The sequence below is a fragment of the Alteripontixanthobacter muriae genome (genome assembly GCF_013336795.1).
Classification (GTDB): Bacteria; Pseudomonadota; Alphaproteobacteria; order Sphingomonadales; family Sphingomonadaceae; genus Pseudopontixanthobacter; species Pseudopontixanthobacter muriae.
Genome location: NZ_JAAFZT010000004.1, coordinates 17174 through 73945 on the forward strand (window position 1 = coordinate 17174; position 56772 = coordinate 73945).

General features: G+C 61.9%; 54 protein-coding genes and 1 tRNA gene (1 of these 55 running past the window's edge). 22 read left to right on the forward strand and 33 right to left on the reverse strand.

Annotation, left to right across the window (positions count from 1 at the left end; translation table 11 throughout):
* From G7A66_RS14050 to G7A66_RS01065, 7 genes are all read right to left on the reverse strand, one after another.
* On the reverse strand, positions 1–940 hold a 940-nt coding region (locus tag G7A66_RS14050; RefSeq protein ID WP_269748137.1), incomplete at its 3' end, for a proton-conducting transporter transmembrane domain-containing protein.
* A gap of 126 nt (positions 941–1066) precedes the next feature.
* Positions 1067–1564 carry a metallophosphoesterase family protein gene (locus tag G7A66_RS01035; protein ID WP_174293853.1) on the reverse strand — a complete coding sequence of 166 codons (498 nt, stop codon included), beginning with the start codon at positions 1562–1564 and terminating at the stop codon, positions 1067–1069.
* Positions 1565–1567: 3 nt separating this feature from the next.
* Positions 1568–2467, reverse strand: a complete 900-nt coding sequence (locus G7A66_RS01040; protein WP_174293854.1) for a haloalkane dehalogenase — start codon at positions 2465–2467, stop codon at positions 1568–1570.
* Positions 2468–2556: 89 nt separating this feature from the next.
* Positions 2557–2844 (reverse strand): hypothetical protein, encoded by a 288-nt coding sequence (locus G7A66_RS01045; protein ID WP_174293855.1) that lies wholly within the window; start codon positions 2842–2844, stop codon positions 2557–2559.
* Positions 2837–5374, reverse strand: coding sequence for a cbb3-type cytochrome c oxidase subunit I (locus tag G7A66_RS01050; RefSeq protein WP_174293856.1), 2538 nt, complete (start codon positions 5372–5374; stop codon positions 2837–2839). The genes G7A66_RS01045 and G7A66_RS01050 overlap by 8 nt, the downstream gene beginning before the upstream one ends.
* Positions 5371–6450 carry a cytochrome c oxidase subunit II gene (locus G7A66_RS14055; protein ID WP_232366568.1) on the reverse strand — a complete coding sequence of 360 codons (1080 nt, stop codon included), beginning with the start codon at positions 6448–6450 and terminating at the stop codon, positions 5371–5373. Before G7A66_RS14055 ends, G7A66_RS01050 begins: the two co-directional genes overlap by 4 nt.
* Complete coding sequence (locus G7A66_RS01065) at positions 6443–6796, reverse strand: c-type cytochrome (RefSeq protein WP_332310458.1); 354 nt, start codon at positions 6794–6796, stop codon at positions 6443–6445. The genes G7A66_RS14055 and G7A66_RS01065 overlap by 8 nt, the downstream gene beginning before the upstream one ends.
* Before the next feature lie 108 nt (positions 6797–6904).
* On the opposite strand from G7A66_RS01065, the gene G7A66_RS01070 reads away from it, so the two are divergent.
* A complete protein-coding gene (locus G7A66_RS01070) occupies positions 6905–7639 on the forward strand; it encodes a c-type cytochrome (protein WP_174293857.1) in 735 nt (244 codons plus the stop codon).
* On the opposite strand, the gene G7A66_RS01075 is transcribed toward G7A66_RS01070, so the two are convergent.
* From G7A66_RS01075 to trkA, 6 genes are all read right to left on the reverse strand, one after another.
* Complete coding sequence (locus G7A66_RS01075) at positions 7563–8213, reverse strand: cytochrome b (RefSeq protein WP_174293858.1); 651 nt, start codon at positions 8211–8213, stop codon at positions 7563–7565. The genes G7A66_RS01070 and G7A66_RS01075 overlap by 77 nt on opposite strands.
* A complete protein-coding gene (locus G7A66_RS01080; RefSeq protein ID WP_174293859.1) occupies positions 8210–8935 on the reverse strand; it encodes a cytochrome c oxidase assembly protein in 726 nt (241 codons plus the stop codon). Before G7A66_RS01080 ends, G7A66_RS01075 begins: the two co-directional genes overlap by 4 nt.
* A 101-nt stretch (positions 8936–9036) precedes the next feature.
* Positions 9037–9543 carry an MgtC/SapB family protein gene (locus tag G7A66_RS01085; RefSeq protein WP_174293860.1) on the reverse strand — a complete coding sequence of 169 codons (507 nt, stop codon included), beginning with the start codon at positions 9541–9543 and terminating at the stop codon, positions 9037–9039.
* A 177-nt stretch (positions 9544–9720) separates the two neighbouring features.
* Positions 9721–10809 (reverse strand): winged helix-turn-helix domain-containing protein, encoded by a 1089-nt coding sequence (locus G7A66_RS01090; RefSeq protein WP_174293861.1) that lies wholly within the window; start codon positions 10807–10809, stop codon positions 9721–9723.
* Positions 10810–11438: 629 nt separating this feature from the next.
* The gene (locus G7A66_RS01095) at positions 11439–12941 is read right to left on the reverse strand and encodes a TrkH family potassium uptake protein (protein WP_332310459.1); all 1503 of its coding nucleotides are present in this window, start codon (positions 12939–12941) and stop codon (positions 11439–11441) included.
* A complete protein-coding gene (gene trkA / locus G7A66_RS01100) occupies positions 12938–14323 on the reverse strand; it encodes a Trk system potassium transporter TrkA (protein WP_174293862.1) in 1386 nt (461 codons plus the stop codon). The genes G7A66_RS01095 and trkA overlap by 4 nt, the downstream gene beginning before the upstream one ends.
* Positions 14324–14490: 167 nt before the next feature.
* Between trkA and G7A66_RS01105 the strand changes: the two genes are divergently transcribed.
* Positions 14491–14739: a hypothetical protein gene (locus tag G7A66_RS01105; protein WP_174293863.1), complete on the forward strand. Its 249-nt coding sequence runs from the start codon at positions 14491–14493 to the stop codon at positions 14737–14739.
* 90 nt (positions 14740–14829) lie between these two features.
* Here the strand turns inward: G7A66_RS01105 and G7A66_RS01110 are convergent, their stop codons facing one another.
* Genes G7A66_RS01110 through G7A66_RS01120 form a run of 3 tightly spaced genes read right to left on the reverse strand, consistent with a single transcriptional unit; the run spans position 14830 to position 16739 of the window.
* Positions 14830–15555: a carbonic anhydrase gene (locus G7A66_RS01110; RefSeq protein WP_232366569.1), complete on the reverse strand. Its 726-nt coding sequence runs from the start codon at positions 15553–15555 to the stop codon at positions 14830–14832.
* A 16-nt stretch (positions 15556–15571) separates the two neighbouring features.
* A complete protein-coding gene (locus tag G7A66_RS01115; protein WP_174293864.1) occupies positions 15572–16540 on the reverse strand; it encodes a calcium/sodium antiporter in 969 nt (322 codons plus the stop codon).
* A gap of 28 nt (positions 16541–16568) precedes the next feature.
* On the reverse strand, positions 16569–16739 hold the full coding sequence (locus tag G7A66_RS01120; protein ID WP_174293865.1) for a DUF465 domain-containing protein: 171 nt from the start codon (positions 16737–16739) through the stop codon (positions 16569–16571).
* A gap of 110 nt (positions 16740–16849) precedes the next feature.
* Between G7A66_RS01120 and G7A66_RS01125 the strand changes: the two genes are divergently transcribed.
* The 7 genes from G7A66_RS01125 (at position 16850) to G7A66_RS01155 (ending at position 26555) form a co-directional block, all read left to right on the forward strand.
* On the forward strand, positions 16850–17812 hold the full coding sequence (locus tag G7A66_RS01125) for a hydrogen peroxide-inducible genes activator (protein WP_174293866.1): 963 nt from the start codon (positions 16850–16852) through the stop codon (positions 17810–17812).
* Positions 17813–17855: 43 nt separating this feature from the next.
* The gene (locus G7A66_RS01130) at positions 17856–19664 is read left to right on the forward strand and encodes an SLC13 family permease (protein WP_174293867.1); all 1809 of its coding nucleotides are present in this window, start codon (positions 17856–17858) and stop codon (positions 19662–19664) included.
* A gap of 164 nt (positions 19665–19828) precedes the next feature.
* Positions 19829–21322, forward strand: a complete 1494-nt coding sequence (locus G7A66_RS01135) for an ATPase domain-containing protein (protein ID WP_174293868.1) — start codon at positions 19829–19831, stop codon at positions 21320–21322.
* 2 nt (positions 21323–21324) lie between these two features.
* Entirely contained in the window at positions 21325–23721 is a 2397-nt protein-coding gene (locus G7A66_RS01140) for a hybrid sensor histidine kinase/response regulator (protein ID WP_174293869.1), read from the forward strand.
* A 206-nt stretch (positions 23722–23927) separates the two neighbouring features.
* Positions 23928–24575 carry an SRPBCC family protein gene (locus G7A66_RS01145; protein ID WP_174293870.1) on the forward strand — a complete coding sequence of 216 codons (648 nt, stop codon included), beginning with the start codon at positions 23928–23930 and terminating at the stop codon, positions 24573–24575.
* Positions 24575–25756, forward strand: coding sequence for a zinc-dependent alcohol dehydrogenase (locus G7A66_RS01150; RefSeq protein ID WP_174293871.1), 1182 nt, complete (start codon positions 24575–24577; stop codon positions 25754–25756). The genes G7A66_RS01145 and G7A66_RS01150 overlap by 1 nt, the downstream gene beginning before the upstream one ends.
* 1 nt (position 25757) lies before the next feature.
* Positions 25758–26555 (forward strand): SDR family NAD(P)-dependent oxidoreductase, encoded by a 798-nt coding sequence (locus tag G7A66_RS01155; protein ID WP_174293872.1) that lies wholly within the window; start codon positions 25758–25760, stop codon positions 26553–26555.
* A 60-nt stretch (positions 26556–26615) separates the two neighbouring features.
* Here the strand turns inward: G7A66_RS01155 and G7A66_RS01160 are convergent, their stop codons facing one another.
* The 3 genes from G7A66_RS01160 to G7A66_RS01170 form a co-directional block, all read right to left on the reverse strand.
* The gene (locus tag G7A66_RS01160; RefSeq protein WP_174293873.1) at positions 26616–27416 is read right to left on the reverse strand and encodes a S1/P1 nuclease; all 801 of its coding nucleotides are present in this window, start codon (positions 27414–27416) and stop codon (positions 26616–26618) included.
* Positions 27417–27536: 120 nt separating this feature from the next.
* Complete coding sequence (locus tag G7A66_RS01165; RefSeq protein WP_206675009.1) at positions 27537–28286, reverse strand: glutaredoxin family protein; 750 nt, start codon at positions 28284–28286, stop codon at positions 27537–27539.
* Positions 28283–28582: a metal-sensitive transcriptional regulator gene (locus tag G7A66_RS01170; protein WP_174293874.1), complete on the reverse strand. Its 300-nt coding sequence runs from the start codon at positions 28580–28582 to the stop codon at positions 28283–28285. Before G7A66_RS01170 ends, G7A66_RS01165 begins: the two co-directional genes overlap by 4 nt.
* A gap of 129 nt (positions 28583–28711) precedes the next feature.
* Between G7A66_RS01170 and G7A66_RS01175 the strand changes: the two genes are divergently transcribed.
* The 3 genes from G7A66_RS01175 to G7A66_RS01185 all read left to right on the forward strand — a co-directional run bounded on the left by G7A66_RS01175 (position 28712) and on the right by G7A66_RS01185 (position 32308).
* Positions 28712–30481, forward strand: a complete 1770-nt coding sequence (locus G7A66_RS01175; protein WP_232366578.1) for a copper resistance system multicopper oxidase — start codon at positions 28712–28714, stop codon at positions 30479–30481.
* Entirely contained in the window at positions 30478–31503 is a 1026-nt protein-coding gene (locus tag G7A66_RS01180; protein ID WP_332310460.1) for a copper resistance protein B, read from the forward strand. Before G7A66_RS01175 ends, G7A66_RS01180 begins: the two co-directional genes overlap by 4 nt.
* A 127-nt stretch (positions 31504–31630) precedes the next feature.
* A complete protein-coding gene (locus G7A66_RS01185; protein ID WP_174293876.1) occupies positions 31631–32308 on the forward strand; it encodes a response regulator transcription factor in 678 nt (225 codons plus the stop codon).
* Between the two features lie 57 nt (positions 32309–32365).
* Here G7A66_RS01185 and G7A66_RS01190 read toward each other — a convergent pair whose 3' ends face one another.
* Both G7A66_RS01190 and G7A66_RS01195 read right to left on the reverse strand, forming a co-directional pair.
* Positions 32366–35074: a TonB-dependent receptor domain-containing protein gene (locus tag G7A66_RS01190; protein ID WP_174293877.1), complete on the reverse strand. Its 2709-nt coding sequence runs from the start codon at positions 35072–35074 to the stop codon at positions 32366–32368.
* 136 nt (positions 35075–35210) lie between these two features.
* On the reverse strand, positions 35211–36782 hold the full coding sequence (locus G7A66_RS01195; protein ID WP_174293878.1) for a hypothetical protein: 1572 nt from the start codon (positions 36780–36782) through the stop codon (positions 35211–35213).
* Between the two features lie 285 nt (positions 36783–37067).
* Here G7A66_RS01195 and G7A66_RS01200 point away from each other — a divergent pair, with 285 nt between their 5' ends.
* Positions 37068–37454, forward strand: a complete 387-nt coding sequence (locus G7A66_RS01200) for a hypothetical protein (protein ID WP_174293879.1) — start codon at positions 37068–37070, stop codon at positions 37452–37454.
* Positions 37455–37470: 16 nt separating this feature from the next.
* Here G7A66_RS01200 and G7A66_RS01205 read toward each other — a convergent pair whose 3' ends face one another.
* Positions 37471–38934: a helicase HerA domain-containing protein gene (locus tag G7A66_RS01205; RefSeq protein WP_174293880.1), complete on the reverse strand. Its 1464-nt coding sequence runs from the start codon at positions 38932–38934 to the stop codon at positions 37471–37473.
* Between the two features lie 268 nt (positions 38935–39202).
* Between G7A66_RS01205 and G7A66_RS01210 the strand changes: the two genes are divergently transcribed.
* From G7A66_RS01210 to G7A66_RS01225, 4 genes are all read left to right on the forward strand, one after another.
* The gene (locus G7A66_RS01210) at positions 39203–41554 is read left to right on the forward strand and encodes a glycosyltransferase family 4 protein (protein WP_174293881.1); all 2352 of its coding nucleotides are present in this window, start codon (positions 39203–39205) and stop codon (positions 41552–41554) included.
* Complete coding sequence (locus tag G7A66_RS01215; protein ID WP_408609223.1) at positions 41526–42848, forward strand: glycoside hydrolase family 130 protein; 1323 nt, start codon at positions 41526–41528, stop codon at positions 42846–42848. Before G7A66_RS01210 ends, G7A66_RS01215 begins: the two co-directional genes overlap by 29 nt.
* Before the next feature lie 86 nt (positions 42849–42934).
* Positions 42935–43990 (forward strand): mannose-1-phosphate guanylyltransferase, encoded by a 1056-nt coding sequence (locus tag G7A66_RS01220; protein ID WP_174293883.1) that lies wholly within the window; start codon positions 42935–42937, stop codon positions 43988–43990.
* Positions 43987–44799 carry a class I mannose-6-phosphate isomerase gene (locus tag G7A66_RS01225; RefSeq protein ID WP_174293884.1) on the forward strand — a complete coding sequence of 271 codons (813 nt, stop codon included), beginning with the start codon at positions 43987–43989 and terminating at the stop codon, positions 44797–44799. Before G7A66_RS01220 ends, G7A66_RS01225 begins: the two co-directional genes overlap by 4 nt.
* Positions 44800–44818: 19 nt before the next feature.
* Here the strand turns inward: G7A66_RS01225 and G7A66_RS01230 are convergent, their stop codons facing one another.
* The gene (locus tag G7A66_RS01230; protein WP_174293885.1) at positions 44819–45349 is read right to left on the reverse strand and encodes a DUF421 domain-containing protein; all 531 of its coding nucleotides are present in this window, start codon (positions 45347–45349) and stop codon (positions 44819–44821) included.
* A gap of 287 nt (positions 45350–45636) precedes the next feature.
* Between G7A66_RS01230 and G7A66_RS01235 the strand changes: the two genes are divergently transcribed.
* Both G7A66_RS01235 and G7A66_RS01240 read left to right on the forward strand, forming a co-directional pair.
* Entirely contained in the window at positions 45637–48618 is a 2982-nt protein-coding gene (locus G7A66_RS01235; protein ID WP_174293886.1) for a TonB-dependent receptor, read from the forward strand.
* A gap of 143 nt (positions 48619–48761) precedes the next feature.
* Positions 48762–48838: transfer RNA gene (locus tag G7A66_RS01240), tRNA-Arg, on the forward strand.
* Between the two features lie 3 nt (positions 48839–48841).
* Here the strand turns inward: G7A66_RS01240 and G7A66_RS01245 are convergent.
* From G7A66_RS01245 to leuC, 9 genes are all read right to left on the reverse strand, one after another.
* Positions 48842–49624, reverse strand: coding sequence for an NUDIX hydrolase (locus G7A66_RS01245; RefSeq protein WP_174293887.1), 783 nt, complete (start codon positions 49622–49624; stop codon positions 48842–48844).
* Positions 49625–49874: 250 nt separating this feature from the next.
* On the reverse strand, positions 49875–50234 hold the full coding sequence (gene grxD / locus G7A66_RS01250) for a Grx4 family monothiol glutaredoxin (protein WP_174293888.1): 360 nt from the start codon (positions 50232–50234) through the stop codon (positions 49875–49877).
* A 40-nt stretch (positions 50235–50274) separates the two neighbouring features.
* Positions 50275–50508 carry a BolA family protein gene (locus G7A66_RS01255; RefSeq protein WP_174293889.1) on the reverse strand — a complete coding sequence of 78 codons (234 nt, stop codon included), beginning with the start codon at positions 50506–50508 and terminating at the stop codon, positions 50275–50277.
* Between the two features lie 3 nt (positions 50509–50511).
* Positions 50512–50835, reverse strand: coding sequence for a DUF1476 domain-containing protein (locus tag G7A66_RS01260; protein ID WP_174293890.1), 324 nt, complete (start codon positions 50833–50835; stop codon positions 50512–50514).
* An 84-nt stretch (positions 50836–50919) separates the two neighbouring features.
* A complete protein-coding gene (locus G7A66_RS01265; RefSeq protein WP_174293891.1) occupies positions 50920–51921 on the reverse strand; it encodes an NADPH:quinone oxidoreductase family protein in 1002 nt (333 codons plus the stop codon).
* Positions 51918–52532, reverse strand: coding sequence for a 3-isopropylmalate dehydratase small subunit (gene leuD / locus G7A66_RS01270; RefSeq protein ID WP_174293892.1), 615 nt, complete (start codon positions 52530–52532; stop codon positions 51918–51920). The genes G7A66_RS01265 and leuD overlap by 4 nt, the downstream gene beginning before the upstream one ends.
* A complete protein-coding gene (locus G7A66_RS01275) occupies positions 52532–52690 on the reverse strand; it encodes an isopropylmalate isomerase (RefSeq protein WP_174293893.1) in 159 nt (52 codons plus the stop codon). Before G7A66_RS01275 ends, leuD begins: the two co-directional genes overlap by 1 nt.
* Positions 52687–53256 carry a DNA-deoxyinosine glycosylase gene (locus G7A66_RS01280; protein WP_174293894.1) on the reverse strand — a complete coding sequence of 190 codons (570 nt, stop codon included), beginning with the start codon at positions 53254–53256 and terminating at the stop codon, positions 52687–52689. Before G7A66_RS01280 ends, G7A66_RS01275 begins: the two co-directional genes overlap by 4 nt.
* Positions 53237–54667 (reverse strand): 3-isopropylmalate dehydratase large subunit, encoded by a 1431-nt coding sequence (gene leuC, locus G7A66_RS01285; protein ID WP_174293895.1) that lies wholly within the window; start codon positions 54665–54667, stop codon positions 53237–53239. Before leuC ends, G7A66_RS01280 begins: the two co-directional genes overlap by 20 nt.
* Positions 54668–54768: 101 nt before the next feature.
* Here leuC and G7A66_RS01290 point away from each other — a divergent pair, with 101 nt between their 5' ends.
* The 3 genes from G7A66_RS01290 to G7A66_RS01300 all read left to right on the forward strand — a co-directional run bounded on the left by G7A66_RS01290 (position 54769) and on the right by G7A66_RS01300 (position 56512).
* A complete protein-coding gene (locus tag G7A66_RS01290) occupies positions 54769–55164 on the forward strand; it encodes an acyl-CoA thioesterase (protein WP_174293896.1) in 396 nt (131 codons plus the stop codon).
* 64 nt (positions 55165–55228) lie between these two features.
* Entirely contained in the window at positions 55229–56008 is a 780-nt protein-coding gene (locus G7A66_RS01295) for a fatty acid desaturase (RefSeq protein ID WP_174293897.1), read from the forward strand.
* Positions 56009–56011: 3 nt separating this feature from the next.
* Entirely contained in the window at positions 56012–56512 is a 501-nt protein-coding gene (locus tag G7A66_RS01300) for a sterol desaturase family protein (protein ID WP_174293898.1), read from the forward strand.
* A 28-nt stretch (positions 56513–56540) separates the two neighbouring features.
* Here G7A66_RS01300 and G7A66_RS01305 read toward each other — a convergent pair whose 3' ends face one another.
* Positions 56541–56772, reverse strand: the 3' portion of a protein-coding gene (locus G7A66_RS01305; RefSeq protein WP_174293899.1) for a SufE family protein. It continues 182 nt past the right edge of the window; 232 of the gene's 414 nt are visible here — the last part of the coding sequence; its start codon lies beyond the right edge, outside the window; the stop codon is at positions 56541–56543.

A 56772-nucleotide genomic window follows, 5' to 3' on the forward strand; every position in this document is an offset into this window, starting at 1 on the left:
GCAGGCCAAGCTGGCTGATCGTCGAATAAGCGAGGATCGCCTTCAGATCATGCCGGAAGATCGCCACCCATGCGCCGAACAGCATGGTCGTCAGGCCGACGAGCGTCACGATGACGGTGTAAAGCTCTGTACCCGACAACACCGGCCACAGGCGGGCCAGCAGGAAAACACCCGCCTTCACCATGGTCGCGGAATGCAGATACGCACTCACCGGCGTCGGTGCCGCCATCGCGTGCGGCAGCCAGAAGTGGAACGGGAACTGCGCAGATTTCGTGAAGCAGCCGATCAGGATCAGGATCAGGATGGCCGGATAATGTGGCGATGCCTGCACCACTTCCCGGCTTTGCAGGATGGTCAACAGGTCGAAGGAACCGGCCACGACCCCGAGCAGCAGCATGCCCGCGATCAGGACGAGGCCGCCGCCGCCGGTTATCGCCAGTGCCATGCGCGCGCCCTGCCGTGCATCCGGATTGTGCCGCCAGAAGCCGATCAGCAGGAAGGATGACAGGCTGGTCAGTTCCCAGAACACAAGCAGCAGCAGGACATTGCCCGAGATGACGATGCCCAGCATCGCGCCCTGGAACAGCATCAGCGTCGCGAAGAAGCGGCCTGTCGCCTCGCCTTCCGCAAGATAGAAGTGGGCGAAGATCATGACCAGCAGGCCGATCCCCAGGATCAGGCCTGCGAACATGAGGCCCAGCGGGTCCATGAGCAGCGAAAAATCCAGCCCGATTGCAGGAACCCAGCTGGCCGACGTCGCGATGCCGCCTCCATCGAGTACGCGCCCGGCGACCGATATGACGAGGGCGAGGCCGAGCGCACTTGCACCAGCCGCAATCAGGGCGTGAACGCCCCTGCCGCGATCCGCCAGGCCCGCAATCAGGATCGCTGCTGCGAAAGGCAGGACAGTAAGGAGAATCAGGGTCAGGGAAGGCGTCATGAGCAGTTCGACATAATCCGTTGGCCGCGTAGCTGTTGGTTGCAGCTTAGGCAAATCGGCAGGGCCATGGCCAGCGTTCTATGCCGGTTTGCTGTACAGAATTCCCGACCTTGGCGCCCAGATACATCATGCGAAGCCTGGACGTTCGAAGATTGCCTCGAGTGCGATGGGCCGGAAATCCACAGCATCCACCCCGACGTCCAGTTGCCGCAGGATGGGTTTCATCTTCCCGTGGCTGTGGCCGTGCAGATTGATCGATCGCTTGTGCTGGCCGTTCCAGCTGCGGAAAGGATAATGGCAGAGCACGATCAGCCGTCCCTGTACGGTCATTTCGTGATAATCGTGCACGCTCGCCCAGCCGGGCAGGTCGCGCAAGGTGGCCGGGTCGTTGTTGCCGCAGATCAGATGCTTGTGGCCGTTCAGCCGTTCCAGATAGGCTTCGGCATCGCTCGCCTTGCGGCAGAAGTCCCCCAGGTGCCAGACTTCGTCTTGTGGCCCGATCGCTTCGTTCCAGTTCCGGATCAACGCCTCGTCCATGAGACCGGCGGACTCGAATGGCCGGCGATGGATGTTGATGGTGCGGTGGTCCCCGAAATGCGTATCGGCGGTGAAGAAGACAGCCACGTCTCAGGCAGGTTCCTCAAAAGCGCGCAGTGCGGCGCGGGCGACCGGCTCCCCCCATTCCTGCACGAAATGTCCGGCATCCTCTACCAGCATCGGTTCGGGGCAGCCGCGGATCTGTGCGCGCAAGGCCTGCATCGCATTAGGCGTGATCACCGGGTCCTGCTTGCCGACGGCCATGAAGGATTTGCCCGCCCATTCGTCCCGCAGGTAGTCCCGCGCCTGCCTTGATCTTTCCGCACCCGGAGCGTCCGGCGCAGGCGGAACCAGTTCGGGGAAGCGCCGCACGCCCCCCTTGTAGCGAACGTCGGGGAAAGGTGCGTCATAGGCCATAACCTCGTCGTCCGACAGGATCGGAGTGGCGCGCTTGACCAAGGCGCCGACGGCGAGGTCCGGTTGCGAACGGTTGTAGAGTTTCCATGCTTCGAACCCGTCGCCAAGCGGGCGTTCTCCGGTTCCGATCCCCGTGTTCATGACGATGAGCCGTTCGAACCTCTCAGGAAATTCGACCGGCAGGGTAAGTCCCAGCAGGCCGCCCCAATCCTGGCAGACGAGAGTGATGTTCTCGAGATCCAGTGCCTCGATCAGGCGCAGGAGCGAGTTGCGGTGAAAATCGAAAGTATAGACTTCGTCATCCACGGGCTTGTCGGATCGGCCGAAGCCGAACAGATCCGGCGCGATCACGCGGCCCGCCTGCGCGAAGACGGGGATCATCTTGCGATAGAGATAGGACCATGTCGGCTGGCCGTGCAGGCAGAGGAATACCGACCCATTACGGGCTCCTTCGTCGAGATAATGCATCCGCAAGCCATCGAAGCCGCGCAGGTTTTCCATGTGATGAGGCGCGAAGTTGTAATCGGGAAGTTCGTTGAAACGTTCGTCCGGTGTCCGTAGTGCCTTGATCATGCGCCGCCTCCTGCCTGTTCAGCTCGAATGATTAGCAAGCCCGCGGCGAGCCGGGAAGCTTTAGCGTCACACCGCTGGCGTTCCGCCGATCACCCGACGAACGCCGGAAAGGTGCCGAATATGACCGAAACCGCCGAAAGGCCCAGCGCAGCCAGCGCAAGATACGGGCGCGGCTTGCCGAGCCGCCGCATCCAGATAAACAGCGCGGCCAAGGCGGCAAGCAAGGCAAGTATCGCTATCCAGCGGGCGAGCGGTTCGCCGGGAAACACCAGCGCCGCGCCGTACGCCACCATGAAATGGGCCGCCCAGATGACGAAGGCGAACAGAAAGGTGCGGTAGATCACCGGCTGATCGATGGGTTCGCCTTGCTCAGCCACCGGGGAACACTCGCGGCACGATGGTGAAGACCATGCCCTGCACGGCGCAGAACATGATGAAACGCCGGACAATATCCATGGTGACATTCGTCGGCGTGGTCATGATCCCGCGGGCTTCGCGCAAGGCAAGATAGGCCGCCATTATGCAGGCGATGATTACGACCTGCGCCTGCAGGACGGTTAGCATGAAAACCGTTGCGCCCATCCCGTTCAGGGTGGGGGAAAGGCCCGTGCCCAGCCACCCGATGATATCGAGGTAGAGCGCACCCACCAGCAAGGCGGCGGCAAGCGCCTCCAGCACCCACGGAAGGTCACCCGCCTGCTTGCCTTCCCGCGCAGCAAGAACGCGGCGCCCGCCCCATGCAGCGGCAAGGGCCGCGACCTCCAGCGCGACGATCACCGCCGTCTGCCTCAGGGGCGGCGGAGCGCTCCAGACCTCGGGATTGATGCCGAAGAGGTAAAAATAGGCGAACAGGGCCATGAAGCCGATCATGCCGATGACGACCATCAGCGTGTTCAAGGCCCACCAGCCGTGGCTCTGCGGACCGGTTATGGCGATGGGCACTTCGATCCCGCCGCCGATGTCGGCCGTGTCCTGCCTGATCGGGCGGTCGGTTTCCCACAGCCATCGCAAGGTGCTGACGACGGCGATGATCCCGCAGAAGATCGCAAAGGGATAGGCCTTGACCGTCAGGGACAGGAAGAAGCCTGCGGTGAAGATCGCGGCAGACATCGGCCAGCGCGAGGGGCCGGGCATGAGCTGGATATATTGCGGTTCTGCCATCACGGTGGAGGTGATCAGCGTTTCGCGATTGCCGGTCGCCGAATAGGGCAGGAAATAGCGGCCCTCTTCGACCTCCCTTGAAATCTCCGGGCGGTCCCAAAGCGGCTCGCGGGAACGAACGAGGGGGATGGAGCGGGTCGAATAGAGCCCCGTCGGCAACCATTCCAGAGTGCCGCCATCATAGAGATTGCCGGCATCGTCCGTCGTGGTGAACCGGAAGTTTCGCGCGCAATCTACCAGGAACAGCAACACGCCGGAGGCAAGGACGAATGCTCCGACGGTGGAGATCATGTTCAGCAGGTCGAGGTCTCGCCCCGGCAGATAGGTATAGACGCGGCGCGGCATGCCCATCAGCCCGGTCAGATGCATGGGGAGGAAAGTGATGTGGAGGCCAGCGAACATCAGCCCGAACACCCATTTGCCGACCTTGTCCGACAAGGCCCTGCTGCTGGTCATGCCGTGCCAGTGATAAAAGGCGGCAAACATCGGGAAGACCATGCCGCCCATCAGCACGTAGTGGAGATGCGCGACGATGAAATAGGTGTCGTGCGCCTGCCAGTCGAACGGCACCATGCCGACCATCACACCGGTGAGGCCTCCCATGGTGAAGATGACGACGCTGCCGACCACGAACAGGGCCGGCGTGGTCCACTTGATCTTGCCGCTGGCCAGCGTCGCTATCCAGCAGAACACCTGAATCCCGGCGGGCAGGCTCACCGCCATGCTGGCCGCCGAGAAATAGCCGGCGGACACGCGCGGCATGTCTGTCGTGAACATGTGATGCGCCCAGACGCCGAAACTGATGAAGCCGGTCGCCACCAGGGCAAGCACGTTGAGCCTGTATCCGACCAGCTTGGTACGCGCGACGGAGGCGACCATCATCGACATCAGACCCGCCGCTGGAATAAAGATGATGTAGACTTCCGGGTGGCCGAAAAACCAGAAAAGGTGCTGCCACAGCAGCGGATCGCCGCCGCGGGTGGCATCGAAAAAGGGCCAGTTGAAGGCCCGCTCGATCTCCAGCAGCATGGTGCACAGGATGACGCTGGGGAAGGCGACCACGATCATGACGGCGAAGACCAGCATGGCCCAGGCGAACATCGGCATCTTGTCCAGCGTCATGCCCGGCGCGCGGGTGCGCAGGACTCCGACGATGATCTCGATCGCCCCGGCAATGGCGGAAATCTCGATGAAGCCGATGCCCAAAAGCCAGAAATCGGTGTTGATGTCGGGGCTGAAGGCGATGCTGGTGAGCGGCGGATACATGAACCATCCGCCATCGGGAGCAAGCCCCACGAACAGCGACAGGAAGAACAGCGTCCCCCCCACGGCGTAGGCCCAATAGGCATAGGCCGACAGGCGCGGGAAGGGTAGATCTCGCGCCGCCAGCATCTGCGGCAGCAGCATGACGCCGATCGCCTCGACCATCGGCACGGCGAACAGGAACATCATCACCGTGCCATGCATGGTGAAGAACTGGTTGTAGGTGTCCACGCCCAAAAAGTCCTGCATGGGCGCGGCAAGCTGCACCCGCATGCCCAGCGCGAGGATCCCGGCGGCCAGGAAGAAGCCGAAGGCCGTCACGACATACCAGAAGCCGACATAATTGTTGTTGACGGCTGTCAGGCGGCGCCAGCCTTTCGGTGCGTTCCAGATCTCCTCCAGTTCGTCGACCTCGCTCTGCGGGCGCCTGGCTGTGGGGAAGCGGTCGTAAAGCGAATGGTCGAAGCCGGTTTCGGACCTCATTTCTGCTGCTCGAGCCAGAGGGCGATCGCTTCGAGTTCTTCGGCGCTCAGCATGTCGTAGCTCGGCATCCGGTTGCCCGGCTTGATCGACTGGCTGTCGCCGATCCATCCCATCATGGTGCCCAGATGATTGGGCAGAATTCCCGCGCCAAGGGTAAGGCGCGATCCGACATGGGTCAGGTCCGGCCCGGCAAGACCGTTCGCCTCGGTCCCGGCAACACGGTGGCAGGCGGCGCATCCGACATCCATGAACAGCCTGCGGCCCAGCGGCGCATCACCTGTGGCGACAGGCACGGGAAGGGGCGATATTGCACCGGCGCGCTCCGCTTCGATCGCCAGCGCATCGGCGGGAGCATCGAAGGAATTGTCGGCGGCAGTCCGGGCGATATCCAGTTCCGTTTCGATAGGTCCGTCCGCAGCCGCGAGCCGCGCCAGCCGCGCGTCGCGCCATTCACGCCAGGCAGCAGGTTCATGCGCCACGGCGACGAAGCCCATCAGCGCGTGTTGCGCGCCGCAATATTCCGCGCATACACCGCCGAATTCGCCGGGCCTGTCAGCCTCTACCAGCAGCAGCGTCCGGCGCCCCGGAATCATGTCCTTCTTGCCCGAAAGATGCGGCACCCAGAAGCTGTGGATGACATCGCCCGATTCCAGTTCGAGCAACACCGGCTGGCCCACGGGGATGTGAATCTCGTTCGCGTCTTCCATGATGACGCGGCCCTGATCGTCCAGATATTGCACCCGGAACCACCACATCTCACCCGTCACGCGGATGCGCATTTCGTCACCTTCGATCGGATCGGTGAGCGTGGCGGTGAGCGTTAGTCCCCAGATCAGCAAAGCGGTCAGTACAATACCGGGAAAGGCCACTCCGCCGATCCAGATCGCCCGTTCGCCGCCCAGCATGGCCTGTACCCTGGGAGGCCCCTTGATCGCGGCCCAGAGCGCGGCAATCACGATCAGCGTGACTATGACGCCGAGCGCGAACAGCGACCAGGCAAGGGTGGTGACCTTCGCGGCATAGGGGCCTGCCGGGTCGAGGACCGGCGGCGGCCAACCCCAAAGCGCATCAATCATGATCTATTCCATAAAGATAAGACGCAATATCCTGCGCTTCCTGCTCGGTGATGGGCATGGGCGGCATGGTGGATCCCGGCTTCACCAGCGGCGCGTTGCGGACGAAGGCGGCCAGCACTTCCGGGCGGTTCGGTAATTGCCCGGCGATCAGGCCAACGTCGTCGAAACCCTTCAGCGATGGAGCGAGACGACCCTTGGGCCAGTCCAGGCCCGGAATCTCGTGACACGATCCGCAACCGGCATCCTTGATGGCGACAAGGCCGCGCGCTGCTGCTCCTTCCGCAGGTTCGCGCCGGGTCTGCACCGGGTCCTTGCATGCCGAAATGCAGGCACAGGCCGTCAGCACTGCGGCTTTTGCAAGCCGGGCGAAAATCCCTGGCAACCATCGTGCCCGTCTGTGCATACGCCCCATTCGCATGGGAACCGGGTAAATGCGCGGATCGTTCCGGGCAATATGTCATTTAGATTCATGCCCATCAGCCGGATACTCTCTTCCGCATGTCTTCAGGCGCTGGGGATGGTGCTGTCCTCGTGCAGCCCCGATGCGGTGGCCGACCCTTTCGACGACAGCGGGGAACTGATTGCGCTGTCGGGCGGCGATGCCGGGGCGCAGGCCGCCTGTCACACCTGCCACGGGCTGAACGGCGGAGGCGACGGAGCGCTGGTTCCCCGCATCGCAGGGCTGAACAGCGGCTATCTGGTGCGCCAGATGATCTTCTTCGCCGAAGGCCAGCGGCAGCATCCGCAGATGAGCTGGCTGTCGGCGCGGCTCGATTCCGAAGAACGCCTCGCCGTCTCTCAATATTACGCGGAGATGCCGATCCCAGAACCCGATCCCCTGGACCGGCGGATTGCTCTGGCGACGGACCGCCAATGCGATTTCGCGGAAGCGGCGCTGATCTATCAGGAGGGCATTCCCGATCGGGGCCTGCAAGCCTGCGCCGCATGCCACGGGCCGCAGGCGACGGGTCTTGGCGCAGGCAACCCGTCGCTGGTGGGGCAGAGCAGCCTTTATCTTGCCGAACAGTTGCGCGCGTGGCGGCAGGGCCGGAGATATGGCGACCCGCTGCAAGTCATGCACGAGGCCGCAAGCAATCTGCGGGAGGAGGAGATCAAGCCGCTGGCGGACTATATTGCGCATGATCTGGAGCCGTTTCGTCGTCCCGGATTTCCGGCAGGATGCCCGTAACCGTATCGTCGCGGTCCCAGAAATGGTGTTTCAGCGCCGCGCCGACATGTAGCGGCACCAGCAGCGTCAGCCCGACGACACCAACGACATGCAAGCTTTCCGCCCAGCCCATCACCTCATATTGCCATGCGGGCGACAGAGTGTGGAACGGCATGGCCGGAATTTCGATCAGCCCTGCAAGGCGCAGCGGTTCGACCGGCTGGATCGCTGACCACATGGCCCAACCGCTCAGCGGCAACAGCGCGAAAAGGGTATAGAACAGGTAGTGCGTGTAATGCGCCGCCGTGCTCTGCCAGCCGGGCGCATCGGCGTCGTTGATCGGGTCGGGGATGAACAGCCGCCAGACGAAGCGCAGGATAGCCAGCAGCAGGATGGAAAGGCCGATCTGGCTGTGCAGCGCATAGGCCGCCAGCTTGTCGCCGCCCACCGGATAGCGTGACAGCAGCCATCCGTAACCAAGCTGAAACAGCACGAGCGCCGCCATGATCCAGTGGAACCAGATGCCGATGGGCGAATATTTGCCGTTCTTCGTGTAGCTGATCGCCCATTGACGGACCAGGCGATGCAGCTTCACGCGGCGGCTTCCCGGCCGAAGGAGCGATAGAGGATCGTCAGCGCGGCGAGCAGATAGACGAGGCTTGCCGGTGCCCACATGACGATGCCCGCGATCTGCTGATCCTCGAGCGCGGACAGCCCCCAGCCTTGCGTGGTCAGCCAGTGAACCGCATAGAGCGGGCGATGCGCGAAAGTCAGCAGCGCGCCCAATGCTCCCATGGCGACCATCGTCGCCAGCAGCATCGTCGCGGCCGACGGCGCAGGCGCGCGGATGATCTTCGCCCACCAGATCGCAGCTGTTCCCGTCAGGCTGACCTGCATGGCCCAGAACACCGCATCGCTGCCCATCGCCAGTTCGTAAAGCGGCGGAGCATGCCACAGCCAGAAGGTGAGCGCATGAATGGCGGTCCAGACCCACAGTGACCCGGGAATATGCCGTTGCTCCAGCTTCAGGGCAGCAGCCAGCAACGGAGCAAGCGCCGCCACGAGGATCACATCATGCACGATACGAACGGTAAACAGCGCCGAACCGAGCGCGCAGAATGGTGATATATAGAGAAAGACCGCAATGCCCATTGCCGCCGCAGCCGCCCTCGGGCGCAGGTCTGTCCTCCAGAAGTAGGCGGCAAAGCCTGTTAGCAACAGGGCCGCAATCAGCACCGGGTCGAAATTCCACCGGGCCAGCCACTCGGCGGGCAGGGGCGCCTGACCGCAATATGGCAACCAGTTCGGCAAATGCATTCCCCTTCAAGAGCCGTCAGCCTCACAGGCTGTATACGCCCGCCGGACGCCTCGCGTTCCCCTCGACCGTAGCGCGCCGAACACCTGCATATCAAATGCAATCAGAGCTCTCGCGCATCGGCGGGCTCATCACCATCCTTCTCTTTCCTGTCGCTTTCGTCCTCGTGCAGCGGCGCCATATGCTTGATGGGCGCCATGACCCAGAGGGTGAACATCGTAATCAGCGACAGCATGACAGCCACATCCAGACTGCCCAGGGCGACCGAAGCGCCGATCGCGCCGGTGATCCACAGACTCGCCGCCGTAGCAGTCCCCTTGACGGAACCCTTCAATTGCAGGATCGCGCCACCGCCGATGAAGCCCATGCCAGCGATAAGGCCCTGAAGTATTCGGGCCATTGCTTCAGGTGCATCGGCAACCAGATTTTCCGACGCCTGGATGAATCCGCAGCTTGCCACTGCGACCAGCGGAAAAGTTCGCAATCCGGCGCTTCGCTCGGTCTTTTCGCGGTTCCAGCCGATGGGCACGGCAAGCAGATAGGCTAGAGAAATCGCCACAAGATGCGGCAGGATATCGAAATCGTCACGGCCTAGAAATTGTTCGAGCATTCCTTGCCTTTGCTATCTGCTGACACATGAAAAGCAGAGTTCGAGGGCTACGAATGCAGCCCTCGAACCAGATCATGCTTCGCATGTCTCAGATGTCTCCAATTGCGATAGGTGCTCAATGGGCTTCATCAGCTCCCGTTCCCGATATTATTGAATTGCAAGGGAGAAGTCGTGCGCTTAGCTGGCGTCCAGCTGTTCGGACGCGTGCGTATGGGCGGCGTAGCGACCTGTGAAAGAGCCGCGGAGGCTCCACCTCATCGCGCCAAGGAAGACGGCACCTTCCACAGCGCCGGTGATGGTTCGGCCCACCGGCCCCATCCCGGTTTCACCGAGTAACCCGCCGATGCCGTCGAGGCGGAATTGCGACGATGGGAAGGCGCTGACGAGTTCCTGAAGGCTGCCTGCCATCATTCGTCCGTCCAGCAGGGCAATCCCAAGCCCTGCACCAAGACCCAGCATCGCCGCGATGGCGACGCTCATCCACAGTCCGCCCCGGACCCAGAGCATTGCAAGGCCCGCGGCGCCGCCCAGGATCAGGCCCTCGACCGCTCCTGCAAACGGGTCGACTGTTCGGCCGAACAACAGACGGAACGCATCGCTTCCCAGTAGATTGGCGAAGGCGCCCACGATCAGGCCTCCGATTGCGCCGCCCCCCACGACCCAATACCAGCGCATCGGCGCGATGAATTTTGATGCCGCCAGACCTGCGGCGATGCCTCCACCAGCGACGCCCGCCGAAAGCAGCGACACGAGGACCAGCACGAGCAGTAAAGAGAGGGCGCCGCCGCCGCTCTGGGCCGAGATTTGAGCCGCCCCGATGAAGCCGTAAAGCATCCCCACGATCAGGCCTGCCCCCAGTGCACCCTGAATGCCCGCCAGAACAATCCGCATGAAGGCAGCGCGCGAGATCGCCTGATCCTCATTGCTCTGCTCAACGCTCCGCTCCTCCACGTTAGTGATCGGAGCGATGAACCTGTAGCCATGCTTGGGCACCGTTTCGATGAACTTCGGAGCCGAAGCGCTGTCGCCAAGGGCGCGGCGCAGGGTGCGGATGGCCTGCGTCAAGGCTTCGTCGGTCACGGGCACGCCGCGCCAGACCTCGTCCATGAACCGGTCTTTTGCGACGAGCGTCCCCTTGCTCTCCAGCAGCAGGATCAGCGCATCCATGTAGCGGGTGCCCAGATCGACCGTCCTGCCGCCCCGCGACAGGCGGCGATTGGCCAGATCGAGGCGGAATGGTCCGAATTGCACTGCGGAATGGCTCATTTCAGCGATTGCTCATCTTTGGCTCATGCCGCTCACCCCTCGATAGGCCAATGATGGCGCGTTAACAGCAAGGAGGCAATATGATGAACAGCAACGCAACGAGAAGCCCGCGCCGGTTCTGGAACCCGTGGCGCATCATCGGGTGGAGCGTGATCGCGGCGCTCATCGCCCTTCCGGCAGTGGCGATGCAATTCACCGCAGAGGTCAGCTGGACGGCTTCGGACTTCATCTTCGCCATCGTCATGCTGGGCGGCGTTGGCCTCGCGTTCGAGATGGCGGTGCGTGCCAGCGGCAGCGGGGCCTATCGCGGCGGCGCCGCCATTGCGCTGGGTGCAGGGCTGCTGATGATATGGGCGAATGGAGCCGTTGGCATCGTCGGCAGCGAGGACGAGCCGATCAATCTGTGGTTCAATCTCATTCCGCTGCTGGCGCTGTTCGCGGCCATCGGAGCACGCTTTACTCCCCGCGGAATGGCTACTGCGATGATGGCCACCGCCGCCGCGCAGGTGCTGGTCGGGGTCATCATCCAGTTGCAGGGGCACTTTACCTGGGTGTTCACGCTGATCTGGACGGGCGGCTGGCTTATGTCCGCCATGCTGTTCCGCAAGTCGGCGCAGGAGGGCTGGTGGTCAGCTGCGCCAGAAGCGCGGGTAGAACAGGATCAGCACGGTAAACAGTTCCAGTCGGCCCAGCAGCATGCCGAAGGACAGGAGCCATTTGGCCAGATCGGGAAGGGTGGAAAAATTGCCAGCCGGCCCGATCGTGTCCCCCATGCCGGGGCCGACATTCGCAAGAGCTGTGACGGCACCGCTGGCGCTGGTGAGGAAATCCAGCCCCATGGCCATCAGCATGATGGTGAGCGCGGAATAGGCGGCGAAGAAGATGGCGAAGAAGACGACCACTGAATTGATGACATCGTCGGTCAGTGGCCTGCCATTATACGTCTTGGCGACGACGCTGTTGGGATAGAGCAATTGCCGGAAATGCGATTTCAGCATCACGTACATGACTTCGAAGCGGAAGATCTTGATCCCGCCTGCCGTGGAACCGGTGCAGCCCCCGACGAAGGTCAGTCCGAAAAACATCGCCACCGCGACGTTGCTCCACAGCGTGTAATCCGTGGTGGCGTAGCCGGTCGTCGTCACCACCGACACGATGTTGAAGGCAGCGAAGCGGTAGGCTGCCTCGGCATCGTAAAGACCCGAGAGGAACAGGGCGGTGCCGGTCACGGCAATGGTGAATGCCAGGAACAGGACAAAGCTTCTGACCTGCGAGTCGAACAGCGCGCGCCTGTCGCCGGCCAGCAGCCGGACATAAAGAACGAACGGTATGCCGCCCGCCAGCATGAACAGGGTTCCGGTCCACTGGATGCCATTGGCCTCCCAATTGCCGAAGGAACTGTCGGACGTGGAATAGCCGCCGGTCGAGATCGTGGTCAGGGCGTGCAGGACAGCCTCGAACAGGGTCATTCCCTGCAACCAGTAGGTTGCCGCCGCCAGGATCGTAATGCCGAGATAGACGCTGCCAATGGCCGCCGCGATCTGTCTCACCTTGGGCAGGACCTTCTCGGAACGATCCGAGGATTCCGTGCGGAACAATTGCATTCCGCCGATGCCGAGTGCGGGCAGCACCGCGATTGCGATGGCGATGATCCCGATGCCGCCCATCCATTGCAGTAGCGCCCGCCAGGTCAGCAGGCCCGGCGGCGCATCCTCCAGGCCGGAAATGACCGTGGAGCCGGTTGTCGTGATGCCGGAGATCGCCTCGAAAAAGGCGTTCGTCACATCTCCGCTGGTGGCGCCGAAGGGCGTCAGATAAAGCGGCACGGCGCTGAGTGCCGCGACGCTGAACCAGCTGAGCGGTGTCAGCAGGAACGCCTGCCGCAGGTTGAGCCCCTGCGCCAGCGATCCGCGAAAGGCGCTTACCAGAACCAGACCCAGGGCTCCGCCGCCGGTCACGGCCAGCGCGAACGCTCTCCAGTCCCCGGAATCATTCGCCAGATCGACGAACATGGGAATGAGCATCATGGCGGAGGTAGCTAGGAGGACCATGCCCACGAGGTAGAGGACCGGTTTCGCACCGCCCGCCAGCCATCCCAGACGAGGGTGGAAGATCGGGCGCCCCCTTCTCACCGGAAGCGCGATTTCTTTGCCCCCAGCAGGGCTTCGGCCAGGCGCAGGGCGCTGTAGACCACCAGAGCGACAACACGGTCGCCCTGCCTGATCTCAAGGTCGGGCGTCGGGAAGATGACGAGATCGTCGCGTATGATCGCACCGATTTTCATACCGCGCGGCAGGTCGAGCCGCCCCAGCGGCTGGCCCATCAGGCGCGAGGATGCGGTGATCTCGGCCTCGATCACCTCGCCGAAATCTTCCCTGAGCGTGTAAAGCGCCGAGATTGAGTCGTGGCGGATGTGGCGCAGGACGGTCGAGATCGTCAGGGTGCTCGGATTGACGACTGCATCGATGCCGAGCGTCGGCAACAAGGCTTCGTAGGACCGCTTGTTTACAAGCGTAATTGCACGCGAACAGCCTGCTTCCTTGCCCAGAACGGCTGCGAAGATGTTGGTTTCATCATCGTCGGTGACCGTGATGATGGTGTCGCTCGACCCGACTCCGGCTTCGTTCAGCAGCATCCGGTCCAGAGCGTCGCCTTGCAGCACCACGACATTGTCACCGAGTTCCCGTGCCGCGAAGCTGGCGCGCGCCGGGTCGCGTTCGATGATCTTCAGATTGAGCCGGCGGTTCTCGGCCTGCAACTTGCGCGCCAGATGCAGTCCCACATTGCCCCCGCCGACGATTACGATCCTGCGGGCTTCCTTCTCGTCATGACTGAAGGCGGCCATAACTGCGTCGATCTCGTCCGTGCTGGCGAGAACATAGACATCGTCGCCAAGCGCGATCCGGTCGTCTGCTTCGGGCGTGAAGCAGTTTCCGTCGCGTATTATCGCGAGGACAGTCGCCCCGCTCAGGCCGCAATCGGTCGAGATTTGCTCGATCGTCTTGCCGATAACCGGCGCGTCGGCGGAAAGGGTGTGGATGCCGAGCAGTTCGATCCTGTCGCCGGCAAGTGGAAGCATGTCGAAGGCGCCTGGAGTACGCAGCCGCCTTTCGATGCCGCTGGCGATCTCGATTTCGGGTGAGATGACGACGTCGATGGGGAGATGTTCCGCCGCGTAAAGTCCGGCCCCATGCTGCGCTATGTAGCCCGCATGCCGCAAGCGCGCGATCCGGTATTTCACATTGAACAGGGAATAGGCGACCTGGCAGGCAACCATGTTCACCTCGTCCGATTGCGTAACCGCGATCAGCATATCGGCGTTTTTCGCGCCCGCCTGTTTGAGGACCGCGGGATGCGAGGCATGGCCGGTCACGCCGCGAACTTCATAATTCTGATCGACTTGATGCACCTGCTCCTCGTCGATATCGATGACGGTTACATCGATATCTTCGCGAGCAAGGTGCCGTGCGATGGTCGTGCCGACCTGCCCGGCGCCGCAGATGATGACTTTCATGGGATCGCCCCCGCTGTGTTCGCGCCGCCATAGAGGCTGGATGCGTCGGCAGACAAGCGTTGCCTTGGCGCAGCGCCGGTCGAGTTGCTTGCCTGGTCAGCGCTTTAGGGTTGCGGACGGAGTACTGCCTGGGGAATAAGAAGGTGCGACAGAAAAGGGGAAGCGAGATGGCCGTTTCGGGAAAGCTGCTGGTGGAACGGGGCTCTTACGGCGCCCCGTCGCAGGATTGGGGCGAATTCAAGTTTCTCGGGCTACCTTCCCCCGGCGACCGGATCGAGGCGCAATATGACGGGGGGACGCATTACCTGACGATCCTCTGCGTTCACCATCGCCCGGTTGCCGTTGCCGCGACCGAGTCGGCTTCGGACATGCCGCGGGCGGAGATCGTCGCCAAATGGACCGGCAAGCGCGATTGACCGGCTGCAGGCAGACAGGCGCTTTCTTTCGCAGCCGGTAAAACGCCGGGCGACTGGACTGCTCCAGCCACCCGGCATGATGTGTCAGTCTCAGGGCCGGTCGAAGAAGTCGACGGCGCCGGTCTCGAGGTTGTAATAGGCGCCCACGACCTTGAGCTGACCGGTCTTCTGCGGTTCGAGAAGCAGGGGGTCGGTCGTGGTACGCAGGTGATTGACCACGCGCGACACGTTTGCGCGAATGGCATTGTCGAGCATGTTGCCTTCCTTGCCGCGGACGGAAAGCACCGCAGGGATGATCGGTTCGATCATCTGCCCGATGCTGCCGGGATAGGTGGCATTGTCGGTGACCACTGCCTGGGCGGCCGAGACAGCGCCGCAGCTTTCGTGGCCCATCACGACGACCAGCGGGACGCCCAGTTCGGCGACCGCATATTCGACCGACCCGAGCGCGACGGTATCGACGGTGTTGCCGGCATTGCGGATGATGAACAATTCACCCAGCCCGCGTCCGAACAGGATCTCCGGTGAAACCCGGCTGTCCGAACAGGTGACATAGGCTGCAAAGGGAGCCTGGCCCTTGGCGATTTCGAGCCGCCGTTCGCGACCCACCGCCGCCGCAGTCGGAACATCGTTGAGGAAATTGCGGTTGCCTTCGATCAGCAGCGCGAGTGCCTCGTCGGGCGACAGCGTGGTCTTGCCCTTGTACACGGGGGCAAGAGGGGCAGCTACGGGCGACTGCGCTGCGGCCATGCCGCTGACGGCTGCCGCGCCGCCTGCTGCGGCTGCTCCGGCGAGAATGTTTCGTCTGGAAATCATTGGATCACTCCTGTTTTCACGCGTTGACTATAAGATATACGAGGTAGGCGGCGTAGAGTGCCACCAGGGCCACGGCCGGAACGCGGGTTACGGCACGCGGAAACAGCACCAGCAGGAAGATCGCCAAGGCGCTGGCGACCACGAGGCCGATGTCGGCCGGCCAGAGATCCTTCGGCAGCCCTGCCGGGGCCAGCAGCATGGCCGCGCCGCCGATCCCGAAGATGTTGTAGATGTTGGAGCCTATCACATTTCCGAACGCCACGCCCGCTTCGCCCTTGCGAGCCGCGATGACCGAGGTGACGAGTTCGGGAAGCGATGTCCCGATCGCGACGATGGTAAGCCCGATCAGGGTCTCCGTCAGTCCCGCGATCCGCGCCAGATCGATCGCTCCGATGACCAGCATGCGTCCGCCGCCAATAAGGATCGCGAGGCCGAGCAGGGTGAGCATGACCGGCTTTGTCCAGCCGTCTTCCGAAGCTGCTCCCGCGAATTCGTCACCATCCATGCCGGATGGGCTACCGGTGCCAGCGGAATAGCGGCGGCGGCCGTCTATATAGGCCCAGCCGATGTAGGCGAAAAGACAGGCAAGGAGGATGAGGCCCGCAAGAACGCTACCGAGACCGGTGATCGCCAAAAGAGCCAGCAGAACACTGCCTGCCAGCGCGAACACCGGATCGCGCAGGCGATTGTCGGATGCAATCGCGATGGGGGTAACAAGCGCAGCGATGCCGAGGATCAGCAGGCTGTTGGCGAGATTGGAACCGACGATATTGCCCCAGGCGATTGCCGGCGATCCGGCGAGCGACGCCTCGACGCTCGTCACCAGTTCCGGCATGGACGTGCCGAAGCCGACAACGACCAGGCCGATGACGAGCGGTTGCACGCCCGCCTTCGCCGCCAGTCCAACCGCGCCACGCACCAGGATTTCTCCACCCAGGACGAGCGCGAGAAGGCCAGCGGCCACCAGGAAAATCGTGAACGTCACAAGTGCGGGCAGTGCCCTTTTCTAAGCCTCACCCGGCAGCCGGAATGCGTTGCCGCAGCAAAGCGATCCGGTCCTTCAGGCGGAGCCTGATACGCTTCGCCATCTTCAGTTCTTCCTGCCGTCCGGCAGCGCGGCAATTGTCGACCCGGCGGTTAAGGACCCGGTGACGTTCCTGAAGGGAATCGAGTAGATCGGTCATGTCTCTCTCCTTGCTTCTGGTTGAACCAATCTGGCGACTTGCGGCGAGATAAGCCAATTGAAACAGATCCGCTGATACGATAGAGGCAGCCTATCGCGAAGGAGCCCTGAATGCCGAGTCTGCGGCAGTTGCAATATCTGGTGGCGCTGGCGGATGCGCAGCATTTCGGGCGAGCCGCGGCCTCGGTCAATGTTTCACAGCCGACCCTGAGCCAGCAATTGCGGGCGCTCGAGACACGGCTCGGGATCACTCTGGTGGAGCGGGGTGACACGCCGGTTCAGCTTACCCCCGTCGGCCGCGAGATAGCGGCTCGCGCGCGGAACATCCTGATCGGCGTCGAGGACTTGCGCGGCATGGCCCGCCGCAGCGTTACGGGACTGGCCGGTACCGTTCGCTTCGGGGTGACGCCGACGATCGGCCCCTACCTGCTACCGCCGGTAGTGGCGCGGTTGCACCGGGCCTATCCCGATATGCGGCTGCACATGCGGGAAGGCATCCCGGACGACCAGCTGGCCGAACTGCGCCGCGGCGCGCTCGACATGGTGCTGACGCCTTTGCCCGTCACGGGCGCGGGGATCGATATCGAGCCGCTGTTTCGAGAAAGGCTGCATCTGGTCGCCGCACCGGACAATCCACTGGTCGACAAGCAGGTCCTGACGAAAGCGGATCTTGCGGGCAGCGGTATCCTCAGCCTCGACCGCCGCCACCATTTTCACCGGCAGGCTGTCGATATCTGCGAGGAGCTGAATGCAGACCTCCTGCGGGATTACGAGGGGACCAGCCTGGACAGCCTCAGGCAGATGGCCGGATCGGGGCTCGGCCTGGCGATCCTGCCGGAACTTTACCTGCAGTCGGAAGTCGGCGGCGAAGACATGGTGCATCGCCTGACTGTCTTCGATTGGTCGGCGACCCGCTCGATTGCCGCTGTATGGCGGCGCGGCGCGGCCTATGCCGACAGCTATCGGGTGATCGCCCAGGCGATCGGTGAAAAGGCGGCAGAATTGCTGCGCGAGAAGGATCAAGTCACGCCGGCAGAGAAAAGGCCGACAGCCTTTCGGAAGAGCGGACTTTAAAAAGGCTGGCGCCGTTTCGCGGCCCGACGCATAGCACCTGAAGATGCTGCAGCCGGTCCAATCGTTCATCTCTGAATATTCGGCCCTCATCGGACTGGTGGCGCTTGTCATCGTGTTTGTCGCCTTTGCGCTCGAAAGGCGCCCGCCAGTCGTCATCGCGGTGCTGGCCGGCATCGCCATGATGCTGCTTGGATTTCTGCCGGTGAGCGAGGCCCTGGGCGTCTTCGCCAATCCGGCGCCCATTACCATCGCCGCCATGTTCATCCTGTCAGGCGCGCTGCTGCGGACGGGCGTGCTGGAGGAAGTGTCGGGCTGGATAATCCGCCGAACACTGCGCAAGCCCCGCCTGGCAGTGGCGGAAATCGGCGGGGGAACGATCCTCGCATCCGCTTTCATGAACAACACGCCGGTGGTGATCGTTCTCATTCCCATCGTCAAGCGGCTGGCGCGCGTGATGGGTATAGCGGCGACACGCCTGCTGATTCCCCTGTCTTACGTCTCGATCCTGGGCGGTACCCTGACGCTTATCGGAACCTCGACCAACCTGCTGGTCGACGGGGTGGCCCAGACGCACGGCATGGACGCTTTCGGCATTTTCGAGATTACCGGCATCGGGCTGGTCAGTGCCGCGACCGGCGTCGTGCTACTGGCGATACTCGGCCCTTTCCTGTTGCCGGATCGCGCGGCGCATGGCCTCGATACCGAAAGCGAGAGCGACGTCTACCTCTCGCATCTGATCCTCGAGGCGGACAGTACTCTGGTTGGGCGGGAACTCGGCCGCACCGCAATTTGCCGCCGCCCGGGAATCAGGATCATCGGCGTGCAGCGCGGCAAGACGATCGAGCGCCGCAATTTCGAGCATTGGAGCCTGAAGGCAGGCGACCAACTGATCGTCGCCGCCAGTCCCGGAGAACTGGCCTCGCTTGCCGAAGCGGATGATTTCAGCACGGGGCTAACTGGGGTGGGCGGGGGTATCGCCACCACGGGACCGGAACGCCCGGAAGATTACAATCTGGTGCAGGCGGTCATTTCGCCATCGCACCCGGTGATCGGGCGGCGGCTGGCCGACATACCGTTGCTGTCGCGGCTGAAGGTGCGGGTGCTCGGCCTCTCGCGCCCGCGCCATGTCGCGGGGCCGGATCTTGCCAATGTGCGGGTGCGCGCAGGGGACCGTTTGCTGATAGCCGCCGGCAGTGACGCCGCCCAGGCCTTGCAGACCAACATCACCCTTGCGGATGTGAGCGAGGCGCCGGTCCGCGCCTTCCGCCGTCTGCGCGCGCCCATCGCGGTCGGAACCCTGGCGGGCGTGGTCATCCTGGCAGCATTGTTCGGTTTTCCCATCGAGGGGCTGGCGCTTGCCGGAGTCGGTCTGGTTCTGCTGACCCGCTGCATCGAACCCGAAGAGGCCTGGGGGTCCATCGACGGCAGCACGCTGGTTCTCATCTTCGGCATGCTCGCCTTTGGACAGGGGCTGGAGAACGCAGGCACCGTGGATCTGATCGTCGGCACACTGGAGCCCTGGCTGTCCACTATGACCCCGCTGATGCTGCTGATCGCCATTTACGCGGTGACCAGCGCGCTGACCGAAACCGTGACCAACAATGCAGTCGCCGTCATCATGACTCCCATCGTGATCGGGCTAGCCCAGACCGCCGGAATGGACCCGCGCCAGCTGGTGATCGCGGTCATGTTCGGCGCCAGCGCCAGTTTCGCGACACCGATCGGATATCAGACCAATACGCTGGTTTACGGCGCGGCCAATTACAGGTTCATGGATTTCGTGAAGATCGGGGTGCCGATGAACATCGTGGTCGGCATCGCCACCTGCCTGGCCATCAGCGCCAGCGTCTGATGGCGGCGCAACCGCGCTGCGCAGCTTCGAGGAACCCGAACGCCGCCTCCGGCATTTCAGGGGTGCACCCTGACGCAACGGGCGCCTTGTCGAAGATCGTGCAGCCTCGAGGGAAAGGTTCCGTTCGGCTTGCGAGAATCAGCAGGAAAATTCAGGGACCTTTCATGACCAACAGCACGACGCGCCGCGAAGGCCCGCAGCCGGCCTCGACCGGGATTAGGGGCCTCGACCATATACTCTGCGGCGGCCTGCCGGCCTACCGGCTCTATCTCGTCGAGGGGACGCCCGGCACGGGCAAGACGACGCTGGCATTGGGCTTTCTGCTGGAAGGCAGGAAGCGCGAGGAACGCGGGCTGTACATTACGCTTTCGGAAACGCCTGACGAGTTGGAGGCGGTCGCCCGGTCGCACGGTATGTCTCTCGACGGGATCGACTTGTTCGAGCTCGTGGCGGAAAACGAATTCAGTGCCGAGAACGAGCAATCCCTGCTGCACCCGAGCGAGGTGGAGCTGGGCGAGACAGTGCGCGGCATCATCGAACAGGTGGAAAAGGTAAACCCCACCCGTGTCGTGCTCGACAGCCTGTCGGAACTGCGCCTGCTTGCACAAAGTCCCTTGCGGTATCGGCGCCAGATTCTTGCCCTGAAGCATTTCTTCGCCAAGCGGGACTGCACGGTCCTGATGCTGGATGATCGCACTTCCGAACCGGGCGATCTGCAGCTGCACAGCATCGCGCACGGCGTGATATCGCTGGAGCAGAGCGCGAGCGAATTCGGGTCGGAACGTCGGCGGCTGCGGGTCATCAAGATGCGCGGGCTGAAATATCGCGGTGGTTTTCACGATTTCAGCATCGAGAAAGGCGGCCTTGCCGTGTACCCCCGCCTCGTCGCATCCGAGCACCATCGCGAATTCGCGACCGCGCCCGTGACGACCGGGCTTTCCGGGCTTGATACGCTGCTCGGCGGAGGGCTGGTTCCGGGCACCAACACGCTGCTGATCGGCCCTGCGGGGGTGGGGAAGACGACCACGGCGGTGCAGTGCCTGATCGCGGCACTGGAGCGTGGCCAGCCCGCAGCCTATTACCTGTTCGATGAAAGGTTGGGGACTTTGCTGCAACGCTGCGCCGCGCTTGGCATGGATCTGCAGCCGCATATCGACAGCGGTTTGCTGACGCTGCGCCAGATCGATCCGGCCGAATTGTCACCGGGGGAATTTGCCGGCGCTGTCCAGCAGGCGGTCGAACAGGACGGCGCGCAGATGATCGTCATCGACAGCCTGAACGCCTATCTCCACGCGATGCCCAGCGACAATTTCCTCGTGCTGCAGATGCACGAGGTTCTCAGCTATCTGAGCCAGCAGGGCATCATTTCGCTGATGATCCTGGGTCAGCACGGCGTGACCGGGGAACTGCGTTCGGACGTCGACATCAGCTATCTTGCCGACACGGTCATGCTGCTGCGCTTCTTCGAAGTAGAAGGCACGGTCAGGAAATCCATGGCGGTCATCAAGACGCGCACTCTGGATCATGAACGGACCATCCGCGAATTCGAGATCGATGTGACCGGCATCTGCATCGGAGAACCGCTCACGAAGTTCAACCAGGTCCTCAGCGGCAGTCCTCAATATATTGCGGGCGACCATGAATTGCTGAAGGGCTGAGGGTGCCGGGATCCGTCTACGGCCGCACCATCGCGATCCTGGCGCCCCGCGGCCGGGATGCCCGGGTCGCGCAGGAACTGCTTGCACAGCATGATATTTCCTCGATCATCCTGGGCGAGCTCGGCGCGCTCTCCTCTTACATCGAACAGCATATCGGCGCGGTCCTGATCGCGGAAGAAGCCATTACCGGCGATGCCTTGTCCGGTATCGGCACGGCGCTGGATCGCCAGCCTGCGTGGTCCGACATTCCTTTTGTCGTGCTGACCACGGGCACTTCACGTAACCGCACCGCAGCGGAGGAGCAGCGCTTCGACCGGCTGGGCAATGTCGTCCTGCTGTCCCGCCCGATGCAGAGCGACGACATCATCCGCGCGGCGCGATCTGCCCTGAAGGCCCGGCAGCGGCAATTCGAAGCGCGCGCCCGTATCGAGGAGCTGCGAGAGCAGGAAGAGAAGCTGCATCGCAGCGAACGCAAGTTTCATGCGATCGCCAACTCGGTCGACCAGATGATCTGGTCCACGCGCCCCGACGGCCATCACGATTACTACAACGACCGCTGGTACGAATTCACCGGAGTGCCTGCGGGTTCGACCGATGGCGACCAGTGGAACGACATCTTCCACCCCGAAGACCAGGAACGGGCCTGGAGCCGCTGGCAATATTCGCTCGCGAACGGTGTTCCCTATGAAATCGAATACCGGCTCCGCCACCGGTCGGGTCAATATCGCTGGGTTCTGGGCAAGGCGCAGCCCGTCAGGGACGGGGCAGGGCAAATTACCCGCTGGTACGGAAGCTGCACCGACATTCACGATCAGGTGCAGATCCGGCAGGAACTGGCGGCGTCGCAGAACATGCTCGAAATCGCGGTCGCCGAACGGACGCAGGAACTGCTCGACCTGTATCAGAAGACCCCGGTAGCCCTGCTTTCGCTCGACAAGGAGGAGCGGCTGGTCAGCGCCAGCGAACGCTGGTTGTCGTTCATGCAATACGATAGCGCGCAGGATGTTCTGGGCAGGCCAGTGACCGATTTCATCGCTCCGGAAAATCTGCCCGACCATAGCGGTGCTTACAGGCACCGCTTGCTGAGCAGGGAAGTTGTCTACGACCTGCCCTATACCTTGGTTAAAAGAACGGGCGAACGCGCCGAAGTGCTGGTGTCGGCACGCGCGACGCGCGAAAAGAGTGGCGATGTGAAGCGCATCATGGCGTCGATTATAGACGTGACCGAGCGCAAGGCTGCCGAAGCGGCGAGGGACACTGCCGAGGATGCCTTGAGGCAAAGCCAGAAGCTGGAGACGATTGGCAAGCTGACCGGGGGCGTGGCGCATGATTTCAACAATCTGCTGATGGCGGTGCGCTCCAGCCTGGAACTGCTGCGCCGAAGGCTGCCTGAAGGCGACCGCCGCGCGCAGAGCTACCTCGACAATGCGCTGGCCGGTGCCGAGCGGGGGGCAACACTGACGCAGCGCATGCTCGCCTTCGCCCGCAAGCAGGAACTGGACCCGAAGGCGGTCGACGTGGCGCGGCTAATCGCGGGAATGCGCGACTTGCTGGAAAGGTCGCTTGGCCCGCAGATCGACATAGAGTTGCAGATCGGTCATCAGGTTCCCCTTGCCCTGGTCGACGAAAACCAGCTTGAAATGGCTATTCTGAACCTGGCGGTAAACGCCCGCGACGCGATGGATGCCAGCGGCAGGCTGACGATCCGGCTTGGTGCGGACGAGACCGATGGTGAATTGGCGATTGGCGGCGGCGATCATGTCTGCATCGAAGTGCAGGACACGGGCGAGGGCATGGATGCCGAAACCCTGGCGCGCGCTGCCGATCCTTTTTTCACCACCAAGGGCGTGGGGCGCGGAACCGGCCTCGGCCTCTCCATGGTGCACGGTCTGACCAGCCAGCTTGGCGGATCGTTCCGGCTGATGAGCAAAGTGGGAGAAGGCACCACCGCGCAGATGCGCCTGCCGGTGGCGGAAGCGCCTGCCGAGCACTCCGACGAGCCTGCCGCGAAAGAAGCTGTGACGGAGCAGCAGTCACGTAATCTTACCGTTCTGGCGGTCGACGACGATGCGCTGGTCCTGTTCGGTACCGTCGCCCTGCTCGAAGACCTCGGGCATGAGGTGATCGAAGCCGGGTCGGGCCGGGATGCTCTGGCGTTGCTGGGCAACCACGACGAAATCGATCTCGTCATAACCGATCAGGCGATGCCCAACATGACCGGAGTGGAGCTGGCGCGGGAGGTTCATCGTCTGAAGCCGAGACTTCCGGTTGTCCTGGCCAGCGGATATGCCGAGCTTCCGGAAGGCGCGAAGGACGAGATTGTCGCGCGGTTGGAAAAACCCTTCAGCGACCAGCAGTTGCAACGGGTTATCGCCTCGATCTTCGCGCTGGCAGAGTAGGGGCTGGGCCAGCCTTTGAGAATACGGCGGGACAGTAATTTCCGTCTCTTGAAACCTAACGCTTACCTTCTCGTTGATCCCCCACAACCAGTGCAAGCATTTGGCAAAATGCTGAATTCTACTCGCCCCGTCTTCTTCTGAAGCGGCAGGCAGACTGGTTTTGTGGCCGCAATGCGGCGGCGAAGCCAGATTGAACAGGAGCTATCATGAGAAACGACCGGGACCTAGGACTGGCCGGCACCGTTGCGGGCGTAGGCCTCGCATTGGGCGGCCTCGCATTCGGAGCCTTCCTGACACAGCGCCGCAAGGGCGGCGGGGATGACGCGCCTTTCTATACACGCAAGAGCCCTGACAGCGACGATGCTGTCCTTGGCCGTACCGTCACGATCCGCAAGCCGAGAGCCGAACTGTACGAGTTCTGGCACGATTTCGGCAACCTTCCGCGCTTCATGGAAAATGTCGAGACGATCCGCAGCGAAGGCGATCACCGGGTGTGGACCATCAAGGCCCCCGGCGGCCGGACGGTCGATGTGCGAACGGAAGTTTCCGAAGACACGCAGAACAGGCGGATCGCCTGGCGATCAGTCGAAGGGTCAGACATCGAGACGAGCGGAAGCGTGGAGTTCGAGGATGCCCCGGGCCAGCGCGGCACCCGCGTATCGCTTGTCATGTCCTACGATCCACCCGCGGGCGAAGTGGGCCGCGCCATTGCCAAGCTGTTCATGCGTGAACCCGAGGTGCAGGCCCGCCACGATCTCAAGCGGTTCAAGATGCTGATGGAAACCGGCGAAGTCGCGACCTCGGCGCGTACCAAGGACCAGACACGAAAAGCCAAGCAGCAGGAGAACGGATAATGAGAGCCCTGACATGGCATGGCACGCATGACGTGCGCGTAGAAACAGTCGACGATCCCGAAATCATCAATTCGCGCGACGCGATCATCGAAATCACCTCGACCGCGATCTGCGGCAGTGACCTCCACCTTTATGATGGGGCGATCCCGGGCGTGCAGCCCGGCGACGTGCTCGGTCATGAATTCATGGGCAGGGTGGTCGAAACCGGCAAGGACAGTACACTTGAGAAGGGGCAGCGCGTCGTCGTGCCCTTTACCATCAGTTGCGGCGGCTGTTTTCATTGCAAGATACAGCAATATAGCGCCTGCCAGAATTCGAATCCTGCCGAAAAGCAGGACATGTCGGCGACGCTCTACGGTCACCCGATGGCAGGTCTGTTCGGCTATTCCCACCTGACCGGCGGCTATTCCGGCGGACAGGCGGAATATGTCCGCGTGCCGTTCTCGGATTTCGGCCCCATCGTGGTGCCCGATCATCTGGACGACGACCAGGTGCTGTTCCTGTCGGACATTCTGCCGACAGGCTGGATGGCGGCGGAAAATGCCGAGATCCAGCCCGACGATACCGTCGCCGTATGGGGCTGCGGCCCGGTCGGTCTGTTCGCGATCCAGTCCGCGATCCTGATGGGCGCGAGCAAGGTCATCGCCATCGATCATTATCCGAACCGCCTCGCCTTGGCGAAGCAGATGGGCGCAGAGATCATCGATTTCCGCAAGACGAGTGTGCGCGAGGCATTGATGGAGATGTCGGGCGGCATCGGCGTGGACGCGGTCATCGACGCGGTCGGCATGGAAGCGCACGGCTTTGCGATCGATAACATGATCGACATCGTGAAGCAGAAGGTCGGCATCGGTGCCGATCGCGCGAGCGTGCTCAAGCAGGCGCTGCTGGCGGTGCGGCCCGGCGGACGGGTCTCGATCCCCGGCGTCTATGGCGGCATGACCGACAAGTTCCCCACCGGCGCGCTGATGGAGAAAGGCCTGCAGATCCGCACCGGCCAGACGCATGTGCAGCGCTACACCAAGGATTTGCTGAAGAAGATCGAGGAAGGCACCGTCGACACCACCTTCATGATCTCGCACCGCTTGCCGCTCGAGGATGCGGCACGGGGCTACAAATGCTTCCGCGAAGAACAGGACAGCTGGACCAAGGTCGTTCTGAAACCCGGGATGAAGGACTGACATGAGCAACGAAATTGAAAAGTTGAGCGGCTTCGTCGTCGTCACCGGGGCCTCAAGCGGCATTGGTCTGGAACTTGCCAGACTGGCGGCGAAGGACGGGTGCGACCTGCTCCTCGTCGCCGACCGCGACCTGTCAGCAGGCAAGGCCGCCTGCGAAGCTGCAGGAGCGAAATCGGTCCGCACGGTGGAGTGCGATCTTGCGACGCAGAGCGGCGTCGACGATGTGATGAAGGCAATTGACGTTACGCAGGTCGACGCGTTGATCGCCAATGCGGGGCATGGGCAGGGCCATGCCTTCTTCGATCAGGAATGGCACGAAATCGCTCATGTGATCGACACGAACGTCAAGGGCACGGTGTCACTGGTTCACAAGATCGGCAAGCGCATGCGCGACCGGAACGCGGGCCGGATCCTGGTCACCGGCTCGGTCGCAGGGCACATGCCCGGCCCGTACCAGCTCGTCTACAATTCGACCAAGGCATTCATCGACGATTTCTGCGTCGGCCTGCATAATGAATTGAAGGAGACGAATGTCGTCGTGACCTGCCTGCTTCCGGGCATCACCGATACGAATTTCTTCAAACGTGCCGACATGGAAGACACGCGCGCCGGTCAGTCGGACAGCAAATCGGACCCGGCAGATGTGGCGAAGGATGGCTACGACGCGCTGCTGGAAGGCGACACCCAGGTCGTCAGCGGCTTCATGAACAAGATACAGACGCAGTTCGCCGACATTCTGCCCGACAATGTGGTGGCGGAAATGCACCGCAGGCTGGCAATACCCGGCGGCGGAAAATAAGCTAAGCTCAAGCAAAGAAAGGACGCGTCCCAAGCCCCATGCTTCGGACGCGTCCTTTTGTCAGGAGCCCTGGTCGAACAACTCGTCCAGATAAGCCGCCAGCCGGACGCCTCCCTGCTGCAGGCGCTGTTCCGCCGTAGCCAGATGCTCGTACTGATACGCATAGCCGAGGTTCGGCATCTCCGCGGTCGCTTCGGGATAGATCGTGTCGCGAATGGCCGTGCTTTCCCCGATCCACACCTGCGGGTTGGCGTCCCACCAGGCGATGGTTTCCGCCGGGTCGATCTGCCGGCCCAGCCAGTTCGCATATTCGCTGTAGGACAGGTTCTGCCCTTCGATCATCTGGCTATCCCAGACGGAGTGCAGATTGGTATCGTCGCCGAACCAGCGCACCTTCACATCGTTGCCGCCGCGGTCGTCTCCACTTCCGGCGTGCAGCGGCTGATGCACATCACCGACGATATGAACGATGAAGCGCAGGGCGAGCGCCTTGTCCGCCTGCATCGTATTCGGATCACGCACGGTGGCGGAGAACCGTTCCAATGCGCTCAAGGCGTCGCCTTCGTCCGGGGCGCCGACTTCGGCATAGGTCTTCCCTTCGGGCACGGTGACGTAATGATAGGGCCCTGCCTCCGTCTGCCAGAAAGTGGCGGGGTTCGACCGCTCCTCATCCGCCCAGGTCGATGCTTCGGCAAGGTCTTCGGCACCGAGGATCGTCTCGATCTCGGCACGGGTTTTCCCGCTGATGCGTTCGTCGGCGATCTTGCCGATCACCCGGTGACCCGTCTGGCCCCAGGCCGCGGCTGGCGAGGGCAGGCAGATGGCCATTGCGGCGAGGGCCAAGGCAGTCTTGTAGATCATGTTTCCTCCTGATGCGCAGCCCTTCACACCGCCAGATGACAGCTTGATGGCGCAAGGGCTGGCGTTCGTCCGGTGCTAGCAATCACACGGTGGCAAAAATCAAGTCGCGATGATCATCGTTCAGGCAAATGCCTTCGCGCCCATCCAGAGGGCCATGCCGACCATGATGAGATTTTCGGTCAGCGAAACGAAGCCGAGCGGGACATTGTTGTTGCCCCCCACGCAGGCGCATTTCAGCTCGCGCTTCTCGACATAAACGGCCTTGTAGACGCTGAAGGCGCCAATTGTGCCGATGAACAGCGCGACCGGTACGGAAATGATCGGCAGGGCATGCGCGGTCATCAACACGCCGGCCAAACCTTCAGCGAAGGGATAGATGAAACTGTAGGGCACCCAGCGCCGGGCGAGCAGATCGTAATTGAGGAACATGGTCGAAAAGGCGCGAACATCCTGCAATTTCTGCAGGGCCAGCAGGCACATGGAAATGCTGACAAACCATTCCGCCGCCCGCAGGGTGAGCAGTTCGCCGAAAGAGGACCAGCTTACCGCCAGGGCGATCAGCGCCGCCATGACGAAAATGGCGATCACCGGGCGATAGCTGGCCGCGTCCTCCTGCTGCACGGCCTTGCCCAGATAGGCGCGCAGATCGTCATAGCCGCCGATGCGCTCACCCTTGATGAAGGTTTGCGGCGTGGTCTTCACGTCATGCTGGGCCTTGAAAGCGTCGGTTTCCTCGCGCGTTTCCAGATGGTGATCTTCTACGCGGAAGCCTTCTCGCTTCAGCAGATCGACGGTTTTCAGTCCATAGGGACAAATGTGTCCCGGCATGACCATGCGGTGCACGACCGCGACCTTCCCGTTGTTGCTCATCGTTTTGCCTTTTCGAACAGTTCGACAAGTTCGCCGAATTTCTCGCGCTGCTGTGCGGCATCGCCGCTGGCGATCGCTTCGGCGACGCAGCAGGCGGCATGATCCTTCAGGATTTCGGTCTCGGCACGCCCCAGCGCGGCCTTGACCGCCTGGATCTGGGTGAGGATGTCGATGCAATAGCGATCTTCCTCGACCATCTTTGCAACTCCGCGGACCTGTCCCTCGATCCGGCTGAGGCGGTTCAGAATGGCGGGTCGCCTCTTTACCTGATGTCCGTCCGGCTGATCCATCGTCATGCTCCGCTTGAAATACCTTATGGGGGTATATAGATGCGGCGGTGAAGGAGTTTCAACCCCGTGATCGATACGAATATTTCGAGACGCAATCTCATCAGGGCTGGCGCGCTTGCGTCGGGTGCGTTTGCCATGCCGGCATGGGCACGGGGCGGCGATCTGCATGGTGCGCATCTGCGGCAGGGATTCGACCAGGTAACCGGCCCCGGCATCGACCTGACGGTTGAGGCGGGAATGCAGATGGTGGAGGGGCGCCGTGGGCATGGTATCGCGGTGAACGGCAGCGTACCGGGACCGCTGCTGCGCCTGAAGGAGGGAACCAATGTCCGCCTCGCGGTGCATAACAGGCTGAACGAGGACACCTCGGTCCATTGGCACGGCCTGTTGCTGCCGTTTCATCTGGACGGGGTTCCCGGTGTCAGCTTTCCCGGCATTCCACCGGGCAAGAGCTTCGTCGCCGAATTTCCGGTCAGGCAGTCCGGCACCTATTGGTGGCACAGCCATTCCAATCTGCAGGAACAGGCGGGTCACTACGGTCCCATCGTCGTCGATCCGGCGGGGCCGGACCCGGTGGCTGCCGATCGGGACTATGTTCTGCTGCTGAGCGAATTCACGCCTTTGCATCCGCATGTGATCATGAAGAAGCTGAAGCAGGGCGAAGGGTACTTCAACTACCAGCAGCGCACCGTGACCGACGATTACCCGCTTTCGGCCGAAGACCGCCGCATGTGGGCGAAGATGCGCATGATGCCGACCGATATTCTGGACGTCACGGGCGCGACATACACATATCTGGCAAATGGCCACGGACCGGCGGAAGGCCTTGAATATCTGTTCAGGCCGGGTGAACGGGTGCGCCTCCGCGTCATCAATGGCAGCGCGATGAGCTTCTTCAACGTGCGCATTCCGGGGCTGAAATTCCACATCGTGGCGGCCGACGGTCAGAATGTCCGACCGGTCGAGGTCGAGGAGTTCCAGATCGCCGCCGCCGAAACCTACGATCTGGTCGTCGAGCCTACGGGCGAGGCGCATACTATCGTCGCCGAGAGTATGGACCGGTCCGGAATGGCCGTCGCCACCCTGGCCAGCCGGCCGGGCGCGAGGGCTGCAGTGCCCGCGCTAAGAGATACGCCTCTGCTGACCATGGCCGATATGGGCATGAACCATGACAACATGGACCACGGCTCTGCGGGCGCGGGTTCCGGAGGGCATGCCGGAATGAACCACGGAGCAATGGACCACGCCGCGATGGGCCATTCCGGGCATGCCGGTCACGGACCTGCCAACGCGCCTGCCGCAGCCGGTTCCGCCACAGCGGCTGCGATGGACATGGGCGACATGTCGATGCGCGACACCTCTTTGCTCCCGCCGGATGTGAAGGTCGGGCCCGGTATCGACATGGTTGCCATGGCCCCTGCCGATCGCATGAGCGACCCCGGCATCGGGCTGAGCGAGGTGCCGCACCGCACGCTCGCCTATACCGATCTGGTTGCGCTGGCTCCGAACAGGGATCTGCGCCCGCCCTCCCGCGAAATGGAAATCCACCTCACCGGGAATATGGAACGCTACATGTGGTCCTTCGACGGGGAGAAATTCTCCGCAGTCAGCGACGAGCCGATCCGCTTCGCTTTCAACGAGAGAGTCAGGGTGAGGCTGGTGAACGACACGATGATGGCGCATCCGATCCATCTTCACGGGCATTTCTTCGAACTGGTGAATGGCGCTGCGCCGGGCCATCAGCCGTTGAAGCACACACTGGTGGTGCAGCCCGGCGGAAGCGCCACGTTCGACCTGACCGCTGACGAACCCGGCGACTGGGCATTCCACTGCCACCTGCTGTACCACATGCATTCCGGCATGTTCCAGATCGTCTCGGTCGACTTTCCGGAGCATGTATCGTGAGGAATCTCGTTCTCGTCCTGATGATGGGAGCCGCCACGCCAGCTATGGCCCAGCACGCCGAACATACCATGCCGGCGGACGAGCAGCCGGCGACAAGTGCCGAGGCTCCGCATCAGGAGCATGAAAGTCACACACTTGCAGATCACGCCAACCACTCGGAAACGCATCACGACCAAGCGGCCGTTGAGGCGGCTCCAAAGCCGGTCGACCACAGCCAGATGGACCACAGCCAGATGGGCTACAGCCGAATGGGGCACAGGCCGCACCATACGCAGCCATCGCTAGAACCGTCTTCGCCGCTTCGTGGGGTTGGTCCGGCCCGCGCTGCCGATGCCATCTGGGGTGCCGAGGCGATGCAGGCGTCCCGCGAGGCGCTTGCACGCGACCATGGGGCGATGACCATGTTCTGGCTTCAGGGCGACCGCGTCGAATATCGCGCGAGGCAGGGCCGCGACGGCTATTTGTGGGATGTGCAGGGCTATTACGGTAGTGATCTCGACAAACTCTGGTTCAAATCCGAGGGCGAGGGGGCTTTTGGCGAAGAGATCGAGAGCGCCGAAGTGCAGGCGTTATGGAGCCATGCGATCAGCCCATGGTTCGACCTGCAAACCGGCTTGCGGCAGGATCTTGCGCCAATCGATCGGACCTACGCCGTTATTGGCGTGCAGGGCCTCGCGCCTTACCTGTTCGAATTGGATGCCGCTGCCTTTCTATCGGGCCGGGGCGACCTGACGGGCAGGGTGGAGGCCGAACTCGACCAGCGCATCACCCAGCGCCTCAGCCTGCAACCGCGTGCAGAGTTGGAACTGGCTGCACAGGACGTTCCCGAACTCGGCATCGGGGCGGGGCTGGACAGCGCTGAACTCGGCCTGCGGCTCCGCTACGAGATCGCGAGAGAATTCGCGCCTTATGTCGGGGTCGAACAGGAATGGAAGCTCGGTCGCAGCGCGGATTACGCGCGCCAGGAAGGCGAAGATCGAAGCGTGACGAGCATGGTCGTGGGAGTTCGCTTCTGGTTCTGACGGTCGGGATAGCAGCCTGACACTTCCTTCAGTGAAAACTCTTCGGCAATCGTGTCAGAAACGGCGGTAATCGTCACAATCGTTTCACATGCATGTTGCAATTCAGGCCGGAAAAGGATTTCGGCCGATGAAATGTGTGACGATATTGACGACAGACCCGCTGGGCGAAACGGCGGAGGACTTCCTGTCGGATGATTGCCGCTTCACCTTCGGACGGTTACGCGCAGATGTTCCGCAGCGCCTTTTCGACGGACCCGTCTGGACTTTCATCGACTGGCTGACTCCCGAACTATCCGGCCTCGAACTCTGCCGCCGGCTGCGTGCGGATGGAAGGACGGCGGAGGTGCATGTCACCATGGTCCTGGAGAATGGCGACATCGACGACCGGCGCCGTGCGATGGCTGCAGGTGCGGACGATTACATGGTGGGGCCGATCGACCGCAACACGGTACTCGACCGGGTTCTGGCGTGCGAGAATGGAGAGAGGGCGCAGAGGCCGGGTAATCTGGTATCGCTCGGCGATCTCGTCATCGATGTGGATACGATGCGGGTGAAATGGCACGATAGGCCCGTGGCGCTTCGGCCCAACGAACTGCGCCTGCTGCGCTTCATGATGGAAAACCCCGACCGGCTGCTGTCGCGTCAGGATCTGATTTCCGGACTCGGCAAGGATGAACAGCATATCGACGAACGCAGCGTCGATGTCTGGGTCGGACGGCTGCGGCGGGCCTTGAAACAGGCTGGCGCGGGCAATTTGCTGCGCACCATTCGATCGCGCGGCTATGTGCTTGATTCACCCGACTGAGCAGGTCTGACGGGCCGCTCGTCGCGACCGTCAGACTTGCTGTAATCTTCGGGCGTGTCAGAATTCGGCTGCGACGCTCAGGCTCACCGAGGTGCCGACCTCGTAAGTGTTGATCTCGATCCGGTTCGTGCCGTTCGACTGATATTCGAAATTGTCGCGGCCGAAGATGTTGCGGACCTCGAACTTCAGCGTCAGCGGCTGGTTCAGGAAATCCAGTTCCTCGCGGGCGACGAAGTCCACGCGCAGGCCCGGGTCTTCGACGATGTCGGGCAGCGCATTGGTTCCGCGGCTGGTCACTCGTTCGCTGGCATAGGACAGCAGAAGCGTCACTTGCTGCAGGCGATCGAGATCTTCGAGGCCAAGTTGCAGGTTCACCAGGTGATCCGACTGTCCGGTCAGCGCAGCCCCATCGCGGAAGAAGTTGGACGCAGGTTGCGCTCCGCGCGGGAAAACCTGGGTCACATCGCCTTCCGCTACCGATATTTCGGATTGCGTGTAGGTGTAGTTCGCAATCGCGACCGCCCGCTTGCTATCGAACCAGCCGCCGAGATCGAGCAGATCGTATTCCAGCTGGAACTCGGCTTCGGCACCGTAAAGCTGAGCCTTGGGCGCATTGGCGAAGCTCGTCACCTGTTCATTGTCCGAGAAGCTGGAATACGCTTCGATCGGATTGTCCAGATCCTTGTAGAATCCCGCGAGGGAGAACTTGCTGTTGCGAGCGAAATAATATTCGGCGCGCGCTTCTGCATTCATGAGCTGGCTGTCGACCAGGAACGGATTACCGTTGAACTGGCGGTTCGTGTCGGGATCGTAATAGGTCTGGAAGATCAGCTCGCGGAATTGCGGGCGTGCGATCGTCTTGGAAGCCGAAAGCCGCAATTGCAGTTCGGGCGTGGCTTCGAAAGTCAGCGTGGCGGCGGGCAGGAAATAGTCACGCGACAGCGCGGTGCCGGCGGTACTGTTGAGTGGGGTGGTGAACACCTGCGCCGGATCCACCGTCTGATCCGCATCTTCGTATCGGACGCCGACGTCGAGCGTGAGGCGGTCGAAGGGATTGATCTGCAACTGGCCGTAACCGGCGTTGATCGTCAGCCCGGCGTCGAAAGCAGGATCGTTCTGCGTCGTCTCGATCAGGCCGATGTCGAAGAAGTCGATGATTGCATCGCCCAGCAGCAGGTCAGGACGAAGCAGGCCCACTGCATCGGGGAATTCGGTGGATGCATCGAACAGGAATTCACGCCGTTCGGAAAAGCGGTCCGTATCGGTGTAGGCATAGCCAACGGTAGCTCGCAGCCAGTCCGTCAACCGATAGCCGAAATCGATGCCGCCGTAATAGAGATCCTCCTGCAGGTCCGAGAAGGTGACCGATGCATTGCCGCGCTGCCGGTCGAGCACGTTAACGAAACGGTCGCCGAGCGGGTCGCCGGCAATGTTGGTGCGGACATATTCGAAGGAATATTCATACGGCGCTTCGCGCTTGGTCTGGGCATAGCCGCCGCGCAGGTCGATCTCGAGATCGCCGAATTCCAGTTCGCCGACAATCTGCGAATCCAGCAACTGGCGTTCGAACCAGCCGGTGTTCTGGATCTGCTTGGAAAAGTCGGATTGGAAGTCCTCACCCACCGACAATTGCGACTGCTTCAAGCTGTCGCGGATGTACAGATTGGTCCAGCGGAACCGATGGTCGCCCAGTTCCAGTCCCAGCCCGATCAGCCCGTTGACGACGATGCGATTATCGGTCGTGAAATCGCGAAAGTCGGTGTCGAGGTCGAGATCGGCGTTCACCGCCGTCTGCGAAATGATCGACCGGTTACGCCATTTGTTGCTGATCGACGCGGTGGCGATAAGGCCGAGCCGTCCATCCGCGCCGACGTCGACGGATGTTCCGCCCGTGATGTTGCCGGAGAAATTCAGCGGCAGATTGCCGATCCGCTGGGTCAGGACAACATTGGGATCGCCCAGTTGCTTCGCGATCGCCTGCTGGTCGACGTCGAGATCGGAAAGGCGGTTTCCGCTGGCGAAGAAGTCGCGCAGGGCGGGCGGCACATCGCGCGTACCGTCGTCGAAGCCGAGCGGATCGAGGTCCGAGCCGTAATAGGCAATGCCGTCGAAGCCGGTTGTCTGACTGTCGCCGCTGATCCCGCCGCCAATCGTCAAAAAGCTTTCCTCCGGCACGGCGCGGGTGGTCAGGTTGATGACACCGCCGCCGAATTCACCCGGAAAATTCGCCGAGTAGGTCTTCTGAACCAGGCTGGACGCGATGATGTTGGTCGGAAAGATGTCGAGCGGAACGACGCGGCTCAGCGGTTGGGGGCTAGGAAGGGGCAAGCCGTTCAATAGCGCGAGCGAATAGCGGTCGCCGAGACCGCGCACATAGACCAGCCCGTTTCCGGCGGTTGAAAGGCCGGTGACACGGCTCAGGGCACCAGCGATATCGCCTTCGCCGGTCCGGGCGATCTGTTCGGCACTCAGGACGGAGACGATCTGCGTCGAACTGCGCGAAATGTCGCGGTTGCGCCGCCCTGTCACCACGATCTCGCCGCCCGGTATCGAGACGTCGGGCTGCTCGAAAGCTTCCTCTTCCGGTTGGCCATCCACGCCTTCGACCTGATCCGTTAATACGTCCAGATCTTCCGCCTGAGTATTCGCGCTGCCTTCCGCGCCCGTATTGGGAGCACCGCCCGTGCCCTGCGCCAAGGCGATCCCGGGGATGGTGAGCGCAGTGCTGACGAACAGCAGGCCGGTGAATGTCTTGGCGATGGACATGGTAATGTGAGACCCCTTGGTCGATCAGGTCCGGAAATCCGGGGGCGGCACCTGCTGCAGGCCGCGCTTAACGAAAGATTGAGTGAAGCCCGGGCCGCGCCTTTCAAAAAGCGCTGCCCGGGCTTCATATTGGCGATCAGTAGACCGGAAGCGACGTACAGGCGCGGTCGGTGTTGCCGAAGGACACGGCGGCGGAGTCGCAGGTCCAGCCGCGATACCAGGTGTCCGAAGCATCGCGAACGGCACCGATATAGCTGACAGCGTCGAAGAAGCTGCCGAGTGCCGTCGGGTTGAAGGCTGTCACCGCGTTTTCGTTCGCGCCGTTGACGAACAGCAACGAAAGCGAGTTGGTGAAATCGTCGTTATTGTTGGTTCCGCGCACGAACAGCTGCTCGACGCTCGCTGCCGTCACGCCGCCGCCGCCATCGCGGAACGGGGTGTCGCAATCGATCACGAATGAGTTGAAGACCGGCGGACCGGCTTCGTCTGCAGCACCGCCAGCGGCGCGAATGGTCTGCGCATCGTCGATTCGGATGCAGGGTGCACCGCTGTCTTCCACCAGAACGCTGTTGACGATGGCATAATCGGCGCCGCCGCGAATGCGGATGGCCTGCGATGCTGCGGCATTGCGGTGGTAGAAGGTTGCGTTCGAGATCTGCGTATTCTGACGCGGGGTCTGGTCTTCGAGCCCGTTGGTCGAATCTGCTTCGATGATGGCATCGCCCGCGCCCTGGCGCTGTACGGCAATGACATATTGCATGTTCGCCTTCACGCCGGTGTCGGTATCGAGCGAGTCATCCTCGGCTCCGACGACGACCAGATACTTCACGCCAACGCGTCCGCCGAAGAATTCGACGCCATCGTCGGAGCTGTTGTAGCTCATGATGTGGTCGAGCTGGGTTCCCGAGCCGACACCGCCGGTGGTCAGCGACTGCAATTCGCTGTCGCCCGACAGGACGAAGCCGGAATAGCGGATCTGCACATAGCTCATCCGGCCCGAAGAATCGGCAGGTGTGGCGCCGCCGAACAGGGCTGGCTGGGCCGCACCTTCGACCTGGCGTTCGCAACCGATCGTGCCAGGCTGCGCGCCCGGTGCGATGCAGTCGGTAACCGGTGCACGGCCGGACAGGACGACACCGCCCCACTGGCCAGAGGAGTTGGCGTTGTTCAGGCCGAGAACGTTGTCGCGGCTGGTGAAGATGATGGGGCGATCCGCGGTGCCGACTGCGTCGATCATGTTGCCGCGATTGACGTTCAGGAACGACGATCCGCTGGCGAAGGCCATCACGCCCGGTTCGATGGTCAGCGTCACATCGGTGTCGCTGGCACCATCGCTCGCGTCAGCAGTGGGGCCGCCATCGGTGCCCACATCGACCCGTCCGGCGATCCGGTAAAGCAGGCCTTCGATGTAAGGCAGGGTGGAGGAGGCGGTGAAGCGGGCCGGCATCGTGCAGACGCGATAGCTTCCGGTCGGGCCCGAGATGGTGCCGCTGTCGGTCAGGCCCGTGGGATCGGCGATCGTCGGGCAGCCGGATGCGGCCGTGACTGTCGCGGGGCCGGTCGGCGGGGGCGTCGGTGTCGGCGTAGGCGCGGGATTGTTGATGATGACATTTCCGCCGGTACCCGGCGAGGTGAGATCGTCAGGTCCGCAGCTGGCAAGAGCAAGTGCACTGCAGCCAAGGATAAGCGAGCGTTCGAAAATGGTCATGAATCAGACCCCCTTTTTCAAGAAATTCCGCCGCGTTCGCGGTGCCGGGAATCGCCGGGGCGACATGCCCCCGCTTTCGAGAAGGGTGATTAGGAGCGCCGCGTGACAGTTTCTTTGCAAAGAACACGACTATATTCAGACAGAAGATTGCTCTTCTAATGACATTTGTGACAACAACCGAACACGGCGCAATATTGCAATTATATGACAATGTTACGGATTTGTTGCAGTGGGCGGAGAAAAGGCGCAACTTACAATCCGATAAGAGGCTTGAGGAGAAACGCGATGATGAGAACCGCCCTTCTGACGACCGTTCTGGCTTCGTCACTCATGGCCAGTGGCGCGCTGGCACAGGGGCCTGCTGAAAATCCGGCTACACTTGCGTATCACGACCTGTCCCAGGGAAATGACGACCGCGCCGTTGAGCGTCTGGAAGCCGCAGCGAACGATGACCCTGCCGTTCTGATCAATCTTGGCATTGCCTACGCACGCCAGGGCCGGTCAGATGATGCGAAAGCGATGTTCGTAGCGGCGCTGGCAAGTGACACGCCTGTGAAGCTGGAAACAGCCACTGGCGAGTGGCAGGATTCTCGCTGGCTAGCCCGATCTGCTCTCGGCAAACTGGCGCGCGGTGAATTCAGCGGTGCAGGTCGGTTGGCTTCGGCTGACTGACAGCCGGCGATGCACGTCAGGCAGTTCGCATGGCTTCCAGTTCCGGAACCAGAACGCTGCGGCCGCCGCCATATTCCTCGCGCACGACAATCAGGCCGATATTTTCCAGATGGTCGAGCAGGCGCCTGATTCTGCCCGGTGAACTGGTGCCATAGGCGCGGGCCAGCGCATCTTCGTCGGGCATGGTTTCGCCCGCTACCGCGCCCCGCGCCAACAGCAGAAACGGCGCCAGAACATCGTCTTCGACCCTGTCCGCGAGGTTCCGGATCGCCGCGCGGGCCGGGGCGTCGAGATCATCGACCCCGGTCAGCGCAAATGCGAACCGGCGACGGAACTCGGACATGTCGAGCATGACCCGCACCCCGCGCTGGCGGCAGGATCGCTGGAAGCTCTGGAATAGGCGGCTCGCAGGCTGGAACGGCGCGGCCGGATCCGCCGCGATCTCCATCAGAACATCGTTCAAGGCACTGGCTTGCTCATTATCCATGCCTGTATTTAGCCGATCTGTGACAGCGGTTTCGGCCATCTGGTCCGCTAAAGGTTCCAGCGCCTCCATGTGGCGCGCCATGACAGGAACGGGCGAACTGCCCGCGCCAGCCGGACCGGCCGTGTCCTGCGCCGCGCTTTCCAGTTCGGCATGGAGCAGCGCCTCCATGTCCTGAGCAGGCGCATCAGGCAGAGGGACGAGCCCGCTGGCATTGCGGATATTGCCCGATCTGACGCTGCCGATGCGGATGGGGACCGGCTTGCGACTGATTGCCGGACCGAGCCCCAGAAAGCGGCCCCTTTCCAGGTCGCGGATGTTTTCGGCCTGCCGCCGCTCCATGCCCAGCAGATCGGCGGCCCGGGCCATATCAATGTCGAGAAACGTGCGGCCCATCAGGAAGTTCGAGGCTTCGGCCGCCACATTCTTGGCCAGTTTGGCGAGCCGCTGCGTCGCAACGATCCCGGCAAGACCGCGCTTGCGGCCGCGGCACATCAGATTGGTCATCGCGGTCAGCGCGATGCGGCGCGTGTCTTCGCTGATTTCGCCTGCGGCGGCGGGGGCGAACATCTGCGCCTCGTCCACTACGACAAGCGCCGGGAACCAGTGTTCGCGCGGAGCGTCGAACAACGCCCCCAAAAAATGCGCGGCGCAGCGGATTTGCTGTTCCACATCGAGCCCTTCCAACGCGAGCACGATCGAGGCGCGATGTTCACGGACACGCCGTGCAAGCGCCTCGATCTCCGCCGCCGAATGGGCAGCCCCATCGATCACCACATGGGGAAACAGGTCGGCCAGGGAGGTGAAATCGCCTTCGGGATCGATGACGACCTGCTGCACCATGCCGGCGCTTTCTTCCAGCAATCGGCGCAGGAGGTGCGATTTGCCGGAGCCGCTGTTGCCCTGCACCAGCAGGCGGGTCGCGAGGAGCTCCTCCATATCGATCCGCACCGCTTCACCGGTCGAATCCTCGCCTATGATGATATGGGTTTCCACAAGGCAGAGGATAGCGTCCGCCGCGCCTAATCCCAACCTCGACGATTGATCTTCCCACTGGAAAGATCGGATGTGCTCGCCTGATGATGGCTTTTGTGCAGTGCGGCATTGCAGGCGGCATATGCGGATACGCTGGTGGAATCTTGGTGCGGTCAGTTGCGACTCGGGAGTCGTTCGTTCTGCCCGTCACGCGTTTAAAGACAGGGAACTTAAGCCTTTCTCTGTCGTTAATCCGCAGTTCCCTGAATTGCCGAGGTCGCTTTCGCAGATGCAACATGGATTGGACAATGCTGTCGCTGATTTGCACATGCTGAAGGGCTCTGGCGCACTCGGCGGCAGGGGTGTGCCGGCCGGGAACGTCAAGGTGGCGCTTGTCGGCACCTTCGCTCCACGCAAATGCGGTATCGCGACCTTCACGACCGACATTCACGACACCCTCGAAACCTATCATCCGGAAATCGGCGTCGATGTCTATGCTCTCGATGATGGCAAGGGCAATCTTTCCTATCCGGATGCCAGGGGAATCGTCCGCAGCGACGATGGGGCAAGCTACGCCGCCACCGCGCGCGATATCAACGCGAGCGGTGTCGATGCGGTTTGGTTGCAGCATGAATATGGAATCTTCGGCGGCACCAGCGGCGATATGGTCTGCGACTTTGTCGACCGGCTTGCGGCGCCGCTGATCCTGACCCTGCACACGGTGTTGAGGCAGCCAACCGCCAAACAGGAAGACATTCTCCGGCATCTGATCAGGCGTGCGTCGCGCATCATGGTGATGTCAGGCCATTCGCGCGATCTGCTCGCCGAGAGATACGGCGCACCAAACGAAATCATCGAGATAATCGAGCACGGCGCGCCGGATCGCCCCTTCGGCAGGCAGGCGCAGTTCAAGCAGCTGCTGGGGCTTGCTCCAGACCGCCCGGTGATGATGACCTTCGGACTGCTCGGCCCCGGCAAGGGCATCGGCCAGGTTATCGAGGCCTTGCCCTCCATCGCCCGCGACCATCCCGATATTCTCTATCGGATTGTCGGTGCGACGCATCCCAATCTGGTTGCTCGCGACGGGGAGGCCTATCGCGAAAGCCTGATCAGGCGCGCCGAGGATTTGGGCGTTTCGCACTGCGTGGAGTGGGAGAACCGCTTTCTTGATACGGGCGAACTGCTCGATCAGCTCGAAGCCTGCGACATTTACGTGACCCCTTATCTCAATCTGCAGCAATCCACGTCAGGTACGCTCAGCTATGCGGTGGCTCTAGGCAAGGCGGTCGTCTCCACGCCTTATCTGCACGCAAGCGAATTGCTGAGCGATGGTGTCGGATTGTTGATAGAGCCGGATTCTTCGGCTGCAATTGCCGGTGCGGTGAAGGATCTGCTGGCCGAACCGCAGCGGCTGGAGCGGCTGCAGCGGCGCGCCTACGCCAAGGGCCGGGAAACGATCTGGCCCCGTTTTGCCGATGCGACCGCAGGATTGATCTGCAAGGCTGCCGCTGACCACCGGAGCGGGCCGGTTGCAGCCCGAGCCATAAGCGCGCACGCAATTGCTGCGCCTGGGCTCTCCGCATTGCTGGGCATGACCGACGGTACCGGCATTGCGCAACATGCTATCGGAATCGTTCCCGACCGCGATCACGGCTATTGCATCGACGATAATGCAAGGGCTCTCATGGTCGCGAATATCGCGACCCGGCTTGCTCCGGACGAGCGGATGCGCCTCAGCCAAACCTACGCCGCTTTCATTCAGCACGCGTGGAACGAGGACGCGGGCCGGTTTCGCAACTTCATGGCCTATGACCGGCAGTGGTGCGAAGATGTGGGATCGGACGATTCCAACGGACGCGCCTTATGGGCGCTTGGCCATACCATCGAGCATGCGATCTTCCCCGAGATGCGCGACTGGGCCATCGACCTGTACGGCCACGTCCTTCCCCGCATCGCCGATCTGGATTCGCCGCGAGCCGTCGCTTTCACCATGCTGGGCGCTGCGGCGATGCTGCGCCACGATCCGGGCCACGCCGCTTCACGTACGGTGCTAGGCCGAGGTAGCGCGATGATGGTCGCTCTGCTCGGGCATGGGCGCAGGCCGGACTGGACCTGGTTCGAAACCATGCTCGCCTATGACAATCCGCGCCTCAGCCAGGCTCTGATCGAAGCAGCGGCGATCACGGGCGATCAGGAGGCTCGCGAGGCGGGCCTCGAGACGCTGCGCTGGATCAGCGATTGTCAGTCGTCGACCAAGGGCCATTTCCGCCCCATCGGTTCGGAAAGTTTCGGGCGGACAGGCGAATATCTGCCTTTCGACCAGCAGCCGCTGGAGGCAAGCGCCGCAATCGACGCGCACCGCGCTGCCTATGACCTGACCGGCGACGGCTTTTACCGCGACGCGGCACAGCGCGCATGGCAGTGGTTTTTCGGCCATAACGACCGCGGCGTCGCGTTGGCTGACGCTGCATCCGGCCGTTGCCGCGACGGCATAACCCCGCGCGGGGCGAACGCTAACTGTGGAGCAGAGAGCATTCTGGCCTTCCAACTGTCCTGCTATTCGATGATAGCGCTTCTAGAGCATCCCCAGCAACGAGAGGCGGGACAGGATTTTGACGAAGAGATCGTCCACATCAACTAGCCCTTTGACATTGCTGGAGACGCGGCTGCATGCCGACCCTTCCCGGGTGGTTCTGCGGCCGTTTCACCTCGGGTGGCAGGCCCGCAACGCGCCGGGCGGGCGTTCGCAGAAGCTGGTGGACGACGTTCTCGCCCTTACCGAGACGGAAGTAGCGGAGGAATATGCCAAGGTGGTCGCCGACTTCAATGGGCGCCACTGGCAGACCGAAAGCATGTTCGAACAGCGATTCGCGGAGGTCGAGCAGTCGCTGGACCTGTCGGACCGGCAGTTCTCCGATATCGAGAAGAAGCTGATCGGCGCCTATTTCTGTCACGAATACACCTATGCCGCCGCGGCTCTGATGAACCCTTCGGTCGTGCCTCACCCTGATCAGAGCGGACTGGAAGGCGATGCCTGCCGGTTCGTCATGAGTCTTCGCGCCGTCGGTGAAGGGCACATCAGTTCCATCGCATTCCGCGAAGGCATCATGCATGGCGATGGCGCATTCGCGCTCTGGCCGCAAAGCTCCTTCGCCACCTCGGTCGAACTCGAGGACGAAACGCTGACCGATGGCGATGATGCCGTAACCGTCACGCGCCATCCGGAAAGCAATCTTTCGAATACGGTGATCTTCCCGATCACCGAACAGCAGCGCAATGGCTTGGAAGATCTGCGGCTGGTTCGCTTCGACCATGGAGGCGCGGGGCGGCAGGAGGATTTTGAATGGATCGGCACCTACACGGCCTATTCCGGCTCGAACATCCGGTCGGAACTGCTCCGTACGCGGGATTTCCGTTCCTTTCAGCTCGAACCCATCACCGGCGAAGCGGGACGGAACAAGGGCATGGCGCTGTTCCCCGAACCGATCGATGGCGGCTTCGCCATGGTGGGGCGCCAGGATGGCAAGAACCTTTTCCTGCTGAAATCCGACCGGGTCGATTGCTGGAACGACGAGGGCAAATTGCTGATGGAGCCGCGCTATCCGTGGGAATTCATCCAGATCGGCAATTGCGGAAGCCCCATTCGCACCGACGAAGGCTGGCTTCTCCTGACGCATGGCGTCGGCGCGATGCGCAAATATGCGCTGGGCGCTGCCTTGCTCGATCTCGACGATCCGTCCCGCGTCATCGGCAGGACCCGGCACCCGATCCTGACCGCGCAGGATGACGACCGGGCGGGCTACGTCCCGAACGTGGTCTATACCTGCGGTGCGATGAAGGTGGGGGAAACGCTGCTGATCCCCTATGGCATATCGGACAGCGCCGTCGGTTTCGCGACGGTCGAGGTGGACCGGCTGCTGCAACTAATGACCTGATGATGCGTTGGTGATGCAAACAAACCAGAGGGAGGTTGCGATACTGTCGCTGACCTTCCCTTCCAGCGCAGGGTAGCAATGCTTCAGTGATAGTTCCGGTCATACTCTGCGGCGGCATCGGCACCCGTCTGTGGCCCCGCAGCCGTGCCGCCAAGGCCAAGCCTTTCCTGCCGCTGGTGGGCGAGGGTACCTTGTTCGAAGCGACGCTTCGGCGCTGCGGCGACAAGGACACCTTCGCCGCTCCGATCATCGTGACCGGCGACGCCCATATGGCCCATGTGGAGGATCAACTCGGCAGCGGGAATACGGCCGCGCAGATCATCGTCGAGCCGGAGGGAAAGAACACGGCGGCGGCGATCGCGCTCGCCGCTGCAAGGCTGCCGGCCGACGCAGTGATGCTCATCTGCCCGAGCGACCATCATATTTCGGACGATGCGGCCTTCCTTCAAACCGCACAGGCCGCCGCTCGGCTGGCTGGTGACCGGTGGCTCGTCGCGTTCGGCATTGAAGCGAAAACCCCTGAGACCGGCTTCGGCTATCTTAAGCAGGGCGAGGCGATAAAAGAAGGCTATCGCATCGCGCGCTTCGTCGAAAAGCCCGACCGCGAAACGGCGGAACGCTTTTTGCAGAGCGGCGAATATAGCTGGAACGGCGGCATCTTCGCTTTTCGTGCCGAGACCTACCTCGAGGAGCTGAAGCGGTATCGTCCGGCCCTCCACGCCGCGGTGACGCGTTCCGTTGCTGGTGGGGCAACAGAAGGTCGAACGTTTTATCCCGACGCGGTCAGCTTCGCCAGTGTCGAGAGCGAATCTGTCGATTATGCGGTCATGGAGAACACGGACAGGGCAGTCATGGTGTCGGCGAACTTCGGATGGTCGGACATAGGCAATTGGGAGGCCGTACATGCAGCGCGGCAGCAATTGCCGTGCTCTGCCGACAATTTCGACGCGGATGGCAATCTGGCGAGGGGAGCCGCGGAACTCGTCGGATGCCGCAATGTCATGATCGACAGCGACGGCCCTCGTGTGTCCGCCATCGGCCTGGAAGATGTGGTCATCATCGTGGATGGCAACGACATTCTGGTCACGCATCGCCAAGGCGTTCAGAAGGTCGGCAAGTTGTCGGGCGTGACCGGACAATGAGCGGGCTGCTGCCTGTGCGCGAGGTGGCCAAAGTCTGGGGGCGCAAGCATCTGCCGCCGCCTTTCGGCAAATCTTACGAGGAGGCGATCGGCGAGATCTGGTTCGAGCCGCCGCCCGAGGTGCAGGAACTGCTCGTCAAATATATCTTCACCAGCGAGAAACTCTCTATTCAGAGCCACCCCGATGACGACCAGGCCGAAGCAGCGGGGCTGGGGCGCCAGGGTAAAGAGGAGTGCTGGCTGATGCTGGATGCGGACAGCGACGCCCGCCTCGGCATCGGGTTCCGCGAAGCGATTTCGCCGGGACGGATGCGCGAAGCGGCGCTGGACGGTTCCATCGAGGATCTGCTGATGTGGCACCGGGTGGAAGCGGGTGACTTCTTCTATATCCCGGCCGGCACTGTCCACGCGATCGGCGGTGGCATCAGCTTGATCGAAATTCAGCAGAACAGCGACGTCACCTACAGGCTTTATGACTACGGTCGCCCGCGCGAATTGCATCTGGACGCCGGCATTGCAGTAGCGAAGGGATCGCCTTACGATCCCGAACTGCATCGGAAGATCGGACCCGACGAGGGGTCAAGACTGGTGAATGGCCCGCATTTTCTGCTCGACCAGATTGCCGGGACACCTGACGATGATGTTATCTCGAATTACGAGAGGCACTGCCTGGTCATACCGATATCGGGCTCTGTCAAAATCGGCGGAGCAACCGTCAGCGCCGGTAATTGCGCGCTGGCGAAGGGATTGAGTTCCGTCGATTTCACCCAAGCGGAGCGGACGCTGGTGACGACACCTCTCCTCGACTGAACCCGGTCACTGGCCGTCGTCATTCATGGTCCGGGCGGCCAAGTACGTTTTCGAGCAATCGTGTATCGACAGCGTCGCCTTGCAGAACCGAAATGTCACCCGTGGTTTCAAGCACGACAGCGCGCACCTGGCTGAGATCCGACACATTCGCTTCGCGCAGTTTCGCGAAGAGGTCTGCCTTGCTGACCCGCGACTCTCGCAGCGCTGTCTCGAAGATCTGTCCGTCGAAAGCGAGCAGGCGCGGGTCGTTGCCAATCGCATCCTCGAAATTCCTGTTCCGCACCCGCAGCTTGGAAATGCAGAACTGCAGCAGGAACAGCGATGCGATGGTGAACAGATAATAGGCCAGCCGCTCCCATGAAGTCGCGGTGACCGCGCCCGCCAGCAATGTACCCATCGCGACAGTCAGGACGAAATCGAACGACGTCATTTTCGAGAAGCTGCGCAGACCGACGATCCTGACGCATAGCACGACGAAAAACAGGACGAGCGCCATCATGAGGAAGGCCCGGAGCGGGAGCATCGGGAAAGTCTCGGCGAAAAAAGACATGAGGGTCTCCGGGCTATCACGGCTGAACGCATGCAAGCACGATTCATTCGCCATGCATGCAAATGGCGCAAGCGCATTCTGGGCAGGCGCACGTTCGCCGGCGCATAGCCGGTTGTTTCATCAGAAGGCGCGGCGCAACTCCGGCGACATGCGAAATTGCGCAAATCAGCAATGCTGCATTGCAAAAATTGCGGAACTTTCCGGTCCTCTATTGCAATGCAGTCTTCTCTGCGCCTACGCTGTGTGAAACAGACCGCAAAAGACGGCTGCACATGGGAGGGGATGCTATGAGGGGCAAAGCCGCTTTACTGACCGGAATCTGCGCTGGTGCGATGATGATACCCGTACAGGCACAGGCACAGGACACTTACGACCCGCCGAACACTCCGCCGGATTTCAATACTCCTGAAATCATCGTGACGGCCCAGCGCCGGGCGCAGAGCCTTCAGGCCGTGCCGATCGCGGTCAGTGCCTTTGATGCACAAGCGCTCGAGGCGCAGCAGATCGAAAATGCGGCCGATCTTCAGCTTACCCTTCCGAACGTTTCTTTCACCAAGAGCAACTTTACCGCCTCCAGTTTTACCATCCGCGGCATCGGCGATCTTTGCGTGGGTGTGACTTGCGACAGCGCCACGGCAATCCACGTCAATTCGGCCCCTTTGTTCGGCACCCGCCTGTTCGAAACGGAATATTTCGATCTCGAACGGATCGAGGTTCTGCGCGGCCCCCAGGGCACATTGTTCGGGCGCAATGCGACTTCGGGCGTCGTCAATGTCGTCACCGCAAAGCCGATACTGGGCGAGTTCCGTGGATCGGGTGAATTCGAATACGGCAATTACGATTCGATCAAGGCTACCGGCATGCTCAATGTGCCGATTGGCAACACCTTGGCCGCCCGCGTGGCGGGCTTCTACCTGAACCGCGACGGTTTCACCGAAAACCTGTTCAACGACACGCGCATCGATGGCCGCGACATGTATGCGGTGCGTGGCTCCTTGCGATGGGAACCAACCTCGACCACCACGGTCGATCTCATCGGCTATTACTTCCGCGAGGACGATGACCGGCTTCGCATTCAGAAGCAGCAGTGCCAGCGCGACCCGACGGGCGTTCTCGGTTGCCTGAACAACAATCTGGCTTTCGAAAAGGTCAATCTCAACGCCACTTTCACCGGTACGCTGGGTTCCGATGAATTCCTGGCGATCAACGGTCTGCCGCCGGGCTTCGGCCTCAACAGCCTGTACGGCCCCGACGCATTCTCGAATTTTCAGGAGCCAGCCGATTTCCGGCAGGTGTCGACTGCCTTTACACCGGAATATTTTGCGGACGAATTGCAGGTGCAATTGCAGGTCGATCAAGACCTCGGCGCCTTCAACGTCTCGCTTTCCGGCATCTATCAGGAAACCAGTGTCGACAGCCGGCAGGACTACAACCTCGGCATTCTCGACCGCAGCGGTTTCGCGCAAGCTTTGAACCAGACCGCCTTCTTCGCGGCGAACGGGGTGCCGACGGGCCTGCCTGCGCCATTCCCGCCCTTCGTGCCGGGATCCGCCGCCTATTTCGCGCCTATCGCCAACGCATTGTTCCCGAACGGGCCGAACGGCGTGCTCTGCACTTCGGCCGCCCGCACCGATAATCGCGGCGCTTTTGAAGGTGAGCGCCTGTGCGGCGACTCTCCGATTTCGTTCGATAGATCGAACCAGGACCAGCGATCCTATTCGGGTGAAGCCATCGTCACGAGCGATTTCGACGGACCGTTCAATTTCCTGCTGGGCGGCATCTACGCCAACTCGCAGGTCAGCGAAAACAGCTATTTCATCAACACTTTCGCCATCGACTACATCGCCGGACTGCTGGGTTCGTTCAACACTTTCGGGACCGTCGTCGACGCCGATCCTGCCAACGATCTGCCGCCTTCCTACCTCGGGCCGTCGATGTATCGCAACAATACCATCGATTTCGAACTCGACAGCTATGGCATATTTGGTGAAGTCTATTTCGATGTGGGCGACAGGCTGAAACTGACGGCCGGACTGCGTTACAACAATGACAAGAAGACCAATGTGGCGCGGTCCACTTTGGTCAATTTCCTGGTGCCTTATGCCCTGCAGGACGATCCTTTCAACTCGCCTTTCGTCGGACCGACATACGATGCCGATCCGGGAATTCCGGGTAACCAGGTGGTGCAGGCGCGCGAAGTGTCCTTCGATGCGATTACCGGACGCTTCGTCGCCGATTACGAGCTTACGCCCGACAATCTGCTCTATGCTTCCTATTCGCGCGGCTACAAATCCGGCGGCATCAACCCGCCTTTGCAGCCGATCTTCGCCGTGCCGGAAGGCTTTGAGAAGGAATCGATCGACGCTTTCGAAATCGGCAGCAAGAACACCTTTGCCAACGGGCAACTGGTGCTTAATGCGACGGCGTTTTACTACAAGTACAAGGATCTGCAACTCAGCCGGATCATTGCGCGAACCGCGGTGAACGACACGATTGATGCGAATGTCTATGGCCTGGAACTCGAGGCGGTGGTCCGTCCCGATCCGGCGCTGCTGATCAACATGAGCTTCAGCTATCTGAAGTCCGAGGTTGCCGGAGACGAATTCTTCAGCAACCCGCGCGATCCCGCTGGCGGTCGCTCGGATGCCGTCATCATCAAGGACATCACCAACGGCGCTAACTGTGCTGTCGTTCCGACCACCGCAGGCAACGCTGCGGGTGCGAATGCGTTTGTCAGCGCGATCAATGCCAATCTGGGTCTGCGGGGGCCGACGAATTTCCCTGCCGACGGCAATATCAATGCTACGGGCGCATTCAGCATCTGCAGCGCGCTGCAGGCGCAGGCAGCAGCGGTCGGTGCGGCATTCGGCGGCATCGACGTCCTCAGTCCGGGCGTGCAAGTCAATCTGCGCGGGAACGATCTGCCGCAGGCGCCGAATTTCAAGGCATCGGTCGGCGCCCAATATACGGTGTTCTTCGACAACGGCATGACCCTTGTTCCCCGGGTCGACCTTGCCTTTACCGGCGAACAATCTGGCAGCATCTTCAACGGGAACGTCAATTCCATCGATTCGTTCGTGCAGGCCAATGCCAGAGTGCAGCTGAACGGTCCGGATGAGCGTTATTTCATCAGGGGGTTCGTGCAGAACATTTTTGACAGCAGTTCGGTAACCGGCCTGTATCTTACCGACGCGGCATCGGGCCTGTTTACGAACGTCTTCACTCTGGATCCTCGCCGCTATGGCGTGGCAGTCGGCGTTCAGTTCTGAGAAGACTGGAGCCGCAGACTAGGGGGCCGGGCGCAATGTCCGGCCCCTTCTTTATTGCGGATTGCAGTTCTCCCTGCCGAGATTATTTTTGAAAGCTGTATTTGTCGCGGCAAGCGCATCACGCTATGCAGCGCTGCGAATGCGCGCCTGTAGTTCAACTGGATAGAGCACGAGCCTTCTAAGCTTGGAGTTGCAGGTTCGAGTCCTGCCAGGCGCGCCATTCTCAACCCCGTTCGATGCGCTCCAGCGCCTGCCGCGTCACCGGGTATCCGGCATCCTCGGGGATCGTCAGCCAGCGCGTTCCTTCTCTCTCGACGATCTTCGGCACAATCGTGCGCACCTCGATTGCTTCCGCCTGCCGTTTCGCGGCGTGAAAATCAGGGAACTGAGCCAAACGCTCCAGATTGCGCGCGGTCGGGAAAATGACGCTGATCTCGCCCCTTTCGGCCATTTCGAGAGCGGTCTGCGCGCTCGTCCAGAACAGGTGCGTGTTTTCGGTGCGGTCGACGGTGATGTCGACCGATCCGGTGCCCAAATCGGCGAGATAGAACCGCGTGTCGAAAAGGCGCTTGTGGGCCATGCCGCGCGGAAACCAGCGGGCGAAGGGAACAAGCGCATCGAGGTCGAGCTTCCAGCGGAAGCGTTCGAGCACAGGCGCGAGGGACAGCGTTTCCAGCAGCATGGCGCGGGCATCCATGGCTGCAGCACCATCCACGGTCCCCCTGATGCCGATAGCAAGGCCGGTCTCCTCCAGCGTCTCGCGAATTGCCGCAATGCGCGCGGCTACGTCTTCCTTATCCAGGTCCGTGGCGGTGGCGGCAGCCAGATCATGGTCGGCAGGATCGATCCGGCCGCCTGGCCAGACTGCGGCACCGCCTGCAAAGACGAGTTCCCTTGATCGGGTAACCATCAGCAGTTCTGGAGGCGCGCCCTCAGTTCTACCGAGACGGAAAATCACCAGCGTCGCCGCAGGTATGGCGTCCGGTTCTGGCGCTGTATCGTTCATGGCGTGGAGAATGGCGGTAAGCTGTAATCTTGCCAAGCCCCTGTCGGAGTGGTTTACAGTCTTCGCTCAGGCCGATTGGCCGGTAACCATTAAGACCGGCAGTTCAGGGCACTTGCGGACAGTTGGCACGTGTCGTGCAATGTACGTGATGTCTCTGGAATAAGTCTGCGGCGGCACGATCCTGGTAGTCCCGTGCCGCACGACCCCATATGAAAAGGCCCGCTCCAGAAATTCTGGGGCGGGCCTCTTTTCAATCATGGGAAGTGCTTCGCTGGCTTGAGTCCGAGGCTGGCGCCACCTTCTTTTCGGCCATCAATTCCTGCAATTCTCCGGCTTCGAACATTTCCATCATAATGTCGCTGCCGCCGACGAACTCACCCTTCACATAAAGCTGCGGGATCGTTGGCCAATCGGAGAAGGACTTGATGCCCTGCCGGATCTCCATGTCCTGCAATACGTCCACGCTTTCGTAAGCGACGCCGCAATGGTCCAGGATGGCGATCGCGCGGCTGGAAAAACCGCATTGCGGGAACAGCGGCGTGCCCTTCATGAACAGCACGACGTCGTCTTTGGCGACGATGCCCGACAGGCGTTCTTTGATTTCGGCCATAGTCAGAAATACCTTGTAACTTCGGATCTTGAATTGGTTCTCACTTGGGAACCGAGGTCGTCAGTTGCAAGGCATGGAGGGTTCCGCCCATTTTCCCGCCGAGAGCGTCATACACCATCTTGTGCTGCTGGACGCGGCTCTTGCCCGCGAAAGCCGGGCTTGCAACGCTGGCCGCATAATGGTCACCGTCGCCTGCCAGATCGCGGATCTCGATCTTCGCATCGGGCAGGGCTGCCCGGATCATGCCTTCGATTTCCTGTGCGGACATCGCCATGGCTCAGCTTTCCGCCATCAATTGCCGCCGGGCCTCGACGTGCTTTTCTTCCAATGCGAGGCGCACCGCAGCTTCGTCGACATCGCACCCGGCCTGGGTCAGATCGCCTAGCACCTTGCGAATGACGTCCTCATCACCGGATTCCTCGAAATCGGCCTGAACTACTGCCTTCTGATAGGCTTCCGATTCTTCGGGCGTCAGATGCATCTTTTCGGCGGCCCATTTGCCCAGCAGGCGGTTGCGCCTTGCCGCAATCTTGAAGGCATTCTCCTCGTCGAAAGCGTATTTCGATTCTTCGCCGCGTTCGCGGTCGTTGAAAGTGGTCATGGCAGGGTCTTTCGTGATCGTTGCGCGCCAGAATAGGCGGGGCGCCGCCCTGCGGCAAGCGCCCCGATGGATCAGGCCAGCCGATCAGGGCTCCATCGTGACGACCAGCTTGCCGATCGCCTTCCGCTCTTCGAGCGCCCGAATAGCGTCGGCGCCTTTTTCCAGCGGATAGGTTTCCGAAATCAGCGGGTCGATCTTGCCGGCCTTTAGCAGGTCGAACAATTGCTCGATATTCTGCGCGTTCTTCTCCGGTTCGCGCATCGTGAAAGCGCCCCAGAAGACGCCGCAGATGTCGCAGCTTTTAAGCAGAGTCAGGTTCAGCGGCATCTTGGCTATGCCTGCCGGGAAGCCGACCACGAGAAACCGGCCTTCCCAGGCGATCGAACGAAGTGCGGGTTCGGAATAGTCGCCCCCGACGATGTCGAAGACGATATTGGCGCCTTCCGGGCCGCAGGCGGCCTTGAACTTGCCGGCCAGATCCTTGGAAATGTCCTTGTCGAACGGCGCGCGGGGATAGATGACGACCTCGTCGGCACCCGCCTTGCGGGCGGCTTCGGCCTTTTCCTCGCTCGACACGCCCGCCACGACGCGGGCGCCGAAGGCCTTGCCCAGTTCGACAGCGGACAGGCCGACACCGCCCGCTGCACCCAGGATGAGCAGCGTATCCCCTTCGGAGATGTGCCCGCGATCCTTCAGGCCATGAATGGTGGTGCCATAGGTCATCAGCAGGCTGGCCGCCGTTTCGAAAGACACGCCTTCGGGAATGCGGAACAGGCGCGATGCATCGACCGCGATCTTCTCCACCAGACCGCCATAGCCGATTCCGGCCAGCACGCGGTCACCCACCTGCCATTCGGTAACGCCTTCGCCGACGCTTTCCACCGTCCCGGAGATTTCACTGCCGGGGGCAAAGGGGCGGCCGGGCTTTACCTGGTACATGTCGCGGATGATCAGCGTATCGGGAAAGTTGATGGCGCAGGCAGCGACCTTCACGACCACCTGGCCCTTGCCGGCCACCGGATCGTCGATATCTTCCAGGACCAGTGTCTCCGGACCGCCGACTTCCTTGTTCAGCAACGCTTTCATGCACTTCCCTCCGTTCGATGTTCCATTGTTCCGTTTAGCCACGGCATTTCGGCCAATTGGCGATTTTCGTAAGCGGTGATGGCTTCGCTGCGGGCCAAGGTCAGCCCGGTTTCGTCCAGCCCTTCGGCAAGGCAATGCTTGCGGAACGGATCGATGGCAAAGGCGAAGCGATCCTGAAACGGGGTGGTGACCGTCTGACTTCCGAGATCAATGGCAATCGGGTCGGTTTCGGCAACCTCCAGCAACCGGTCGATCTCGGCTTGCGGCAGCTCGACTGCCAGAATGCCGTTCTTGAACGCGTTGCCAGCAAAAATGTCGGAAAAGCTGGAAGCAATTACGGCGCGGATCCCAAGGTCGAGCATCGCCCAGGCGGCATGTTCGCGGCTGGAACCGCAGCCGAAATTGTCTCCGGCGATCAGGATGGGCGCGCCGGCGAATTGCGGATCGTCGAAGATGTTACCCGGCTCTGCCCGGATCGTTTCGAACGCGCCAGCGCCCAGACCGTCACGGCTGATAGTTTTCAGCCAATGCGCGGGGATGATCACGTCCGTGTCGACGTTCTTGCGGCCGAACGGAATGGCGCGGCCCTCGATCGTGCTGACGGGCTGCATCAATCCGTTTCAGGAGGCGCGGGGCGGACGGGCTTCGCAGCCTGCTCCTCGCCGCGCGTGCGCCGCTTGTTGGCATAAAGGAGGGCAGCGGCGATGGCCGCCGATCCGATGGCACCGGCAAGGGCAACCTTGCCACTGGAGGAATCATTCTTGCTCATGCCTGATCCAATGCGCGTCGGCGGCTATCGTTGCAAGATTGCGGCGTGAATTCGGCGAGTCGTGCCCATTCTGACGCTTTCTGAGCAAAGCTCATCCTAGCGTAGGCCGGGCTGCTGGAGGGTAGATCGATCAGGGCGAGGGCGTGATCGACCAATTGCGGCCGGGCGACCTGCGCGCTCCTGATCCCGTTGAAAGCGACGGCGCGCAGTTCAGGCAAGCTATTCACCAGCTTCGCAATGGGAGCAGGGGCGATGTCGCGCAAGGCGGTATCGAGGCTTCCGCGCCGCCGCGCCGATCCGATGCTGTCCCACAGGCCGATGCCGTGTTCGCGCAATATGTCGAGCCGGGCACCATACTCTTCGGCAGACACGTCAACGCCGATTGCCTCGCCCACCAGACGCCAGAAGGCATTGCGGGGGTGGGCGTAATATTCGCTGGCCTGCAGCGATCTTTCGCCCGGCAAGCTGCCGAGGACAAGGACGCGGGTGTTTGCGTCGACAACCGGAGCAAACGACGACTTGCGAACTTCCTGCGTCAATCTTGCTTCATCCAAGCTTGCGAACATCGGTAAGTCGGCCTGTGACAGCGGCAGCGGCGGCCATCGCCGGGGAGACAAGGTGAGTGCGCGAACCCGGCCCCTGTCGTCCGACGAAGTTGCGGTTGCTGGTGCTGGCGCAGCGTTCTCCCTTCGGCACCTTGTCAGGATTCATGCCGAGACAGGCCGAGCATCCGGGCTCGCGCCATTCCAGACCCGCAGCCATGAAGATGCGGTCCAGTCCTTCCGCCTCTGCCTGCCGCTTCACCAGCCCGGAACCCGGAACGACGATTGCCCATTTCACGCCATCGGCCTTCTTGCGCCCGTCGAGCACGGCGGCGGCGGCGCGCAGGTCTTCGATACGGCTGTTCGTGCAACTGCCGATGAAGATGTTCTCGACGGCGATCTCGTCAAGCCGTTGGCCCGGTTCCAGTCCCATGTAGGACAGGCTCTTGCGCGCGGCTTCGGCCTTTGCCGGGTCGGCGAAGCTTTCGGGGTAAGGCACCGTTCCGCCGATCGGCGCCGTATCCTCCGGGCTGGTGCCCCAGGTTACGGTGGGCTCGATGGCCGATCCGTCGATGGTGATCCGCTTGTCGAACAGGGCGCCGTCGTCGCTGGCCAGCGTACGCCACCAGGCCACGGCCTTGTCCCAATCCTCGCCGCGGGGCGCGTAAGGCCTGCCCTTCAGATAGGTGAAAGTCGTATCGTCAGGGGCGATCAGGCCAGCGCGTGCGCCCGCTTCGATGCTCATGTTGCAGACGGTAAGGCGGCCTTCGACGCTCATTTCGCGGAAGACCTGCCCGGTGAACTCCATGACATGACCGGTGCCGCCCGCTGTGCCCAGAACGCCGATGATGTGGAGGATCAGATCCTTCGGTGTCACCCCGTGGCCGAGCAGCCCATCCACCCGGACCTCCAGCGTGCGGGATCGCTTTAGCTGCAAGGTCTGGGTAGCAAGGACATGTTCGACCTCGCTCGTCCCGATGCCGAAAGCCAGCGCGCTGATTCCGCCATGCGCCGAAGTGTGCGAGTCGCCGCAGACGATTGTCGCGCCGGGAAGCGAAAAGCCCTGTTCCGGCCCGACGACATGAACGATTCCCTGCTCCGCTGCGGAAGAATCGATGTAGCGGATGCCGAAGGCGGGGGCATTCGCCTCGAGTGCGGCAAGCTGCGCTGCCGATTGCGGGTCGGCGATCGGCAGGCGAGCGCCGGCCGCATCCAGCCGCGCCGTGGTGGGCAGATTATGATCCGGCACGGCAAGCGTCAGATCGGGCCGGCGCACCGTCCGCCCGGCAAGGCGCAGACCCTCGAATGCCTGTGGGCTGGTCACCTCGTGGACGAGGTGCCGGTCGATATAGATGAGGCTGGTGCCGTCAGGCCGCGTTTCCACGACATGAGCGTCCCAGATCTTTTCATACAAGGTGCGCGGTCGGCTGGCCATGCGGCGAAAAATAGGCGCGGCAAGCAGGCGCTGGCAAGTTTTCACCCGTTTAGAAAAACATTGTCATGGAAAGGAAAGGATTGAATGCCTAATTGACACCTATGTCAGCAGCCAGCCACATCCACCCGATCGCCATCACTTCGGACGATATCGACTTCATGGGGCACGTGAACAACGCCCGCTATCTCGGGTGGGTGCAGGATGCCGTGCTGTCGCATTGGCGCAACATCGCCCCCTCCGACGCCGTGGCGAGCAGGGCGTGGGTCGCGCTGAAGCACGAGATTACCTACCGTAAACCTGCCTTTCTCGAGGATGATGTGGTCGCCCGCACCGTGCTGGAAAGCATCAAGGGCGCGAGAGCGTTCTATTCCACGGTTATCCAGCGGGGCGAGGACGTGCTCGCCGAGATCCAGTCCAGCTGGTGCTGCATCGATTCCGAAACCCTGCGTCCTGCGCGAATCGGCGAGGAAATCTCGAAGTTCTTCTTCCGCGACTGAATTTTGACGGCTGCTGATTTTCCGGCGGTTTCGCGCCGGAGCTAAAGCGCCTATATAGGTTTCCATGGCATCAAGCCCGACCTATCCGGCAAACAGCCGACCTGCACACCGCTCGGCGTATCGCCGCCAGGCGGTGATCGGCCTGGCACTTGCCGCGGCAGTCGTGGCGGCGTGGCTGTCCATCCACGTCTTCGCGATGTTCATTTTCGAGCTGACCTGGACCAGCCTGCCGTTCGCCTTGCTGTTGGCGGCGGTGCAGTGCTGGCTGTCGGTCGGCCTGTTCATCATCAGCCACGATGCGATGCACGGATCGCTGGTGCCGGGCGCCAAGCGGATCAATTCCGCCATCGGCGCGGCGCTGCTGTTTCTCTATGCGGGTTTTTCATGGAAGCGGATGCGCTCGGCGCATTTCGATCATCACCGGTTAGCGGGAAAGCCGGGCGATCCGGATTTCGACGAGGACAACCCGAGCCACTTTTGGCGCTGGTACGGTACCTTCCTGAAGCGCTATTTTGGCAAGCAGTCGATGCTGTTCGTCTCCAGCGTCGTGGCCATCTACTGGCTGGCACTGAATGTTCCGGTGCAGAACATCGTCCTGCTGTATGGACTTCCCGCCATCGCATCATCGATGCAGCTGTTCTACTTTGGGACCTATCGCCCGCACCGGCATGACGAAGACGGTTTTGCCGACCGGCACAATGCCCGCAGCGAAAGTTTCGGCAGCTTCGCCAGCCTCGCCAGCTGTTTCCATTTCGGCTATCATCACGAACATCATTGCCGCGCTGATACACCGTGGTGGGCTCTGCCCCGCATCCGGCGCGAGAACATGCAGAAGGGACGCTGAGCCATGACCCTGTGGCAAATCGCAGCCGTGGTGCTGGCAGCCGTGATCGGCATGGAGCTGTTCGCCTGGTGGGCGCACAAATACATCATGCATGGCTGGGGCTGGGACTGGCACCGTGACCATCACGAACCGCATGACAAGGTGCTGGAAAAGAACGATCTGTTCGCCGTGGTATTCGGAACCATCGTGTTCTTCATGTTCCTTGTCGGCTATTACTACTCTGCGGCGCTGTGGTGGACTGCTTTCGGCATCACGCTCTATGGCCTGATCTATACCTTCATTCACGACGGGCTGGTTCATCAGCGCTTTTTCCGCTGGGTGCCCAAGCGCGGCTATGCCAAGCGGCTGGTGCAGGCGCACAAGCTACACCATGCCACTGTCGGGCGCGAGGGCGGGGTAAGCTTCGGCTTCGTGTTCGCGCGAAGCCCGGCGCGGCTCAAAGCGGAATTGAAGCGTCAGCGGGAAGCGGGGCTTGCCGTGGTACGCGACAGCGCGAACGCTTGAACGACCCGGTCCGCTCGGGCCGAAGAATTCAGCCCGCCTTGGCGAGGCGCGACGCGTGGTCCTGCACCAGTGCGATCATGTTGGGCACACCTTGGGTCCGGTTTGAGCTTAGCTGGTTCTTCAGGTCGAACGGCGCCAGTTCCTCGGCGATGTCCATGCTGGCGACCTCTTCCGCCGGTCTGTCCTGAACGGCCGAAAGCACAAGCGCGACGATGCCCTTGGTGATGGCGGCATTGCTGTCGGCCAGAAAATGCAGAGCG

Excerpts from the sequence above, each read along its gene's own strand:
- G7A66_RS01275 (WP_174293893.1), bottom strand. The coding sequence starts at position 52,690 with ATGAGCAAGAATGATTCCTCCAGTGGCAAGGTTGCCCTTGCCGGTGCC.
- G7A66_RS01050 (WP_174293856.1), bottom strand. The coding sequence starts at position 5,374 with ATGAGGTCCGAAACCGGCTTCGACCATTCGCTTTACGACCGCTTCCCC.
- leuD (WP_174293892.1), bottom strand. The coding sequence starts at position 52,532 with ATGCAGCCCGTCAGCACGATCGAGGGCCGCGCCATTCCGTTCGGCCGC.
- G7A66_RS01120 (WP_174293865.1), bottom strand. The coding sequence starts at position 16,739 with ATGACCGATCTACTCGATTCCCTTCAGGAACGTCACCGGGTCCTTAAC.
- G7A66_RS01295 (WP_174293897.1), top strand. The coding sequence starts at position 55,229 with ATGGCATCAAGCCCGACCTATCCGGCAAACAGCCGACCTGCACACCGC.
- G7A66_RS01185 (WP_174293876.1), top strand. The coding sequence starts at position 31,631 with ATGAAATGTGTGACGATATTGACGACAGACCCGCTGGGCGAAACGGCG.
- grxD (WP_174293888.1), bottom strand. The coding sequence starts at position 50,234 with ATGGCCGAAATCAAAGAACGCCTGTCGGGCATCGTCGCCAAAGACGAC.
- G7A66_RS01245 (WP_174293887.1), bottom strand. The coding sequence starts at position 49,624 with ATGAACGATACAGCGCCAGAACCGGACGCCATACCTGCGGCGACGCTG.
- G7A66_RS01070 (WP_174293857.1), top strand. The coding sequence starts at position 6,905 with ATGTCATTTAGATTCATGCCCATCAGCCGGATACTCTCTTCCGCATGT.
- G7A66_RS01260 (WP_174293890.1), bottom strand. The coding sequence starts at position 50,835 with ATGACCACTTTCAACGACCGCGAACGCGGCGAAGAATCGAAATACGCT.
- G7A66_RS01175 (WP_232366578.1), top strand. The coding sequence starts at position 28,712 with ATGCCGGCATGGGCACGGGGCGGCGATCTGCATGGTGCGCATCTGCGG.
- G7A66_RS01290 (WP_174293896.1), top strand. The coding sequence starts at position 54,769 with ATGTCAGCAGCCAGCCACATCCACCCGATCGCCATCACTTCGGACGAT.
- G7A66_RS01145 (WP_174293870.1), top strand. The coding sequence starts at position 23,928 with ATGAGAAACGACCGGGACCTAGGACTGGCCGGCACCGTTGCGGGCGTA.
- G7A66_RS01235 (WP_174293886.1), top strand. The coding sequence starts at position 45,637 with ATGAGGGGCAAAGCCGCTTTACTGACCGGAATCTGCGCTGGTGCGATG.
- G7A66_RS01085 (WP_174293860.1), bottom strand. The coding sequence starts at position 9,543 with ATGCTCGAACAATTTCTAGGCCGTGACGATTTCGATATCCTGCCGCAT.
- G7A66_RS01210 (WP_174293881.1), top strand. The coding sequence starts at position 39,203 with ATGCAACATGGATTGGACAATGCTGTCGCTGATTTGCACATGCTGAAG.
- G7A66_RS01255 (WP_174293889.1), bottom strand. The coding sequence starts at position 50,508 with ATGGCGATGTCCGCACAGGAAATCGAAGGCATGATCCGGGCAGCCCTG.
- G7A66_RS01280 (WP_174293894.1), bottom strand. The coding sequence starts at position 53,256 with ATGTTCGCAAGCTTGGATGAAGCAAGATTGACGCAGGAAGTTCGCAAG.
- G7A66_RS01190 (WP_174293877.1), bottom strand. The coding sequence starts at position 35,074 with ATGTCCATCGCCAAGACATTCACCGGCCTGCTGTTCGTCAGCACTGCG.
- G7A66_RS01135 (WP_174293868.1), top strand. The coding sequence starts at position 19,829 with ATGACCAACAGCACGACGCGCCGCGAAGGCCCGCAGCCGGCCTCGACC.
- G7A66_RS01110 (WP_232366569.1), bottom strand. The coding sequence starts at position 15,555 with ATGATTTCCAGACGAAACATTCTCGCCGGAGCAGCCGCAGCAGGCGGC.
- G7A66_RS01230 (WP_174293885.1), bottom strand. The coding sequence starts at position 45,349 with ATGTCTTTTTTCGCCGAGACTTTCCCGATGCTCCCGCTCCGGGCCTTC.
- G7A66_RS01195 (WP_174293878.1), bottom strand. The coding sequence starts at position 36,782 with ATGACCATTTTCGAACGCTCGCTTATCCTTGGCTGCAGTGCACTTGCT.
- G7A66_RS01160 (WP_174293873.1), bottom strand. The coding sequence starts at position 27,416 with ATGATCTACAAGACTGCCTTGGCCCTCGCCGCAATGGCCATCTGCCTG.
- G7A66_RS01080 (WP_174293859.1), bottom strand. The coding sequence starts at position 8,935 with ATGCATTTGCCGAACTGGTTGCCATATTGCGGTCAGGCGCCCCTGCCC.
- leuC (WP_174293895.1), bottom strand. The coding sequence starts at position 54,667 with ATGGCCAGCCGACCGCGCACCTTGTATGAAAAGATCTGGGACGCTCAT.
- G7A66_RS01155 (WP_174293872.1), top strand. The coding sequence starts at position 25,758 with ATGAGCAACGAAATTGAAAAGTTGAGCGGCTTCGTCGTCGTCACCGGG.
- G7A66_RS01090 (WP_174293861.1), bottom strand. The coding sequence starts at position 10,809 with ATGAGCCATTCCGCAGTGCAATTCGGACCATTCCGCCTCGATCTGGCC.
- G7A66_RS01130 (WP_174293867.1), top strand. The coding sequence starts at position 17,856 with ATGCTGCAGCCGGTCCAATCGTTCATCTCTGAATATTCGGCCCTCATC.
- G7A66_RS14055 (WP_232366568.1), bottom strand. The coding sequence starts at position 6,450 with ATGATTGATGCGCTTTGGGGTTGGCCGCCGCCGGTCCTCGACCCGGCA.
- G7A66_RS01165 (WP_206675009.1), bottom strand. The coding sequence starts at position 28,286 with ATGAGCAACAACGGGAAGGTCGCGGTCGTGCACCGCATGGTCATGCCG.
- G7A66_RS01105 (WP_174293863.1), top strand. The coding sequence starts at position 14,491 with ATGGCCGTTTCGGGAAAGCTGCTGGTGGAACGGGGCTCTTACGGCGCC.
- G7A66_RS01200 (WP_174293879.1), top strand. The coding sequence starts at position 37,068 with ATGATGAGAACCGCCCTTCTGACGACCGTTCTGGCTTCGTCACTCATG.
- G7A66_RS01265 (WP_174293891.1), bottom strand. The coding sequence starts at position 51,921 with ATGAAAGCGTTGCTGAACAAGGAAGTCGGCGGTCCGGAGACACTGGTC.
- G7A66_RS01125 (WP_174293866.1), top strand. The coding sequence starts at position 16,850 with ATGCCGAGTCTGCGGCAGTTGCAATATCTGGTGGCGCTGGCGGATGCG.
- G7A66_RS01170 (WP_174293874.1), bottom strand. The coding sequence starts at position 28,582 with ATGACGATGGATCAGCCGGACGGACATCAGGTAAAGAGGCGACCCGCC.
- G7A66_RS01225 (WP_174293884.1), top strand. The coding sequence starts at position 43,987 with ATGAGCGGGCTGCTGCCTGTGCGCGAGGTGGCCAAAGTCTGGGGGCGC.
- G7A66_RS01040 (WP_174293854.1), bottom strand. The coding sequence starts at position 2,467 with ATGATCAAGGCACTACGGACACCGGACGAACGTTTCAACGAACTTCCC.
- G7A66_RS01150 (WP_174293871.1), top strand. The coding sequence starts at position 24,575 with ATGAGAGCCCTGACATGGCATGGCACGCATGACGTGCGCGTAGAAACA.
- trkA (WP_174293862.1), bottom strand. The coding sequence starts at position 14,323 with ATGAAAGTCATCATCTGCGGCGCCGGGCAGGTCGGCACGACCATCGCA.
- G7A66_RS01300 (WP_174293898.1), top strand. The coding sequence starts at position 56,012 with ATGACCCTGTGGCAAATCGCAGCCGTGGTGCTGGCAGCCGTGATCGGC.